This window comes from Kitasatospora sp. NPDC032121 (genome assembly GCF_055580145.1).
The window spans coordinates 1-45,678 of the sequence record NZ_JBVILX010000027.1 but is presented as its reverse complement, the minus strand read 5'-3'; the positions used below and the strand labels follow the sequence as shown (position 1 = coordinate 45,678).

The 45,678-nt window shown below is 69.5% G+C and carries 40 protein-coding genes and 5 pseudogenes; 19 read left to right on the top strand and 26 right to left on the bottom strand.

All coding sequences use genetic code 11. The features are described from left to right. Nucleotides 1-227: 227 nt before the first annotated feature. Nucleotides 228-415 (top strand): annotated as a pseudogene (locus ACZ5OX_RS36795) (BTAD domain-containing putative transcriptional regulator); the annotation flags it as partial. A 150-nt stretch (nucleotides 416-565) separates the two neighbouring features. Here the strand turns inward: ACZ5OX_RS36795 and ACZ5OX_RS36790 are convergent. Beyond that, nucleotides 566-1,345 (bottom strand): helix-turn-helix domain-containing protein, encoded by a 780-nt coding sequence (locus ACZ5OX_RS36790; RefSeq protein ID WP_465636276.1) that lies wholly within the window; start codon nucleotides 1,343-1,345, stop codon nucleotides 566-568. Between ACZ5OX_RS36790 and ACZ5OX_RS36785 the strand changes: the two genes are divergently transcribed. After that, nucleotides 1,344-1,835, top strand: a complete 492-nt coding sequence (locus ACZ5OX_RS36785) for a nuclear transport factor 2 family protein (protein WP_465636322.1) — start codon at nucleotides 1,344-1,346, stop codon at nucleotides 1,833-1,835. The genes ACZ5OX_RS36790 and ACZ5OX_RS36785 overlap by 2 nt on opposite strands. 42 nt (nucleotides 1,836-1,877) lie before the next feature. Here ACZ5OX_RS36785 and ACZ5OX_RS36780 read toward each other — a convergent pair. The 7 genes and pseudogenes from ACZ5OX_RS36780 to ACZ5OX_RS36750 all read right to left on the bottom strand — a co-directional run. Continuing rightward, nucleotides 1,878-2,852: pseudogene (locus tag ACZ5OX_RS36780) on the bottom strand (IS481 family transposase); the annotation flags it as partial. Between the two features lie 1,074 nt (nucleotides 2,853-3,926). Beyond that, a pseudogene (locus tag ACZ5OX_RS36775) lies at nucleotides 3,927-4,166 on the bottom strand (transposase); the annotation flags it as partial. Between the two features lie 187 nt (nucleotides 4,167-4,353). Further along, the gene (locus ACZ5OX_RS36770) at nucleotides 4,354-4,476 is read right to left on the bottom strand and encodes a hypothetical protein (protein WP_465636274.1); all 123 of its coding nucleotides are present in this window, start codon (nucleotides 4,474-4,476) and stop codon (nucleotides 4,354-4,356) included. A 52-nt stretch (nucleotides 4,477-4,528) separates the two neighbouring features. Further along, nucleotides 4,529-5,935, bottom strand: a complete 1,407-nt coding sequence (locus ACZ5OX_RS36765; protein ID WP_465636272.1) for a DJ-1/PfpI family protein — start codon at nucleotides 5,933-5,935, stop codon at nucleotides 4,529-4,531. 175 nt (nucleotides 5,936-6,110) lie between these two features. Continuing rightward, a complete protein-coding gene (locus tag ACZ5OX_RS36760; protein ID WP_465636270.1) occupies nucleotides 6,111-7,091 on the bottom strand; it encodes a GlxA family transcriptional regulator in 981 nt (326 codons plus the stop codon). Next, nucleotides 7,088-7,852 carry a Mu transposase domain-containing protein gene (locus ACZ5OX_RS36755; RefSeq protein ID WP_465636268.1) on the bottom strand — a complete coding sequence of 255 codons (765 nt, stop codon included), beginning with the start codon at nucleotides 7,850-7,852 and terminating at the stop codon, nucleotides 7,088-7,090. The genes ACZ5OX_RS36760 and ACZ5OX_RS36755 overlap by 4 nt, the downstream gene beginning before the upstream one ends. Nucleotides 7,853-8,073: 221 nt before the next feature. Then, nucleotides 8,074-8,514, bottom strand: coding sequence for a hypothetical protein (locus ACZ5OX_RS36750; RefSeq protein ID WP_465636266.1), 441 nt, complete (start codon nucleotides 8,512-8,514; stop codon nucleotides 8,074-8,076). 142 nt (nucleotides 8,515-8,656) lie between these two features. On the opposite strand from ACZ5OX_RS36750, the gene ACZ5OX_RS36745 reads away from it, so the two are divergent. Beyond that, nucleotides 8,657-9,121, top strand: coding sequence for a hypothetical protein (locus ACZ5OX_RS36745; protein WP_465636264.1), 465 nt, complete (start codon nucleotides 8,657-8,659; stop codon nucleotides 9,119-9,121). 597 nt (nucleotides 9,122-9,718) lie between these two features. Here the strand turns inward: ACZ5OX_RS36745 and ACZ5OX_RS36740 are convergent. Then, nucleotides 9,719-10,591, bottom strand: coding sequence for a helix-turn-helix transcriptional regulator (locus ACZ5OX_RS36740; protein WP_465636263.1), 873 nt, complete (start codon nucleotides 10,589-10,591; stop codon nucleotides 9,719-9,721). Nucleotides 10,592-10,752: 161 nt separating this feature from the next. Between ACZ5OX_RS36740 and ACZ5OX_RS36735 the strand changes: the two genes are divergently transcribed. Beyond that, nucleotides 10,753-11,367 (top strand): YbhB/YbcL family Raf kinase inhibitor-like protein, encoded by a 615-nt coding sequence (locus ACZ5OX_RS36735; RefSeq protein WP_465636261.1) that lies wholly within the window; start codon nucleotides 10,753-10,755, stop codon nucleotides 11,365-11,367. A 366-nt stretch (nucleotides 11,368-11,733) separates the two neighbouring features. Here the strand turns inward: ACZ5OX_RS36735 and ACZ5OX_RS36730 are convergent, their stop codons facing one another. Beyond that, entirely contained in the window at nucleotides 11,734-12,057 is a 324-nt protein-coding gene (locus ACZ5OX_RS36730) for a putative quinol monooxygenase (RefSeq protein WP_465636259.1), read from the bottom strand. Nucleotides 12,058-12,059: 2 nt separating this feature from the next. Next, the gene (locus tag ACZ5OX_RS36725; protein ID WP_465636257.1) at nucleotides 12,060-12,446 is read right to left on the bottom strand and encodes a VOC family protein; all 387 of its coding nucleotides are present in this window, start codon (nucleotides 12,444-12,446) and stop codon (nucleotides 12,060-12,062) included. A gap of 63 nt (nucleotides 12,447-12,509) precedes the next feature. On the opposite strand from ACZ5OX_RS36725, the gene ACZ5OX_RS36720 reads away from it, so the two are divergent. The 3 genes from ACZ5OX_RS36720 (at nucleotide 12,510) to ACZ5OX_RS36710 (ending at nucleotide 17,902) form a co-directional block, all read left to right on the top strand. Further along, entirely contained in the window at nucleotides 12,510-13,493 is a 984-nt protein-coding gene (locus ACZ5OX_RS36720) for a helix-turn-helix transcriptional regulator (protein ID WP_465636256.1), read from the top strand. A gap of 384 nt (nucleotides 13,494-13,877) precedes the next feature. Next, on the top strand, nucleotides 13,878-14,186 hold the full coding sequence (locus ACZ5OX_RS36715; protein WP_465636254.1) for a hypothetical protein: 309 nt from the start codon (nucleotides 13,878-13,880) through the stop codon (nucleotides 14,184-14,186). A gap of 476 nt (nucleotides 14,187-14,662) precedes the next feature. After that, nucleotides 14,663-17,902 (top strand): fibronectin type III domain-containing protein, encoded by a 3,240-nt coding sequence (locus ACZ5OX_RS36710; protein ID WP_465636252.1) that lies wholly within the window; start codon nucleotides 14,663-14,665, stop codon nucleotides 17,900-17,902. Between the two features lie 794 nt (nucleotides 17,903-18,696). Here the strand turns inward: ACZ5OX_RS36710 and ACZ5OX_RS36705 are convergent. Continuing rightward, the gene (locus tag ACZ5OX_RS36705; protein WP_465636250.1) at nucleotides 18,697-18,864 is read right to left on the bottom strand and encodes a hypothetical protein; all 168 of its coding nucleotides are present in this window, start codon (nucleotides 18,862-18,864) and stop codon (nucleotides 18,697-18,699) included. 228 nt (nucleotides 18,865-19,092) lie between these two features. Between ACZ5OX_RS36705 and ACZ5OX_RS36700 the strand changes: the two genes are divergently transcribed. Both ACZ5OX_RS36700 and ACZ5OX_RS36695 read left to right on the top strand, forming a co-directional pair. Continuing rightward, nucleotides 19,093-19,284, top strand: a complete 192-nt coding sequence (locus tag ACZ5OX_RS36700) for a hypothetical protein (protein ID WP_465636249.1) — start codon at nucleotides 19,093-19,095, stop codon at nucleotides 19,282-19,284. Further along, the gene (locus ACZ5OX_RS36695) at nucleotides 19,281-19,505 is read left to right on the top strand and encodes a hypothetical protein (protein WP_465636247.1); all 225 of its coding nucleotides are present in this window, start codon (nucleotides 19,281-19,283) and stop codon (nucleotides 19,503-19,505) included. Before ACZ5OX_RS36700 ends, ACZ5OX_RS36695 begins: the two co-directional genes overlap by 4 nt. A gap of 61 nt (nucleotides 19,506-19,566) precedes the next feature. Here ACZ5OX_RS36695 and ACZ5OX_RS36690 read toward each other — a convergent pair whose 3' ends face one another. The 5 genes and pseudogenes from ACZ5OX_RS36690 to ACZ5OX_RS36670 form a co-directional block, all read right to left on the bottom strand. After that, nucleotides 19,567-20,127: a hypothetical protein gene (locus tag ACZ5OX_RS36690; RefSeq protein WP_465636245.1), complete on the bottom strand. Its 561-nt coding sequence runs from the start codon at nucleotides 20,125-20,127 to the stop codon at nucleotides 19,567-19,569. Nucleotides 20,128-20,298: 171 nt separating this feature from the next. Beyond that, complete coding sequence (locus tag ACZ5OX_RS36685) at nucleotides 20,299-21,024, bottom strand: ATP-dependent DNA ligase (RefSeq protein ID WP_465636244.1); 726 nt, start codon at nucleotides 21,022-21,024, stop codon at nucleotides 20,299-20,301. A 475-nt stretch (nucleotides 21,025-21,499) separates the two neighbouring features. Then, a complete protein-coding gene (gene istB / locus ACZ5OX_RS36680) occupies nucleotides 21,500-22,345 on the bottom strand; it encodes an IS21-like element helper ATPase IstB (protein ID WP_465636242.1) in 846 nt (281 codons plus the stop codon). Next, a pseudogene (gene istA, locus ACZ5OX_RS36675) lies at nucleotides 22,345-23,669 on the bottom strand (IS21 family transposase). The gene istB and the pseudogene istA overlap by 1 nt, the downstream one beginning before the upstream one ends. Nucleotides 23,670-23,762: 93 nt before the next feature. After that, nucleotides 23,763-23,942 (bottom strand): cytochrome P450, encoded by a 180-nt coding sequence (locus tag ACZ5OX_RS36670; RefSeq protein WP_465636241.1) that lies wholly within the window; start codon nucleotides 23,940-23,942, stop codon nucleotides 23,763-23,765. Nucleotides 23,943-24,350: 408 nt separating this feature from the next. On the opposite strand from ACZ5OX_RS36670, the gene ACZ5OX_RS36665 reads away from it, so the two are divergent. Then, the gene (locus ACZ5OX_RS36665; protein ID WP_465636240.1) at nucleotides 24,351-24,809 is read left to right on the top strand and encodes a hypothetical protein; all 459 of its coding nucleotides are present in this window, start codon (nucleotides 24,351-24,353) and stop codon (nucleotides 24,807-24,809) included. A 313-nt stretch (nucleotides 24,810-25,122) separates the two neighbouring features. Here the strand turns inward: ACZ5OX_RS36665 and ACZ5OX_RS36660 are convergent, their stop codons facing one another. Continuing rightward, a complete protein-coding gene (locus ACZ5OX_RS36660; RefSeq protein ID WP_465636238.1) occupies nucleotides 25,123-25,566 on the bottom strand; it encodes a site-specific integrase in 444 nt (147 codons plus the stop codon). A 144-nt stretch (nucleotides 25,567-25,710) separates the two neighbouring features. Next, a pseudogene (locus tag ACZ5OX_RS36655) lies at nucleotides 25,711-26,048 on the bottom strand (transposase); the annotation flags it as partial. Between the two features lie 418 nt (nucleotides 26,049-26,466). On the opposite strand from ACZ5OX_RS36655, the gene ACZ5OX_RS36650 reads away from it, so the two are divergent. Continuing rightward, the gene (locus tag ACZ5OX_RS36650; RefSeq protein ID WP_465636237.1) at nucleotides 26,467-26,628 is read left to right on the top strand and encodes a hypothetical protein; all 162 of its coding nucleotides are present in this window, start codon (nucleotides 26,467-26,469) and stop codon (nucleotides 26,626-26,628) included. A gap of 258 nt (nucleotides 26,629-26,886) precedes the next feature. Beyond that, the gene (locus tag ACZ5OX_RS36645; protein ID WP_465636235.1) at nucleotides 26,887-27,630 is read left to right on the top strand and encodes a hypothetical protein; all 744 of its coding nucleotides are present in this window, start codon (nucleotides 26,887-26,889) and stop codon (nucleotides 27,628-27,630) included. Between the two features lie 162 nt (nucleotides 27,631-27,792). Here the strand turns inward: ACZ5OX_RS36645 and ACZ5OX_RS36640 are convergent, their stop codons facing one another. Next, on the bottom strand, nucleotides 27,793-28,743 hold the full coding sequence (locus ACZ5OX_RS36640) for a DUF5677 domain-containing protein (protein ID WP_465636234.1): 951 nt from the start codon (nucleotides 28,741-28,743) through the stop codon (nucleotides 27,793-27,795). A 214-nt stretch (nucleotides 28,744-28,957) separates the two neighbouring features. Between ACZ5OX_RS36640 and ACZ5OX_RS36635 the strand changes: the two genes are divergently transcribed. Then, nucleotides 28,958-29,119 (top strand): hypothetical protein, encoded by a 162-nt coding sequence (locus tag ACZ5OX_RS36635; RefSeq protein ID WP_465636232.1) that lies wholly within the window; start codon nucleotides 28,958-28,960, stop codon nucleotides 29,117-29,119. Between the two features lie 807 nt (nucleotides 29,120-29,926). Here the strand turns inward: ACZ5OX_RS36635 and ACZ5OX_RS36630 are convergent. Continuing rightward, nucleotides 29,927-31,192 carry an SIR2 family protein gene (locus ACZ5OX_RS36630; RefSeq protein ID WP_465636230.1) on the bottom strand — a complete coding sequence of 422 codons (1,266 nt, stop codon included), beginning with the start codon at nucleotides 31,190-31,192 and terminating at the stop codon, nucleotides 29,927-29,929. Between the two features lie 1,252 nt (nucleotides 31,193-32,444). On the opposite strand from ACZ5OX_RS36630, the gene ACZ5OX_RS36625 reads away from it, so the two are divergent. Next, on the top strand, nucleotides 32,445-33,050 hold the full coding sequence (locus ACZ5OX_RS36625) for a type I-E CRISPR-associated protein Cas6/Cse3/CasE (protein WP_465636228.1): 606 nt from the start codon (nucleotides 32,445-32,447) through the stop codon (nucleotides 33,048-33,050). A gap of 138 nt (nucleotides 33,051-33,188) precedes the next feature. On the opposite strand, the gene ACZ5OX_RS36620 is transcribed toward ACZ5OX_RS36625, so the two are convergent. After that, entirely contained in the window at nucleotides 33,189-34,067 is an 879-nt protein-coding gene (locus tag ACZ5OX_RS36620) for a hypothetical protein (protein ID WP_465636227.1), read from the bottom strand. Between the two features lie 80 nt (nucleotides 34,068-34,147). Between ACZ5OX_RS36620 and ACZ5OX_RS36615 the strand changes: the two genes are divergently transcribed. After that, a complete protein-coding gene (locus tag ACZ5OX_RS36615) occupies nucleotides 34,148-34,630 on the top strand; it encodes a hypothetical protein (RefSeq protein WP_465636225.1) in 483 nt (160 codons plus the stop codon). Between the two features lie 2,062 nt (nucleotides 34,631-36,692). Continuing rightward, on the top strand, nucleotides 36,693-37,130 hold the full coding sequence (locus ACZ5OX_RS36610; RefSeq protein ID WP_465636224.1) for a hypothetical protein: 438 nt from the start codon (nucleotides 36,693-36,695) through the stop codon (nucleotides 37,128-37,130). 79 nt (nucleotides 37,131-37,209) lie between these two features. Here the strand turns inward: ACZ5OX_RS36610 and ACZ5OX_RS36605 are convergent, their stop codons facing one another. From ACZ5OX_RS36605 to ACZ5OX_RS36595, 3 genes are all read right to left on the bottom strand, one after another. Next, nucleotides 37,210-38,148: an AAA family ATPase gene (locus ACZ5OX_RS36605; protein WP_465636222.1), complete on the bottom strand. Its 939-nt coding sequence runs from the start codon at nucleotides 38,146-38,148 to the stop codon at nucleotides 37,210-37,212. Between the two features lie 61 nt (nucleotides 38,149-38,209). Beyond that, the gene (locus ACZ5OX_RS36600) at nucleotides 38,210-40,420 is read right to left on the bottom strand and encodes a Mu transposase C-terminal domain-containing protein (protein WP_465636221.1); all 2,211 of its coding nucleotides are present in this window, start codon (nucleotides 40,418-40,420) and stop codon (nucleotides 38,210-38,212) included. Beyond that, complete coding sequence (locus tag ACZ5OX_RS36595; RefSeq protein ID WP_465636220.1) at nucleotides 40,417-40,572, bottom strand: hypothetical protein; 156 nt, start codon at nucleotides 40,570-40,572, stop codon at nucleotides 40,417-40,419. The genes ACZ5OX_RS36600 and ACZ5OX_RS36595 overlap by 4 nt, the downstream gene beginning before the upstream one ends. Before the next feature lie 327 nt (nucleotides 40,573-40,899). On the opposite strand from ACZ5OX_RS36595, the gene ACZ5OX_RS36590 reads away from it, so the two are divergent. After that, the gene (locus ACZ5OX_RS36590) at nucleotides 40,900-41,034 is read left to right on the top strand and encodes a hypothetical protein (protein ID WP_465636219.1); all 135 of its coding nucleotides are present in this window, start codon (nucleotides 40,900-40,902) and stop codon (nucleotides 41,032-41,034) included. Nucleotides 41,035-41,071: 37 nt separating this feature from the next. On the opposite strand, the gene ACZ5OX_RS36585 is transcribed toward ACZ5OX_RS36590, so the two are convergent. Continuing rightward, nucleotides 41,072-41,704: a hypothetical protein gene (locus ACZ5OX_RS36585; RefSeq protein ID WP_465636218.1), complete on the bottom strand. Its 633-nt coding sequence runs from the start codon at nucleotides 41,702-41,704 to the stop codon at nucleotides 41,072-41,074. A 283-nt stretch (nucleotides 41,705-41,987) separates the two neighbouring features. Between ACZ5OX_RS36585 and ACZ5OX_RS36580 the strand changes: the two genes are divergently transcribed. Together ACZ5OX_RS36580 and ACZ5OX_RS36575 are read left to right on the top strand one after the other, a co-directional pair. Further along, entirely contained in the window at nucleotides 41,988-42,131 is a 144-nt protein-coding gene (locus ACZ5OX_RS36580; protein ID WP_465636217.1) for a hypothetical protein, read from the top strand. 1,807 nt (nucleotides 42,132-43,938) lie between these two features. Continuing rightward, entirely contained in the window at nucleotides 43,939-44,127 is a 189-nt protein-coding gene (locus ACZ5OX_RS36575; RefSeq protein WP_392924946.1) for a hypothetical protein, read from the top strand. Nucleotides 44,128-45,678: the final 1,551 nt, after the last annotated feature.

Below are 45,678 nucleotides of genomic sequence, written 5' to 3'. Positions count from 1 at the left end.
CCGCTCCGACACCCCCCCCCCCCCCCCCCCCTCCCCCCCCCCCGCCCCCCCCCCTCCCCCCCCCCCCCCCCCCCCCCCCCCCCCCCCCCCCCCCCCCCCCCCCCCCCGACACCACCCGCCCAGGGCAGCTTTCCGCTCCAGCACGCTGCCATCGCCGGCGTCATGGTGCGGTGGTTCGGTTTCGCCGGGCGCCCGCGCCCGGCGTACCTTCTCGCGATCGGCCACGACCCGCGCACCGAGCTCTTCAAGGGCACTCGCAGGCCTATGGTGGCGCTGTACCGCTCGGGCCGGCAGGCCTCGGCGCTCGACGTCTACCGCAACCCGCCTGCACCAGGCCATCCTCTCCGTCGACCCGCAGCTCGATGTGACCGCGGGCCCCCGGCGCGGCTCGACCTTCGACCTCGACGCGGCCTGACCGGGGCCGCGCGAGCACCCGCGACCCGCCCGCCGCCGCCCGCACCGGGCGGCGGCGGTCCCACTGCCGCATCGTCGTCGACGAGGACGCCGACCGGGGCGTGCTCCGATGCCGTGAGCCGGGTGTGCGGCGGAACCCTTCCGGCAAGGTCTATCGCTGATCGAACAGGCGTCGAGTCTCGTCGTCGGCCGGCAGGAACGTCTCCAGATGAAGCCCTTCCAGGGCGGCATCCGTGGCGGTGCTGAGGGTGGAGACGGTGCTGAAGAACCGCAGCGAGCTGCCGTTCACATCGATTTCGAGGGTGACCACCGGCCCCGCGAAGGGGGCGGCGGCATCGGGTCTGTCGAGGTAGCCGACGATCTCCGCGGCGAGATCGTAGTGGCGCTGGTCATGGGTGCGCTCGGCACGGTGGCTCACCTGCTGCAGCAGATGGCCGCCCCACTCCTTGAGATTGCCGATCCGGCCGGCCAGCCCGTCCGGATGCAGACAGACCCGGACCACATTGATCGGTGGCTCCAGCAGTTCCGGCGCGCAACCGGCCAGCAGCTGGTCAACGGCGGCGTTGGCGTCGACGATGTCCCAGTGATCGTCCAACAGCAGCGCGGGGTACGGCATATGGGCGTCGAGGAGTCGGCGTAGACCGTCCATCACCACCGCGATCGATGCGTCGTCCAGTTGGTGATCTTGATAGCGCGGTGCGTAGCCTGCGGCCAGCAGAAGCCGGTTGCGATCCCGCAGCGGCACATCCAGATTGTCGGAGAGGTGCATCAGCATCTCCGGCGTCGGGTGCGCCCTGCCGGTCTCCACTCGGCTGAGGTGTCGGGTAGAGACCCGTGATCGGTTGGACAGCTCCTGCTGGCTGAACCGGCGCCTTTCACGCCAGGTTCGCAGGAGTGCACCGACCGGCGGAGCTTCGACTGCAGTGCTCATGTCCGCGAGTCTATGGGGCCGTGTCCCGGGCCCCATGACCTGTGAGGTCATGGACCGGACGACTGGCTCGGGTCAGGATTCCCAGCATCAGCCGATTCAAGACGACCAAGGAGTAACGGTGAGTGATCTGACCGACCTGGCCGGCCGCTACATCGCCATCTGGAACGAGGCGGACGACGACAAGCGCGCCGCGGCGATCGCCGAACTGTTCACCGCGGACGCCACGTACACCGACCCGCTGGCCGACGTGGCGGGGCACCAGGACATCGGCGCCGTCATCGCCGGCGCCCGTGACCAGTTCAAGGGCCTGGAGTTCAAGGTGTTCGGCGCGGCCGACTCCAACCACAACATCACGCGCTTCCAGTGGGAGTTGGTGCCCGCCGGCGGTGGCGAGAACATCGTCATCGGTTTCGACGTGCTGGCGACCGACGCGGCCGGGAAGGTCAAGAGCGTCTTCGGCTTCCTCGACAAGGTGCCTGCGGGCGCCTGAGCGCCCTAGGTGTGCTGGAGCTTGGTTACACGTGGGTCTCGGTCTTCTGCTGAGGCGCTCGTAGGGCGTCCGGCCGCCGAGTGCGCCGTGGGGGCGGTGGAAGTCGTAGTAGTCCTCCCATTCTCGGAGTTTGTCGTTGAGCTCGCCGGTGTCGTCGATGACGACACCGGCGAGCATGCGGTAGAACTCCTCGGCGTCGATGCGGTGTGAGCGTTCGACCTTGCCGTTGAGGTGCGGTGATGCCGGCTTGATGTAGGTGTGGGCGATGCCTTTGTCGAGCACGTGCCAGTGAGAGCCGGACTGGAACTCCGCGCCGTTGTCCGTCTGGATGACTTCGACGCGGAATGGCAGCCGCTCCAGGACGTAGTCAAGGAACTGGACGGCGGTCTTCTGGTCGCACCGCGGGTAGATCCGCAGGACGCGCAGTCTGGTGCAGTCGTCGATCGCGGTGAACCGGTAGTACTTCGCCCGGCGGCGGGGCTTGGGAGCCGTGCCGGTGACCGGGACAGGCTCCGGGGACGCCGTCTGTGCCGGGACGCCGATCGGTTCGATGAACTTGACGTCGATCTGGACCCGGTTGCCGGGCAGCTGCTTCTCGTAGCGGGTGTGGCGCTGGTCGTGGCGTTTGTAGCGCTGGGAGGAGGGCAGCCGGTTCAGACCCAGCCGCTTGAGGATGCGGTAGACGGCGGAGCAGGCGATGTCGATGTCGTGGTACCGCTTGAGGTACATCTGGATCTTCATTGGACCGAAGTGGTAGTTCTGCCGCAGATAGACGATCTTGTTCACGACGTCGGCGTCGGTGGCGTTGGGGCTGTGGTGCGGCGTGCTGGAGCGGTCGCGCAGGCCCTCGATGCCTTCCTCCTGGTAGCGCCGTTGCCACCGGTAGAAGCAGTTGCGGCTGATTCCGTAGTACCGGCAGGTCAGCGAGACGTTCCCGGTGACCTCCTCGGCGTGTCGCAGGACCGCCAGGCGTCGCTGGGCCTGGCGGTCCTGCTGCTGATGCTGCGAAGGGGGCATGGCAGGACTCCGTCGTAGTCGGCAGGATTCGACGGGCGGCGGCCCGCTCGCTGCTCGGGACGGGGACGACGACGATCCAGACACTCGACCACCAGCAGGGGTGTGGGCCGTTGCCGTAGTTCGAGCCAATGGGTGGCTTCCAGGAGGCCGTGAGGAGGGTCCCGTCCGCCGAGCCGAGGCTGCCGAAGCTGAGCTGCAGGGCATCGGACGGCGCCTCTCCGACACCGGAGCTGATGTCCGTCGACGTGAGGGGCCACGACAGGTGCCGCGGCAGGCGGCGGTTACGAGCTGGCACACGGCCGAGGATGACAGATGACCTGGTGGGAGTGCCTGGGGATTTCGAGCCAGCTCCCAGCTCCTCGGAGGATCGGTCAAACTTCGGTGAGACGACGTCAAACTTCTGTGAACCGGGTCAGGTGGCCGCCCAACCCCGCGCCCCAGCGCCCGCGTTCCGGATGAAACCACAGGTCAGCGGCCATGGTGAGCGGCCCGTCGAGGTGAAACTCACCACCCCGACAACCCTCTCCTTCCCTTTCCCTGTGGGTGGTCGTCGGCTGGTTGGGTGGGGAGGTGGCGTTAAGGGTCCGCTGCGCCTGCGGCGGGCCTTTCTTCTCTCGCGTCCGGCTCGTGCTGGCCGCTCGCGGTGGGGCGGGGGCCGGGGCGCGCCGGCGGCCTCAGAAGGCCGCCAGGCAGCCCCCACCGGACCCGGTCGCCGGTTCCTCGCGCACGGCGGGCACGGGCGGGCAGGGACGGCCTGGTGCGCGTCTCGGCGGGCTCTGGGCCCGCTGGTGTCGAGTCTGAGCGCGGCGAACTGGTCGAGCTGCTGTGTCGTCAGCGCCGCTGTCCACAGCCGCCCGGGCCAGGGTGGCGCCATGACGACGAAGAAGAAGACCGCAGTGCCCTGCCAGGCCCACGCCGCCGACAACTGGGGCAACTGCCCGGTGGCAGGACTGCGCACCGTCCGGACACGGCTTCTGGCGCTGCTGGAGTTACGCGTCCAGGACGAACGCCGCGTAGATCGAGGGCGTCATCCGGGGGCAACGACCGGCACCCGCGGGGAACGCACAGGGATGGCCTCGTCCCGCCGACCGGTTGGTCGGCGGGACGAAGTGCTGCGAAGTGGCGGGTGCGGGCCCGGGGTGTGTGGGTGAGGTGGGCGTCGATGCGAGCGAGGTTGATGGCGGCGTCGGTTGAGCTGGTGCTGGAGGCTGGTCTTCGCCGGGCCCTGGTAGCGGGATCTGCGCAGGCCGCAACGTTGGACGGCCTGCGAGATCGTGCCCTCGATCCCGGCTCGACCTTGTAGCGCTCTTGCCAGCCGTGAGGTCGTCGGATACACGATGGCCGACCACCACCGCGCCGACGTTGTGTGGGCGGCCGACCTTCGTCGAGCAGATCACCGGACTGACAGTCCGATCCCTTCCGACAGGAGCCGGGCGTTGCAGAGGATGCCGCACTCCTCGCCGTCCTGGCCGGTATGGGCCTTGAACTCGCAGGGCCTGAATCAATCAACCGCCTCCAGCTCGGCCACCAGCCGCTTGACCCGCTTGTTGGTCCGGTCCGAGCCGTGGCCCGCCAGCAGGACGGGCCCGGCGGGGCGCGCCTCCCCGACGAGAACCGCAACCACGCCCCTTTCCCGCAGCACTGCTGCGCGCCGGCGTGCCCACGGCGTCCGGGGACTACGCCGCCGGACGCCGTGGGAGGCGCCGCCGTCGCATCGCCCGGCGTGTGGCCGTCGGTGCCAGCCCAACTCCCACGCTCAGGACGACCGTCGCCGCGGCCAGCAGGGTGGAGCGCCAGGGCCAGGGCGCGCCCGTCAGCTCCAGATGGGCCGAGGGGTACTCGGAGAACTTCGCGGTGGCCAGCGCCGTACGGCGGTCGCTGTGCTCGGCGAGGTCCCGCAGGACGGGATCGAAGCCGAACTCCCCGGGCCGCCGTCCCCCGTCGGGCAGTTCGGGGCTGAGCCCGTTGCGGCGGGCCCAGTCGCTCAGCGCGGTGCCGAGGCCGGAGGCGTCCCTGACGCCGGGCACCACGAAGCGGTCCGCGCCGTGGGCGTCCCCCGTCGCCGGCCGGGTGACGAGGACCAGGCCGTGGCGGGTGGTGACGGTGTTGCCGGCGCCGATCACCACCGTGCGGGTGGCGAAGGAGACCCCGCCGTACCCTTCGACGGCCGCGGCCGCGTCGATCTCCTCGACCCCGTCGACCAGACCGATGGCCGTGGTGGGTCGCAGCCACGGGAACGCGGCGTTGAGGGCGTACGGAAGATCGCCGAGAGCCAGGTGGTTGGCCGGTATCGCGGTCGGTCCGTCCGGAGTCCAGCCGGGGTAGGACAGCCCGGTGCCGATACGGGTCGCTTCCGTCTGGCCGACCAGTTCCTCGACCACCCGCAGGGCGCCCACGGTGCCGGAGGTGACGCCCGCGGTGGTGGTCACCCGCTCGTCCTCGACGTAGCGCTGCCCGCGCTTCCAGTTGACCTTCGGATAACTGCGTTCCAGGGAGCCGATGTTGGACCAGAACGACGTGGCGTCGCGGCCGTCGAGCAGACCGGAGGCGGCCAGCAGCTCGGAGCCCGCGCACACCCCGAGGATCCGGGCGCCCTTTCGGTGGCGTTCGACGATCCACCGGCGCAGGCCCTCCTCGCCCGCGCCGGTGGGATCGGTCACCGCGGGCACGACCACCACGTCGGGTTCCGGCAGGGTGCCGTCCGCCACCTCGGCCAGCGTGTGGTCGGGCAGCAGATGGGCGCCGCCGGACAGCGGGCTGACACGGCGTTCGGCGGCCACCGTGTAGACGAACATCTCCCGCGACTCGGCGAACACCTGGTAGGGCGCGAGTACGTCGGTGGCCACCGAGCCCGCGTTGGAGACCGCGACCGCCACCGTGATCCGGCCGGGCGGCACCGGCCGGGGGGCCGGCCACGCCCTGGCACCGGATCCGCGGGGGGCGGCGGCGAAGCTGTCGGCCATCGACGCGCTCACCCCCGCGAAGGCGATCCCCGTGAAGGACGCCGCGGACAGCGCCGTGGCCAGCAGCACCCAGCCGATACGGCGCAGGGCCCGGTGCCCCTTGCGCGCCTCGGAACTCACTTCGGAACTCACTTCGGACAAGACATACCTCGACAATCCGGGCGCCGATCGGCAGCGTGGTGCCGTCGGACCTCGTGGAAACGGCTTCGTGGAAACGGGGAAACCCGTGGAGACGCGAAAGCGGAGAGGCCGGGGGAGGGGCGGAGAGACGGCCCTCCCACAGGGGCCGGGTCCGTCAGGAGGTCGGCCCCAGCGGTGCGCGCAGCCGTGAGGGAGGGGCTCCGAAGGCGTCGGCGACCACCCGGCGCAGCTGCCGCGCGTCGCGGAAGCCGCAGCGGGCCGCGACCGCCTCCACCGTCAGGTCGGTACCGGACAGCAGGGTGCGGGCCCGCTCCAGCCGCAGTTGCCGCTGGTAGGCGAACGGGGTGAGCCCGGTGGCCGCGGTGAAGGCCCGCGTCAGACCGCGCGAGGGCAGCCCGGCGACGCCGGCGAGTTCCCGCAGGGTGAAGGCGGCGTCCAGGTGCTGGGCCAGGTGGTCCTGCACCCGGTGCACCGCGGGCTGGACGTGGTCGCGGTGCCGCAGGAACGGACTGATCTGCACCGCGTCCCCGTCCCGCCGCAGGTACAGCACCAGTTCGCGGGCGACACGCGCGGCCAGTTCCGGGCCGCGGTCCCGCTCGACCAGGGACAGCGCGAGATCGATCCCCGAGGAGATCCCCGCACTGGTGCTGACCCGCCCGTCGTGCACGTAGAGCGCGGCCTCGCGTACCCGGGCCCGCGGGTACCGCTCGCGCATCGCCGAGGTGAGCGACCAGTGGGTCGTGCACGCCCTGCCGTCCAGCAGTCCCGCTTCCCCCAGGACGGCGGCACCGCTGCACACCGACGCCACCCGGGCACCCGCGTCGTAGGCCCCGCGGACCCAGCGCACCACGGCGGGCGCGACCAGCCGGTCGGATCCGGTCAGCCGGGGCCCCGGTACGAGCACCAGGTCGCCGGCCGTCGGCCGGGTCGTCGGCAGCGGTGCCAGACCGGCCAGCCGCAGGCCCTGGGCGGACCGCAGACCGTCTGTTTCGCCGACGTACTCCAGCCGGTAGCCGCCGCCGAAATGCGCCGCGGCGTCGAACACCTGCACAGGGCCACCGAGGTCCAGCAGGTTCACCTCGGGCAGCACCAGGACCAGGACCCGCCCGGTGCACCCGTTCGTCTCGTCGCTCACCCCACCACCGTAGGTCGGCCCGGGCCGCCCGCACGAGGTCTCCCGGGGGCCGGTACCGGACGGATCCGGCACTCGGAAGCACCGGGGCGACGGGCCATCGGGATCGGTGGGGCGGCGCGCCGGACGTCCGTGGCCGCGGCCCGGCCGGGACGGCTTCCACGACCGCGCGCGGTCGCCCCGGGCAGAGCACCGGGCTTGCGGACCAGGGCCTCCAGGTAGTGGTCCAGATCAAGGCGGGTGCCTCCCTTGGCGATCAGCCGCTCGTGTCGGGCGACTTCCTCCCGGCCGTCGAAGACGACCAGTTCGGAGGCGTGGAGCACCACCCTCACTGTCCGGCCGATCAGCCTGACCGGCACCGAGTAGCGGTTGTTGCGCACCCCGACCTGGCTGTAGCGGTCGACCCGCGGGGTGAATAGCCGGCCCGTCTCGAACGGCTCGTCCGGCAACGACGTCAGCAACGGCCGCTCGGCGGCGAAGTACTCGCCGATGGTGCGGGGCCTGGAGCGGTTCCGGCGGGCCTCGTCCTCTTCGTCCCATCGGTCGATCACCGTGGTGAGGTCGGCCAGCGTCGCGACGTCGGGGACGGGGACCAGGTGGTTGCGGCGGAACCAGCCGATCTGGCCCTCGACGCCGCCCTTCTCGTGGGCGCCGCCGATGCCGGGCCGGCAGTAGAGGACGTCCAGGCCGTATTCTCTGAACTTATTGCCGAGCTTTGCTCGTGGCCACGGTGTCGATGGCGACTCGAAGCGGTGTCTCCGCATTCCCCAGTAGGGCCCGGGTGATTGCGATCGCCTGGATGATGCTCATGCCGCGCTCGGCAAGGAGGGCCTGGACAGCCTCCATTCCGTCGCTCTCAAGGACTGGTCGGGACTGATCGACCAGCGCGGCCCAGCGTGCGGCCTCCTCGGGGCTTAGCCCGATGATGTGGTCAAACACGACTTCTTCTTCCCGTGATGAGCCGATGGGTTGTGCTCACGTCTCGTCAGAGCCCAGTGCCGTCACTCAGAACTTTCACGGCGTCAGCGTATTGAAGGCGGTCGAACTGAAACGGGCCGAACCCCGAGTAGTCGCGTTTCTTGCGGTGGGGTTGTTCGAAGGAGTCCCAGGTCACGTGGTCAGGAGTCACTGTGATGCTGGCCATGAGCGGCCAGCATCCCCACTCACCGCATTCGCAGCCGAGCACGGGCGTCTTCGGCCCCATCGCTCCGGTGGATCGTCCATGGAAATGGTCTTCCATCGGGCCGAATCGGAAGAACTGCGGAATAAGGCCCCCGTAGGCGTTTCCGGCCGGTTGCATCCCAGCGTTCGTCTCGAACTGGTCGATCAAGTCGGTGAGTGGTGTTCCGCCGATGCACGGGACGACTTCGAGCACGCCACGATCAGCGAGGCGCCGGCAGTCGAAGACGATCTCCTGGTTGGTCATGCGCTGATTGTTGCAGCTCATTCCTTCCCTGTTCCTCCTGATTGTGGTGGGCAGTCATGGCCGGGTCAGCGGGGCTGTGGAGGCTGGTTGCGAGTGGGGATACCGAGGTCGACGACGGCCCGATGGTCGCGGCGCCTGAGCGGTGGCGGGCCTGCTGGCGGGTGTCCTGGTAGGGCGGGCGGCCGACGAGTACGGGCCCAGACGCACGCACGTCTCGGTGATGCTCTGCGGTGGGGTGGCGATCTCCAGCTTCCTCCTGGTCGGCCCGTTCTGGTCCTACATCGCCGTGTCCCTGGTCGCCGGGATGATCATCCCCGCCGGTGAGGCCAGCAGGGCACCGCTCGTCCGTGGGGTCGCCACCGGCAACCCCACGATCTTCATCAGCTACCTGCGGTCGGTGACCAACCTGGCCCTCGCACTGGGCGCGGTCGCCGCCGGCTTCGCCGTCCAGACCGACACCAGACCCGTCTACCTGTGCGTGGTGGTCGGCCGGGCACTGGCCTACCTCGGCTGTGCGCTCATCATGATGCGGTTGCCGACGACCCGGCCCAGCCCGCCCCCACCGACGCACGCGGCTGGACGGCGCTGCGCGACCGCGTCTACCTGAGCGCCACCGCGGTGAGCGCGGTGCTGTCGCTGAACCACACAGTCCCCGGATCCTCCTGCCACTGTGGATCGTCGACCGCACGAACGCGCCGAGATGGATGGTCTCGGGCGTCCTGGTGCTCAACATGGTCCTCGTGGTGCTGTTCCAGGTCAGGGCCAGCCGCGGGGTGCACGACACACCAGCGGCCGGGCGGCGGATGGCCTGGGCCGGCGCCGCCTTCGCCATCGGGCTCGCACTCATGGCGCCGGCCGCCGGAGCCTCCCCGTGGGCGGCGACAGGATTCCTCGTCGCCGGCATGGCCGTCTTCACCCTCGGCGAACTCTGGTACGCGGCCGCCTCGACCGAGTACTGCTACGGCCTGGCCCCAGCCCGCCTCCAGGGACAGTACGCCGGGGTGTTCGGGCCGGGCAGCGGGGCAGCCACAGCGCTCGCCCCTGCCGTGATGACCCTGCTGCCGCTCGTAATGGGCCTGCCCGGCTGGCTGGCGCTCGGCGCGATCCTCCTCCTCGTCGGCCTGGGCAGCAGCACACTGGTAGCACGCGGGCGATGGACACGGCGCACGGATCGAGCCTTCGAGCCGCGCGCACCCCGCCCCCGTCACACCGCGATCGCGTGCACCGCCGCGCCGCCCAGCCGGTTCGCCCGGGCGGCGACCAGGCGGCGCAGCGCCCGCTCGGCGGCCGGATCCGCCGGGGTGACCACCATCAGTCGCTGGTCCGAACCGTCCAGGGTGGCCAGCACGTCGTAGCGCACCGCCAGGTCACCGACCTGCGGATGACGCACCCGCTTCTCGCCGTGGGCCCGCTCCTGCACCGCGTGGTCGTCCCACCAGCATGCGAACTCGGTGCTGTGCTCGCGCAGTTCGTCGATCACGGCACGCAGCCGGGCGTCCCCGCGGTGGCGGGCCAGGTCGGCCCGCAGGTTGCCGACCGTCTCCCGGGCGACCCGTTCCCAGTCCGGCTGCGTCTCACGGATCCCGGGCATGCGGAACAGCAGCCGCCCGAGGTTGTCGGCGAAGCCGCTGCCGAACTCCTCGCCGAACAGCGCGGCCGCGGCGGCGTTGCGGGCGAGCACGTCGAGGCGGAAGTCCACGACGTAGGCGGGCAGAAGCGGCAGTCCGTCCAGCAGCACCCGCAGCGACCGGCCGACCGGCGCCGACTGGTGGGCCGCCACCGGCGCCTCGCCGCGGGCGATCAGGTGCAGGTGGCGCCGCTCGGCCGACGACAGCCGCAGAGCCTCGGCGACGGCGTCCAGCACGGCACTGCCGGGGGTGCCGACCCGTCCCTGTTCGAGCCGGATGTACCAGTCGATGCTGACCGCGGCGAGCTGCGCCACCTCCTGCCGGCGCAGTCCGGGGGTGCGACGCCGGCCCGCGCTCGGCAGGCCGAGGTCCTCGGGGCGCAGCCGGGCGCGCATGGCGCGCAGGAACTCCGCGAGGTCGGCGTGGCGCTGGACTGGTCGGTTCCCCATGCCCGCCATGATCCACAGCGCTGGCGCGCGCTGTCCACCGCGGATGCCGGCATCCCGGATACCAGCATCCGCAGTGCCTTCCCACCCCTCCGTCGTCCCGCAATGGTGGCTGCCACACAGTTCGCCGGCCCGGCCGGCACCACCGATCCGGAGGGTTCCCGATGAGGAAGTCGATCCGTACCGCCGCCGCCCTGGGCGCCGCCGGCACCCTGGCCCTGGGCGCGACGGCCGCCGTCGCGCACGGCGGCCACCACGCCCGGCAGCCGGAGTTCGACTACACCCGGGTCCGCTCGGGCATCCCCGGCACCGCCGCCCGCTTCACCGTCACCAGTCCGCAGCTGCGCGACGGCGGCTTCCCGGCCGACGCCTGGGCCGACGCCTTCGGCTGCTCCGGCGGCAACCGGCAGTTCCAGCTGTCCTGGCACGGCGCCCCGGCCGGCACCCGCAGCTACGCGGTCACCATGTTCGACCCGGACGCCCCGACCGGCGCCGGCTTCTGGCACTGGCTGACCTGGGACATCCCTGCCGGTGCGGACACCCTGGGCGCCACCCCGCCGGCCGGCGCGGTCGCGGGTACCGACGACGCCGGGCGGACCGGCTACCTGGGCCCGTGCCCGCCGGCCGGCGATGGCCCGCACCGCTACCAGATCACCGTGTACGCGCTGGACGTCCCGACCCTGGGCTTGCCGGCCGCGACCCCCGCGACCGTGACGGCCTTCACCATGGGCAGCCACGTCATCGGCTACGCCCGCATGACGGTCGCCGCTCAGCGCTAGTCCCGGACTTCGCACATGGGCTTGAAGATCGATAGCCGACTGGCGATGGCATCGGAATCTCACGATGCGGACGTCGGGGCGAGGTCCGATTCTAGGTCGAACCCTGCCAATTCAGGCTTTCGATCTTCACTCTCCCGAGTGACGTGCGAAGTCCGATGCTAGTGCTGTGACCGCATAGGTTCGCCGGGTTGGCGCTGCGGGGCCCTGGGCCGGTTGGATGTCGCGAGCTCGCCGCATCCACCGTGCCGGGCCCGAGGGGCGCCGATGGCCGAGCCACGCGACCCATCGTGGAGACCGCATGACTCTGCGCCGCCCGTAGGCGTGTGCCCCGCGCCGGGGCCGTGCCTACGGGCGGCGGCTTGTTCGTCAGGGCTGCTCGTCGGCCGGGAGACCCACCCCGCCCAGGACGGTGAGGTCCATGCGACGGGGCGCGGTCGACAGCAGCGCGAGGACGTCTGCGGGGGCGGGACTGTTGGCGGGCGACGGAGCGGCGAGGGCTGCCTGCGCACTGGCGTCGTCCCGCCAGACTTCGGTGACATGCACCGTGTCCGGATCGGCGGCGTCCTGGCTGATCAGGTAGATCTCGCAGCCTGGGAAGCCGTGCAGCCTCTCCGCCACCCGCAGCAGGACAGCGGCGAGTTCGCCGCCTCTGCCTGCGTGCGCTGTCATGGTCATCAGTCTGCCGATCATGCTCAGACCAGAGTGGTGATGCAGAACGGATGGCCTGCGGGATCCAGCAATACCCGCCACCGGTCGGGGTCCGGCTGGACCGCTGGCTCGACGGCGCCCTGGGAGATCAGCCAGGCCTGGGCGTCATCCAGGTCATCCACCCCCAGTTCGATGTGGGCTTGCTTCTCCTGGGAGGGGTCAGGCCAGGTGGGACGTCGGTAGTCGGCCAAGCGGTTGAACCCAAGTCCGGCCGAGCCCTCCCGGCCGAGCAGGATGAAGTCGTCGGTCGAGTAGGCGATGGGCAGTCCAAGGGCATCGCCATAGAAGCGGGCCAGTTCGGCGGGGTCCGGGCAGTCGAAAGTGATGGCCGAGTAGCGGATCGCGGGTGCGGATGTCTTTCCAGTGCTCATGCAACAGACGCTATGACGGGACCAGGACAGTTTCAGTCCTGGTCATGCGGGACACTTCACGATGTGATCAGCACTTCGGCCCGCCTGCTGCGACTTGTCTCACTGCTGTCCGCAAGGCCCTCGTGGACCTGCGGTGAGCTGGCCGACCAGATGGCGGTCACCGAGCGCACGGTGCGCCGGGACGTGGCCAGGCTCCGGGAACTCGGCTACGGAGTCGAGTCCGACCCCGGGCCCTGGGGCGGTTACCGCCTCAGGGCCGGCAATCGGGTCCCGCCACTGATCCTCGATGACGAAGAGGCACTCGCCGTGGCCGTCGGGCTGCGTGAGGCAGCACTCAGCGGCGTTCTCGGCGGCGACCAAGCCGCGCTGTCCGCGCTGCTGAAACTGCGCCAGGTCCTTCCACCGCGGATCGCGGACCGACTTGGTGAGATGGACGCCGCCTTTGTGCACACCCCCAGGCCCGACGAGCCGCAGATCGCGCCGGGCATGCTGCTGGAACTGGCCACCGCGTGCCGCCGGGGCGAGCGCACCCACCTGTCGTACCGCGACAGGGAAGGGAAGGCCACTGCCCGGGACGTCGACCCGTACCGTCTCGTGCACACAGGACGACGCTGGTACTTCGTGGCCCAGGATGTGACGCGGGGCGAGTGGCGGACGTTCCGGGCGGACCGGGTGGCGCACATACAGCCAACCGGGCACGCTGTGGAACTCCTCGACCCGCCCGACCCGGCACTGCTCGTCTCCCGGTCCATTGCAACCGGCACCTACCCGCTCTACGTGACCGTCCGTCTCCAGTTGCCCATGGACCAAGCACTGCGGCTGGTCCCGCCGACGGTCGGTACCCACCGCCAGGACGGCCCCGACACCACCATCGTCGACATCGGCGGCCCCGACGCGGACGGACTCGCCAAATACCTGCTCAGCCTCGCTACCCCACTTCAGGTCCTGTCCCCAGACGAAGTACGGGGAGCACTGCTGCGCCGTACCCGGGACCTGGTCGCAGCCAACGAAGTGCCGTCAATGAATGGCGGCCTCAGTGACCAGTAAGCCGGGCGCAAGGGTCGACGGTACAGCGATCGGCGGTAGCAGCGATTCCGCTTCGAGGCCCGCTTATCAGACTTCCGGTGCACCTCCGGCCCGCCAGGGTGGTGCTGGGCGAGGACGTCGTCGCGGGTGACCTCGCGCAGGTGGTCGTAGCGGTTCGACCACTCCAGCAGTACCGGCCGCAGTCGGTTGAGGTAGCCCCAGACCGTTGCCACGTCCCGGGGGCTGTGGCCGACCGTCTATCCGCCGACCGGCCGCGAGGGTCTGTCGCCGGTCGCCCTGGTCCTGGAGGCCGGCCGCAAGCGCGACCGGCCCGGAGCCAAGCGGCTCACCCCGCAGCAGAAGGCGGAGAAGGCCAAGCGGGACCACGAGCGCCTGCTCAACCGCATGGCCGAGGTCGAGGCCGCCTCCGAGGACATCTTGCACGCGCCCGCGTACGGCGGCGACGCCGTCCACGCCCGCGACCATCACCGCGCCCTGCCGGTCGTGGCCGCCACCCTGCCGCTGCCGCGCCGCCACGGGGCCGACGCCCAGGTCTGGTGGCGGTTCGGCCGGGACGGCTGGCACACCCTCACCGACGCGCTCGACAACCCGGACGGCGACGAGCTGCTGGCCGTCGAGCGGGCGGAGGCGGATCGGGCCCGCCGGGCGCGGGAGGCGACGGAGCGGGAGCGGCCTGGGGACTCAGTGGCATGAGGGCTGTGGGGGATGGCGGGTCCGGTCGTGCTGTGCCGTATGCGGGGGGTGCCGCCGGTGTTCGATGACCGGACGAGGGACGCGTGTGTGGTGGTGCCGGGCATCATGGGCAGTGGGCCGCGCTCGCCGAGCGGTCCGCCGCCGTCGCCGCCGACCGTCTACCGGGGCGGCCTGCGGCGCTGGGCGGTGAGCTGCGGCACACGGGTTTACCTCTCCCGTCACATGAGTCCTCCCCGGTCACCCGTGCACCGATTCGACGGCCTTTCCTACGCCTTCCACCGGATCGGCGGTAGACGCCAAATCCATTGCGTTGAAGCGGCTTTGGACATCGTTCTGCCGGTATCCGGAGCGATACGATCCGCTGGGCCCAATCGGGGCCCCGCCCATGGACCTTGCGTGCGTGGGCAGAAAGGCGGGGAAACATGTGGCATGGACATGCCGGAAAACGGCGGGCCGGGAGCTTACGCGGACGCGCGGTGCTCGCCGTCGCGGTCGTGCTCGGCCTGGGCGCGGGAACGGTCGGCGCGGCCGCGGCACCCTCGGCCGGGCCGGGCAGCGGCTCGGCCCGGGCCACGCAGGCGGTGCAGGCGCCGCTGATCGACTCGGTGCAGCCGTTCGCCTCCGGCACGGTGCGGGTGACCGTCACCCCGGGTGACACCGCCCAGGAGGCCGTGGCCGCCGTCGACGTGGCCGCCTACGCGCTGGACGATTCCGGCAACGCGACCGGCGCGCCGGTCGCCACCGGCAGGGCGCAGCGCCCGGACCCGGCCAACCCGCCGGTGGTCGAGGTCAGCGGACTGGCCAATGACGTCAACTACGCGTTCATGGCCACCGAGACCACCGCGGGCGGTGTCGTCTCCGGCACGTCCCCCGCCTTCATCGGCGGCCCGCAGACGCCCAAGGCCCCGCTCGCCCCCACCCTGGCCGGCCTCCTGGGGCGCGACACCGGGGTGATCGCCAGCTGGAACCCGGCCCACCCCAACGGCTCGCCGGTGACCGCCTACACCGTCACCGCGACCCCGAACGGCCCGGGCGCCAGCGTGACCACCACCGTGGCCGGTGACGTGCTGAGCACCACCGTCACCGGGCTGGTCAGCAACCGGTACTACTTCGTCACGGTCAGCGCGACCAACGCCGCCGGGACCGGGCCGGCCGCCGTCTCGGACAGCCAGACCACCGGCGCCAACTCCAACGGCACCGTCCTCACCAAGCCCGCCTACGCGGCCAGTGCCCCGCAGGACGTCTCCGCCGGACCGCCGCCGGTCGGCCCGGACGGCAGCCAGCCCGACCCGAGCGCGCTCAAGGTGACCTGGGACTCGCCGCAGGACGACGGCGGCAACACCATCACCGGGTACACCGTCGACGCGACCGCCGCCGGACAGCCGACCGTCTCGGCCACCGTGTCGGGCACCGCCAAGGAGGCCACGCTGCTCTCGCTCGCCCCGGGCGTCGAGTACGCGGTCACCGTCACCGCCCTCCAGCAGGACGGCAACCGCGGCGCCACCAGCGCCCCGGCCAAGGCCGCGCCCGCGCCGACGCTGAAGGCCGGCACGGTGTTCCTGTCCAAGGAGTCGGTGGCGTCCGTCACCAAGCTCACCGGCAGCACCGTGGTGTTCACCAACCCGCCCGCGCAGGTGACCGGTCTGAAGGTCAAGAACATCATCGTGGTCGGCGAGAGCGCCAACCCGCTGATCCGCACCGGCCTGCTGCGCATCGTGGACAAGATCAGCACCGAGGGCGGCGTGGTGACCCTCACCACCAGCCAGGCCGCGCTGCAACAGGCCTTCCAGAACCTCGAGTTCAGCGCCACCGGCAGCCGGCTCACCTCCGGGTCCGAGGGCTACCGGGTCAAGTCGCTCAACCCGAAGTTCCAGGCCGCGATGGCGTCCCAGGGCGCCGGCCCGGGCGCGGAGAAGACCTTCACCCTCGACCTGGCCGAGAAGATCAACGACGACCCGAAGATGAAGGAGAAGCTGGGCGGCGCCACGGTCACCGCCAAGCTGACCGCGGCCCTGAGCCTGAGCACCAACTGGGCGGCCGCCGTCGACTTCAAGCAGGACCCCAACGGCTCCTGGTACACCCTGCCGACCTTCACCTACGACTTCTCCGCGACGGCCACCGCGAAGGCGTCTATCAACGGTGAGTTCGGCATCGCCTACAAGCACGAGACGCAGCGCGAGGCCCTGGTCACCATCAAGCCGCAGAGCTGCCTGTTCGTGTACGGGATCGCGTTCTGCCCCGAGCTCACGGTCTACACCCAGACCTCGATCGACGGCTCGATCAGGTTCTCCTTCTCGGCCTCCTACGAGCGGACCATGGGCGGCCGGGTCTTCCGCGACTACAGCGGGAACAGCAAGACGGAGGACCTGACCAAGGACGCGGTCACCAAGTTCGACTACACGCTGAACGCGGCCGCCAAGGTCACCTTCGCCTTCCCGGTGGCGTTCAAGGTCCTGATCTACGGGGTGGTCGGCCCCGAGGTGGAGATCACGCCCGCCATCGAGGTGACCGCGGACACCTCGGCCAATCCATGGCTGACGGTGAAGGCGCCGTTGAAGGTGAAAGCGTCCTTCATCCTCGACGTCAAACTGACGAAGTTCGAATTCAGCGCCGTCGTGTACGACAAGACCTTCGACCTGTACCAGGCGCCCGGCCCGTTCCCCGGACCGTCCCTGTCCGGCGGATCGGCGGCGGCCGCCTTGGCGCCGTCGGACGGAGCGGCGGCGAAGGACACGGCGGCGAAGGGCGAGCTCGCACCGGCGGACGACCAGGCACCGGCCTCCGGCACCGCGCTGACGGCCACCCACCAGTACCACGTGACCTGGCCGGCGGGCTGCGACAGCACCCAGGCGGTCACCTGGTCCATGGCGCCCGGCTCGCTCGGCAGCGTCGACCAGACCGGCCTCTACAGCCCGCCGCACCCGCGCCCCACCCACAACTACGTCGACGTGATCACCGCCACCACGGCCGGCTCGGCCGGCTGCGCGCCCGCCACCCTCCAGGCGGCGGTCCACCACGGCGCCAGCCTCCCGGCCGCGCCCCAGCAGCCGGTGGTCAACGCGGACGGCACGACCGTCAGCTGGACCGCGGCCGGCGACGGCGGCAGCCCGATCCTGGAGTACGTCGTGACCGTGGTGAACGACCCGGGCGACCCGGCCGGCGCCGAGACGGTGCTCGGCACCGTGCCCGGCACGGCGACCTCGCTGGCCGTCCCGGCCGACCGGATCGCGCAGATCGAGGCGGACGGCGCCCAGGTGCAGGTCACCGCGGTGAACGCGCGCGGCCAGGGCCCCGCCTCGCCGCTGTCGCACCCCGCGCCGGCCACCAACCCGATCCTCGACCTGCGGACCTCGCAGGCCACCGTCGGCGGCACCATCCAGGTGCACCCGACGGTGGTGAACGGGGGCCGCAGCGATGCCACCGAGGTCCGCTACCAGCTCAGCTACCCGGAGGCCTTCGGCAACCCGACCTCCCCGTCCGACTGCACGATCGACGCGGCGAACCGGGTGCTGACCTGTGACACCGGGGCCCTCGCCTCCGGTCACCACCGGACCACCCCGCTGATCTCCTTCAGCGTCGGCGCGCTGACCCCGGGCACCAGCTACCCGCTGACCATGACCCGCGTGTCGGCCAGCCCGGTCGCGAGCGACCCGAATAACGGCACCTTCACGCTCTCCTGCACCGCCGACCCGGCGGGCAAGGTGACCTGCGCGTAGCCCTGCCGCACCGCACGACGCGGCCCCCTCGCCCGAGGGGGCCGGGCTCCGTGCTGCCCCGCCACCTTCCGGCTCCCGCGCGCGCCTCGTTCGGTCGGGGGCCGCGTTGCTCCCAGAGCCGGGCGCGGACCGCGAGCTGCGCTGCTACCCGCTCGGTGCCCGTGGCGGGGCGGTGGAGTCGTTCATGATCCGGACAACGAAGCAGCTGCGGACCGGTGCCGCGCGGGCCCGCCGGACGTGGCGGCCCACACCGGCACGGTCATTGACCTCGTCGACGTGCTCGAAGTGTTCGCCGACAATGTCGCCCCTGGCTCCGCCGCCGGCGACTCGTGTGTACGGCTGCTGAGCGGGGTCGCGGCTGCGAGGGTCGCGGAGAAGGCGTTCGTCGCGGAGACGGTGGTGCCCGACGAACCATCAGCGCCGGCACCGGACGTTCAACGGGCATCCGCGGGCGGGACGCCGACGCCGACCCCGAAATGTGACTCACGCCACATCAAAATCTTCAAGATCTTTGCCGGATCCGTCCATCGTCGTCCCTAGAGGGTGGGGAAACCTCCCCGGAAGACGGAGGAACAAGAAGAAATGACCACGACGAGCCAGTGCTGCGCCCTTTGGGCCGGACTCGCCGCGCTCGCCGAGCCCGCGGGCTGGACCGGCCGAGCCGTGAAGTGCGTGAGGGCCGAGATGGAAACCGCGGCCAGGGGCTGGGCTGCCAGCGGGATCGCCTCCTCGCTGCTGCTGGGCGGCCCTGGCCTGCTCTTCATCCCGGCCGGCGCCCTCGCGATCAGCTGGACCTACCGGAAGGTCGAGTTCATCCTCGACAAGCCGAACCTGCTGGGGCACACCCGCTTCGGGTTTGCCGCGTTCGAGGTGGAGCCGCCGACGAAGGAGATGCTCCTGGCGGCACTCGCGGCCCGGTGGGCCGCGATCGAGGGCAGGTACGAGGCCGTGGACGACTTCACCCGCAACGTCCTTGGCCACGCCGACCCGAGGCGGTGTCGGGACGCGGTAATCAGTGCCCTGCTCGACGACTGGGTCGACCGGCTCGGCAGCTATCTGACCGACGCCGAACCACTGACGATTCTGCGTTCCTACACCGCCGCCGAACGGTCCGGGACGTCTACCCGGACAAACCCGCCGCCGGCGCGCTCGCGCTCGACCACGGCTTCACCGACCCCCGGGTCGACGCCGTGCTCCGCGGCCTCGACCCGACGGAGGCCGCCGTCGCCAACCTCTGGCCCTCCCGCAAGGCCACCTGGGCCGACGCCGCCCTCGACCTCGGCCTGCCCGCCGCCTACGGCGACCGCGTCCGCCGCAAGCTCGGCCACCTCGGCGACCGGCACACCCAGCGCGCCCTCGGCGCCGAGGCGGTGACCCGATGAGCCGCCGCCCACCCGCTCCGGAGGCGGAGCGCGGTCTGCTGCTGCGCGTGCCGGCCGCGCCGACCTGCACCGCGATGGCCGGCACCGGCTCGGTGGCCGGCGCCCTGCTGTCCGGCACGGTGCCGCCCGACTCCCCGCTGGTGTGGCCGCTGGTCGTTCTCGCTCTCGGCTCCATGGCCTACGACCTCGGCGTCAGAGCCCTCCGGCGGCGGAGCACCTGACGGACGGGATGGGAGGGAAGCCGGCCCGGCCGGCCTGGCAACCACCCCATGGCGCCAGGATTCAAATTGAAGGAACGCCTGCAATGATGATAAATGCAAGGGCGCCCAGAACTGTTCCTAGGCTGTAGAGAGAGACTCGGACCGAGTGCGGCTCACTCTGTTTGGAGAAGAACGCGAGAGCTGAAAACGCAATGGAAATCGCAAGTTCGGACAGCGGAACTTCTGTGGGGACGGTCAGTAGTAGTATCGCTGCGGCTGAAATTGCAGCCGAGATCAGAAGTACAGCATAATTTGGGATGCTGGGAGCAAAATCACCCTTCCTCTCCTCTTGAACTCCGTCTGTACCGTTTTTGACGTTGCGGTTCGCGATCTTTGACAAAACGGCGAACGCGACGAGAGGTAAGGCGACGGCACAAAAACTTCGGACTCCTTCCCCCAGTCCGTGAGTAAAGGCTCTGATGACAAGGATGACCATCAAGACCAGTAGCGCGGCTGGAGCAAGGAACGATGCGACCGGATATACCATGTCGTCAAGGGCCTTAGCTCCCCAGTCCTTCTTCTCTCCGCCTTTCGGCGGCCTCCGACGCGGCCCGCTCGCGTCGTCATCATCATCAAAGGCCACTTGGCTGCCCTCCTGGGCTCTTAGTCTGTCTCTATTAGCAGATCATGCCGCGTGAGACGGCCTGCCAGTGACTTTGGTTGACCCACATAGGGAAGTGCTTCAGTCGAATGGCTGTCACCCCCAGAGTCGTTCGCCTGATGTAGTGGCATTGTCAGAGACAGTCAGATGTCATCAGGGGTCGAACTTTGCGACGTTTACGAAGACGTGCTCCCTCGCCCATTCCCGGACCCGCGCCCGAGAACATGGGGCAATGTTGACAGCACCGGCGGCCTGGCGGCCTTCGTGGTCTCCGGCTGGGCCGCCGGGCAGCCAGGCGCCGATCACGACGTCCGCCACTCGCAAGTGTTTGATTTTGGTCCAGTCGCGGGAGCGGGTACCGGGTCGGTAGAGGGAGTCGAGCCGCTTGGCCACGACGCCCTCCAGGCGGTGTTCGCGGGTCCATCCGTAGGCCTCGGTGACCGAGTCCCAGACCGGCGGTACCCGCAGGTGCGGCCGCTCCAGCTCCAGGTTCTCCAGCAGGTCGCGTCGGCGCGCGTACGGCTCGTCGAGCAGCGACCGCTCGCCGGTGTGCAGCAGGTCGAACGCGACGTAGAGGGCGGGCGCGGCCGCCGCGCCGGCTCGCACCGCCTGCGGGCGGGTGCGGTGGATACGGCCCTGCAATGCGGCGAACGTCGGGACGCCCGTGCGCATCACGACCAGTTCGCCGTCCAGGATCAAGGGGCCGCGGACCTCCGTGAGCGCGTCGGCGACCTCGGGGAACCGGTCGGTGAAGTCCACGCCGGAGCGGCCCAGCAACCGCACCGGCGCCGCCTCGGGCACGTACGCGACGGCCCGCGCCCCGTCCTTCTCCAGACTGCGATATGTCTCAGAGCCATCAAGGTGCGCGACATCGAGCACGCCGCTCGGGACCGCCCAGGTGGCCGTCCTGCTGGTGCCCGGCGACGCCCGGCGCAGAGCGCCTCGGCGTGGGGCCGCCGCACCGAGAGTTGCCTGGAGGTCACGGCGACGGGCCCATCCCGGATGCTCACTGTTGGTGTCGACCTGATTCCGTCGGGTCGACAAGAGAGCTGTGCTCAACATGCCGTCCTCGTGGACGGGCGGTCCGGCCGCTCGGGGGACAGGAGGGCATCAGGCCTGCCGCTGCGCGCGTTCTCCCGGCCGACGCAGGACCGCTTTCGTGATCAATCGACGGGGATGGAGCAGCATGGCCGCTCGTGCGCGCAGGGGATCGCGGTTGACGGGGATCAGACGTGCCGTGCGGGTGATGGTGGCGAGGGTGGCGGTTGCTTCGGCGAGTGTGAGTGTCGGCAACGGCCCAATTTGAGGCCGGTCCCAACGGTTCAATCGTTGGCCATCGTGCGCTCTTACTGGCTCAGTCGTTGTCGGTGGCGGTGGGGACGCGGCCGAGTTCGCGGCCCCGCATGCGGTAGGACTCGCCCTTGAGGGAGTGGACCTCGGCGTGGTGGACGAGTCGGTCGATCATCGCGGCGGCGACGGTCTCGTCGCCGAAGGTCTCTCCCCAGCGTCCGAAGGGCTTGTTCGAGGTGACGATCACGCTCGCCCGCTCGTAGCGGTTCGAGATCAGCTGGAAGAACAGGTTCGCGGCCTCGGCCTCGAAGGGGATATACCCCACCTCGTCGATCACGATCAGCGGGTAACGGCCGAGCTTGACCAGTTCGTCCTGGAGCCGGCCGGTGTGGTGGGCGGCGGCCAGGCGGTCGACCCACTGGGCTGCGGTGGCGAACGCGACCCGGTGTCCGGCCTGGCAGGCCCGGATCGCCAGCCCGGTCGCGATGTGCGTCTTGCCCGTGCCCGGCGGCCCGAGGAAGATCGCGTTCTCCTTGGCCGCGATGAAGTCCAGCGTTCCCAGGTGGGCGAGTTGCTGGCGCGTCATTCCGCGCAGATGGGCGAGGTCGAGTTCCTCGATCGTCTTGATCGCGGGGAAGCGGGCCGCGCGGATGCGGCCCTCGCCGCCGTGGCTGTCGCGGGCCGAGACCTCCCGCTGCAGGCAGGCGACGAGGTATTCGAGGTGGCTCCAGGACTCGGCCCGGGCGCGTTCGGCGAGCCGCTCGGCGGCGTCCAGCAGCGCGGGGGCTTTCATCGCGCGGGCGAGGAAGGCCAGGTCGGCGGCGGCCTGCCGGGTGGTGCGGGCGGCGGGGACGTCGGCTTTGGCGGCGTCAGTGGTGGTGTTCGGGGGCTGGGGAGCGGTGCGCGGCATCACGTGTCCTCCTTTCCGGCGCCGCCCTCGATCAGGGTGAACATGCGGTCGTAGATGCCCAGTTCGCGTTGCTCGACCTCGATGCCGAGGCTGTCCGGGGCCAGCATCGCGGCCCGGGGGATGGCCGCGCGGGCGGCCTGCTGGTGGATTACCTCGCCGCGCATGAGGTCTGCCGCGGCGGCGTGGTCGGGATCGGTCAGGCTCTGGTGCCTGGCCCAGCAACGCGGATGGCGGGCCACGATCTCGTCGCCGCAGGTGACGGTGACTTCCGCGTTGTCGGCGTGGACCATCACGGTCCTGCCGATCGCGCGAGGGTGGACGGAGTAGTCGTTGGTGTCGACGCGGATGTAGTGGTCACGGCCGATGCGGACGCGAAGCGGCCACCACTGGGGCGGGGCGACCGGCGGGATGGCGAGCATCTGTGCGCGGTCCGCCTCCCACCGGTCCGCGGGGCGCGCGTCGATCGAGCGGTGATGGCGCCGGTTGGCGACCTGCAGCCAGGTGGTCAGCTGGCGGTTGAAGTCGTCCGGGCCAGTGAAGAGGCGGCCAGGCACGAAGCTCGTCTCCAGGTAGCCGTTGGCCCGCTCCACCAGGCCCTTCGCCTCGGGATCGCGGGGCCGACAGAGGTGGATCCTGACGGCGAGCAGACCCGCGAAGGCGGCGAACTCGCTGGTCAGCTTGCCTTTGCCGACGCCGGTCTCGTTGTCCCAGACCAGCGTCCTGGGGACGGCTCCCCAATTGGAGAGCAGGCGCCAGTGGCCGTCGATCAGGTCACCGGTGGTCCGTGAGGGCACCATCCGGGCCGTGATCATCCTGGAGTAGCCGGAGACGATGACCAGGACCGGCGGGCGGCCCCCGATGCGGACGCGAAGCGGCCACCAGTGGGGACGATGACCAGGACCGGCGGGCGGCCCGACTGTCCGTAGCCGAGCGGGATGTCCACCGGCGGGAACCACAGATCGCACTGTGCAAGCTCTCCGGGCTGGTAGACCGTCCGCGAGACCGGATCCGCCGGCAGATAGGCCGGCCGCAGCTCACGCACCCGCTCCCGCAGGATCGACAGCCCCCGCTCCCACCCGATCCGCTCCGCGATCACCGTGGCCGGCATCGTCGGGGTCTGCTTCAGCAACTCCCGGATCGCCGGCTCCACCGCGTCCACGGCCGAGCCCTTCGGCGCCCGCTGGTACCGCGGCGGCCGATCCGAGGCCAGCGCGCGCAGCACAGTGCCCCGGGAGATCCCCAGCTCCCGGGCCACGGCCCGCGCCGACAACCCCTCCGCCCGATGCAGCCGCCGGATCTCGGCCCAGTCCTCCACCTGGATCACCTCTCTTCCTCCTGACTCCAGTACCAGTGAAGTCAGGATGATCAAGAGATCGCAGAGTGACCCGATTTTGATCCGCTGTCCGTGGCCCTCAATTCACCCGTTGCCGACAGTGAGGCGGTCGCCGATGCACTTGCGTGGGCCGGTGCCGAAGGGGATGTAGGTGGTGCGGTCGGGTGCCTGCGACCAGCGGTCGGGGTCGAAGCGTTCGGGGTCGGGGAGGTGGGCGTCCTGGCGGTGGATCGCGTAGGTGCTGAAGCCGACCTGCGCTTCCACGCTGGTTGAACCTTCGGCGGTCATGTTGATCAACTACCTGGAGGTCCAGGTGCTGGCTTTGAGCGCACCAGGACGTCGAAGTGAGGCGGCACCCATCCGCTTCGTCCAAGCCGGGACGGCGGGCCCGTCGTAGCCGCGTTCAGCACACCAGCCGGTCCAGGACAGCACCGCACCGCGGCGAGCGCTCCAGGTGTTCACCGCCGAGCTGCCCCACAGCAGCTCCAACGTGCCACCGACCTCGTCGTCCGCGACCGCGGCGAGCAGGCGGCCCTCATCGAGGTACGGTCGGGCTGCGCGCCCTCTGCAGACTACGGAAGTAGGTTGGCGCGATTTCGAGTTGTCTCCGCCACTCGGCCAGCACACTCTGATCTGGTTCGGGCATCTCCATCTCCATCGAAGGAGATCAACGTGCGCTTCCTGTTTGGAATATCTGCACGGCGGACGGCGGTTGCCGCCGCCGCATTAGCCTTGTGCACTGGGGGACTGGTCGTGGGTGGCGCGAGCGCCGCCCACGCTGCCGCTGTCTGTGCCGGCACCAAGATCGATACCCTGGAGTTCTACACCGGCTACACCTACCTTTACTACAGCAGCGCAACGGGGATGAACTGCGCCTACACCGTCCCCAAGTCCGGTGGGTCACGCCAGTTCATGTATGTGGGTCTCTTCAGGGAGAGCGACGGCACCGGCGTGACGGACGACGGAAACTACACCCAGTACGCGGGTCCGGTCTATCTGTACGCGCCTGGCACCTGCGTGTTGTTCAACGGCCAGGTGGGGTCCTGGAGCGGAAACTCCGGCTATGGGCACTGCAGCACCTTGGCCTCCGCCATGTCCCAGCCCGTTGCCGAAGCCGCGGACGGACGATGAAGGGCATGTCGCGTAAAGCACAGCGTCTTGGGGCCATCTTCGGCGCGCTGGCCCTGGCAAGTGCCGGAATGCTGGCGCTCCCCGCGACTGCGCAAGCCGCCTCGTACAACGGGGTATGCGGGGCAGGCTACAGCGTTGTCGAATCCGCGGCCATCGGTAACTCCGGCACCGTGTTTCTGACCTGGAACGGGTCGGTCGGCAAGAACTGTGCCGTTGCAGTGCGCAACGTTCCAGGCGCGGCTCTCTGGATGGAAGCGTGGATCACCCGCACCGCTGAAGGGGGCGGCGACGTCGACAACGGCTACTACACGGCCTATGCCGGGCCCGTGTACGCCAATGGCCGGAACACCTGCATCGCGTTCAGCGGCACCATCGGCAGCGAGTCGGCGACCCGAGGCCCTGGCCACTGCGGCTGACGGACGCACCTTGAGGCCAGGTACTCTCGACTGCCCCGGACCGGGCGCCACGGCCGCGCTCTCACGTACCCGATGTCGACCAGGTAGTCGAAGAGCCGGCCGACCGCCGCGGAGTCCCGGTCCCAGGTGGAGCCGCCGACCGTCCGCCTTCCGTCGCTCCGGCGCCAGGCCTCGAAGTCGTGGATGTCGTACTCGGTCGCGGACCGAAGGTCCGTCTGCCGTGCGAGCAGGAAGTTGAGCAGCATCAGCGCGGTGTACGCGTAGGCCTTCATCGACTTCGAGTCCAGGCGCTGCATCGCCAGCGCTCGGAACCATGACGAGAAAGGTTCCACTGGGCGCATCGCCTCGTCCAGCAGGATCGGTGTCCCGTCCGGCAGCCGGCGGCGCTCGAACAGCTCCTCCAGGTCGACGCGACCGAGCCCCGGGAGGTCCCCTGCCTTCAGGGCCGGGTCTGTCCAATAACGGTGTAACTCGATTGGGTTGAGTTAGCGACGGCCGGCGGAGAGTCGGCCGTCGAAGGCGATCTCGAAGGCGTTGAGTGCGGCCTTCCAGCGGGTCATCCAGCGTTTGCGGCCGGCCCCGGTCGGGTCGAGCGACATGATCGCCATGTAGACGCACTTCAGGGCCGCCTGCTCGTTCGGGAAGTGCCCGCGCGAGCGGATGGCCTTGCGGATCCGCGCGTTCACGGACTCGATCGCGTTCGTGGTGCAGATGACCCGCCGGACCTCGACGTCGAAGCTGAGGAACGGCACGAACTCGGCCCAGGCGTTCTCCCAGAGCCGACGATCGCCGGATACTTCTTGCCCCAGGCCTCGGTGAACTCGCCGTCCTCGGCGACCAGACCCTCGCCCAGCACATCGTCGACGAGGTCTTCCTCGCCCTCATCGACCGCTGGGACCGCGTGCTGACCGAGCCCAACCCTGGTTCCACCAAGCCGCCCGCCTCGGAGAGGGCGCCGCCCCGGAACCGCTGCGGCCCGCGGCGCCGGACGTTCCCGGCTACCCGCACCTGGCCCTGCTCCTCGCACCCCCGATCCCCGACACCACCGCCCTGCCGAGCCCCGACCCCGCCCTGCGCGAGGCCCTCGACGGCCTGCCCGGTGAGGTCGACGAGATGTGCGGCCCCTTCACCCTGCCCACCGGCGACATCGCCCACCAGCTCCAGAAACTCGCCACCCACTGACCCCCGGGCCGGGCCCGCCACCGCGCGGGCCCGGCCCGCTCCAAACCCAGGAGGACCCCATGTCGACCCACGACCCCGCGACCCTCGCCCTGGCCACCTCTGCCGCCGGCTGCCTCACCACCATCACCGCCCTCGCGATCACTGCCATCACCGCCCCCACCCCCGCCCGCCGACGCGAAGCCCGCACCTTCCTCGCCCTGCTGCTCAACCGCAAGCTCTGACCGAAGTCGGAGCGGCGCTGATGCCAGGTCAGCGCTGTCTTTTTGCCTGGACCACTGCCGATGCTCCTCGGCCGCTAGGTGAAGGCGCGGCGGGCTGGGTGGGCCAGGCTCGACCAGGAGCAGCGGGACCGCTGACCGTGCTCGGCATCGAGGTCTCGTCGAGACCTATGGCTGGCGCTGACCCCCGAAACGGGCGGCCCGCAGAGGCGGCCGTCCGCTTTCGTCCGCCGGCCCAAAGGCACCGGCCATCCTTCTGGCATGCCCTTACTGGAGAACGTGGCAGGAGGACTCGTCCTTGCCTTCCTGCTCTGGTTCTTTCGCCGCCTGGCGCGGTGGTGGAACAGCAGGACCGACCGACCGAAGGAGACCCACCCGATGTCGCCCGACCCCTACGTCCCGTACCAGATCCGTTGGCTCAAGAAGGAGGTGGACAAGCTGTTCGACAGGGCGGACCTCACTATGGACGACCTGCTCGACAGGATGAAGCCGGTGTACAAGATCGGCCGCACCAAGCTCTTCGACGTGAAGAAGAAGCCGCACTTGGAGGCGAGGGCGGCCGTGGTGGCGGTGTGCACCGTCCTTGCCGAGGCCATCGACGCGGGCCGGGAGGTTCGCCGCGCCGATGAGGACCACGCCAACGTGCGGATCGACAGCCTCTGGGAGAGGGCCCAGGAGGAGTCCATCCGGCAGGGCAAGGACGCGGAGGCGGTCGTCCGGACCATCTGGCGGGCCTTCGGGCAGCAGGAGATCACCATGCCGGAGGTGACGCCCGAGGCTGTGGCCGCCATCACCGCTTCCGAGGTGACCCAGGTGGCGGTGATCGGCAACGAGGTGCTGGTCTACCTCAAGGTCCACGACGAGCATGCGGACCGGTTCTTCACCGACACCAGCCCCGAGGGCGGGATGCTGGTGAGGGCGCTGGATCTGTACACCATGAAGTGGCTCCGGGAAGCCGTTGACGTGACCCTGGTCGCCTGGCCCGTCGACGAGCCCGCCTACTAACCGGGCGATCGATCCCACCGCTTCGCCCAACTGGGAGGGCTGTCACCGCGTCACGCGTTACGGCCCCTCCGACATTCTCCGAAGCACCCCAAGCCCAGCCCCGGGCTACAGACCCGGAAACGGGCTGGGTGTGGGCCTACCCGTCCAGGTAGTGGCGTGGTGTTAGGGGCGGGGCTGGAGGTCCGTCAGGTCCACCAGGACCCGCTTCTTCTTCTCCGAAGCCTGGGGGCTGCCTACCTTCACCAGGCCGGACGAGGTGAGGGCCTTGCTGACGATGCCGGCCAGTTTCTCGGCGGTCTCCAGCTGCGGCGCTCTGATCTCGAACTGCAGCCGCACCGGCTTCTCGACCGGTGCGGTGGCCGGCACGCGGGTCGGCAGACCGGGAGCAAGACCGAAGAGTTCCTCGGCGTGGTCCGCGGCCTTGTCGAAGCGCTCGTCGTTGCACAGGGTGCCGATGACGCGCGTGGCCTGGATCATGCAGAAGACAGCGTGGATGATCTCCGTGTCCGAGGGCGATGGCGCGGTCGCGATGCTGGTCTCCCCGGACTCGGCATCCCGGTGGATGTACGCTTCCGAACTGGTCAGGCTGGGGTGCAGATAGCCGGATTGCAGCCGGTAGATGACGTAGAGGTCGTGCTGGCCGAAGAGCCGGCACAGCCTCTCGAACACGAGCTCAGCGCGGAGCGGGTGCTCATCACCAGGCGGCGGCAACACCGGCTTCCCCGTGCCGTCGGGGACTCGCCAGCCCGTCGCCTCTGCTTTCCGGATGCTCTCCATGAGGTTCTCGCGGTTCGCTTCGTGCTCTTCCACCACGGCCTTGACGGCTTCGTGCCCGGCATCGGCCAGCCAGACCAGTCGCATCGTGTGCTCCATGATGCTGCGCACGATGGGGCTGCTCTCGTGCCCTACGTTGTTCAGCGACAGGAGGCTGACGGCCTGCCCGCTGCGGATCACGCGGGCCCACCATCCCCAGCCGACCAGAAACACGTCGCGGACGTCCGGGTCCACCTCGACGGTGCCGGAGCCGACGTCGTTGAATAGTGCGACCAGATGGGCGACGGCGCGGTGCGCTCCCTTGGCCGTCTCGGCCAGCGATATGTCTGGGTTCTCCACACAAGGAGCGTTGCACGAGCCGACGCTGGGCCGCACACCAATTTCCGCCTGGCGCCCGCCTTCAGCGCCCGTCCGAAGAGTAACTGGAGGTCGCCCGTGCGGCGAGCGCCGCGCTGCGTCCGTGTTGGACGTGCCGAGGGTCGATTGGTGGGAAGAAGGGTTCGGTGCTGGAGCTGGAGGAGAAGGCCTGCTCGGACCGGCTGGAGTGCCCGGGGTGCGAACAGGCCCGCGCACCGACCGCGCGGGCCCGGACCGACCCGACCCGACCCAGGAGACCCCTCACTTCCACCCGGACCCCGCCATTCTCGCCCTGGCCACGTCGGCCGCCGGCTACCTCACCACCATCACCGTCCTCGCCCCCCGCCCGCCGCCGTGAAGCCCGCGCCCTTCTCGCCTTGCTGCCCAACCGCAAACCCTGACCGGGGCCGGTGCGGCGCTGACGACCAGTCAGCGCTGTCACCTGCCTGGGTGTTCCGGGCTGCCGTCGGTCCCTGACTGGCTCGTGTCGGCCACCACTCTCCCGCTGCTCCCGCCCGCCTGGGCCTGGCCCACCGTGGGCCCGCCGACCGCTGCTGCGCCTTGGCCAGCCGGTGCCTTCCCGGTGCTGCACTCTGGTCGGGTTATCGTTCTAGCGGTCCCGCTAGGGCCGTAGCGGTTTTCGGGCCCGTGGTGTGCGGCCGCCAGCAGCCGGCTCTTGCCGCAGCGCCCAGGTGGTTGTTCACCACTGCGGGCGTTTCGCTCGCCATTCGGTGAGTGCGGTGAGGGCCACGTTGGCTCGTTCGATGTCGCCGGCGAAGGCGCCGGCGCGCAGGAGGGGCCACTCGGGGGTGATCTCCTGCTGGATTTCGGCGGCCAGGCCGTTGTTGTCGTAGCCCCACCAGTGGGTCGAGGAGGAACTCGCCGGGCCAGGGATTGCGGCGCCAGTCGAGGGTCGCGTCCATGCCGATGAGCGAGGCGAGGAACTGGAAACGGGCGCTCGCGGCCGCGAAGGCCCGATCGTCGGGCTCCACCGCGCGCAGGGGCTCGCGGACTGCGGCGTTGAGTAGCTGGCTGTAGGGGTACCTTCCGCCGACGTGGCTGATGAAGTGGATGCTGTCGCCGTACAGCACGTTCCACGGGTTGAGGTACCAGCTCGGCTCCTCGCGCCCGCGGTCGGCGCCCGGGGGCGTCCAGAGCGGCTTCGTCAGCAGGTCGGCGATGAACTCCTCGCGGTGGGTGAGGACGGCGGCGATGCCCATGGTCCGGGTGGCGAGCAGGGCGGGGTAGTGCCGGAGCTTTTCGAGTCGTCCCGGTAGTGTCCGGGGGAGGTGTTGCGCGTCGTGGCGAGCTTGCTGGCAGTACGTAGCCACAGGGCATCGTGCGTACCGTCGTCGTGGAAGACGCCTGCGGCCAGGAGATGCAGCAGCGTGTTCGTGTCGGCCCGGTAGCCCTCGACGGCCTGTGCGAACGCGTCGTTGTCGCCGAGCACCGGGTATCCGGCCGCCGCGTCGAGGGTCTGCTGGGTGTGCTGCTGGATCAGGTCGAACAGGTCGATCCGTCGCAGTGGGTCGGGCAGGGCCTTCTTGAGTTGCGCGACGGCCATGTCCCGGCTGACGGGCGGTGCGGACATGCGGTCCAGCGCCTCGAGGCGCTTCTCCAGGTCGGTGAACAAGGAGTCCGCGTCCAGCCCGTGGACGACGCCGGCGCCGTGTTGGACGGTGAGCCGCTGCGCCGCTCCACCGAGAGCGCCGTAGGTCGACCAGAACATCGGATACCGCCGGGACCGGGAGCCCTCCACGGCGCGCACCAGGGCCTTGTCCCAGTCCGCCGACCACCCACACACGATCAGCCCGTACTCGTCCAGCACCCGCTCCAGCAACTTCTGCTGCGCCTCGGGATAGTTCTCCAGTTCGGCGGGGGCGTTGCGCTGGTCGAGGTCGGCGTAGTCGCCGTGCAGCTTGACGATGGTGACCTGGCTGTGGACGAGAGGCTTGATGGCGTCGATCTGGTCCGGCCGGTTGACGATCTGGGGGAAGATGCCGACCTCCGTCAGGGCGCGTTCCATGAGGCGGTCAAAGTTGGTGGTGAGGATGACCCGGAAGCTGCCGCGCTTGACCATGCGAGCGATGGCCCGGTGGGCGTTGGTCGGCGCCTTGTCGGTGGCCTCCGCGCCGTCCTCGGGCACGAAGTAGCCGTCGAGCAGCGCTTGCCGGGCGGCCGGGGTGGGTGCGGCGTGCTCCAGCAGGGTCGAGTACCCGAGCGGCTCGCCGAAGGTCTCCTCCCACCACTTCTCGGGATCGGCGGCGGCCCGCAGGCCGGCCTCGGGGTCGTCGGGCTCACGTACTGCGGCGACCTTGGCCACCAGATCGACGACGATGCCCCAGCCGGTCTTCACCCCGGACGCGATTGAGAGGCCCGATCCGAGCATCAGCGCGTACACGCCGGGGCAGCTATGGACGTTCAGGGCCATTGCGAGTTTCGGGTCCACGGAGGGGCCGGACGTCATGGCCACGCCGACCGGTACGGGATCCGATGTGGCGCCAGTTCCCATGCACAACTCCCTTGCAGGCGAAGAGCGCTACCCCAGCCGGGCAGCATCTCGAGCAGTAGCCTAGCACCCTTCTCGTCTGATTGACGATAATTATCTGGCGTGTGACCTGTTGGTGGTTGTGGCGGGTTGGTGAATCGCTGGTTGATCTTGTTTGTGGGCTGGGGTTTTGCGGGTTGGTTGAGAAGTGTGGGGTGGGATTGGTCTTGTGGTTGGGTGTGGGGGGCCGGTTCTGCTGGCGTGGTCGGTGGTGGGCTTGGGTTGTGTGACCTGCGTGTTTGTGTGGTTGGTTGAGAATCATCGAATGGAGTGAGAAGTAGTGGGGTTTTCCGCAGTTTCGATGAGAGCCCTGTATGGCGCAGCTGCGTCGTAGGTGCCCTCTGCGCCGGGATGGGCTCACCTGTGAGGCTGGTGGTTGGCGGCGGCAGATCGTGGTGTGTCCGCGGGGTCTGTGCTGTCCGTGACTGTCCGTTTCGGTGGTATGGGGCAGCAGTCTGGCTGCGTGGGCATTGTGAATGAGGTTGTTGCCGGGCTTGTGATCGCAGGGATTCTGGGGTGCGGGCGCTGGGCGCGTGTGCGGTGGCGTGCTGCGCGTGTGCGGCGCAGACGTTCGGCGGGTCATTGTTCTTGGGAGAGTGACGGCCAGGCAGTGGGGCGGCAGCTTGATGAAGAGGGGCGGTAGGGCGGTGGGGAGGTCAGGTGTCTTGCGTAGGCCTGTCCTGCCGCCGGGAGCGCTGCGCGAGCTGAACGAGATGCTGCGCGCACTTCACCGTGATGCCGGTGGTCCCTCGGTGCGGGAGATGGCGGAGGGCGCGGGGGTCGGGCACACGACGGTGCACAACGTATTTACGCAGGATCGACTGCCGCGCTGTGATGCCGTCATGAGAGTGGCGGGCTTCCTTGCGGAGCGGTCGTGGGCCGGTTCCGGTTGCCTTGATCGGGAGGGGTTCCTCGACGCTCAGTCGAAGCAGGTGTTCGAGTTATGGAGGGTTGCCTGCGGCGAGCAGGAAGGCTCGTCGCCGGCTCGGGCCAGTGTCCTCCCGGGCGGTCTTCCTGGCTCGGGGCGGCTGCCAGCTGGCCTGCGAGGCCGGAACTTCACTGCGTGTCGGAGCACCCTTGTGCTCGATCTTGATCACACCCCTACGTTGCTCAAATTCTGCTCGATTCACGGAACTTGAGTCGAGCTGTGATGTCGGGCTTCACCGGCTGGAGCGGCGGGCGCTCGAGCATGCGGTCCTTGTTGCGGGTCCTGTCGGACTGGACGGCAGATCTCGACGCGAATCTGCTGCGCATGATCGTTCAGTCGCGGGTGGCGCCGGACTGGACGAACATCCCGAGCCGGGCGATGGTCGAGAGCCCTGTCGTCCGTATCGTCAGCCGCAGGTTCGTGGAGGGAGACGTGTTCGCCTTTCGTGCTGTTATTCAGCCCGTCAGTCACGTGAGTCAGTACGGCGGGCGGGGTAGGCGGATCAGTCGGAAGGGGCCGGAGGCCGCCCGTGAGTGGTTCACGAAGCGGCTTCAGGGGCTCGGCGAGCCCTGGCGTGATTCCCAGGGCATCGTGCGGATCGGTGCCCAGGCCAGCCCGGAGGGGCTTGGTGTGCGCAGCATGCCAGCAGCCACGAGTACCCAGGGTTCATGCAGGGGACTTCACATCGACCGTGCCGAGGTCAGCGGAATTCTGGAGGTCACCGACCCGGCGGCGTTCGTGGATGCGCTCACACACGGCATAGGCCACGGTCGTTCGTATTCGTGTGGTCTGCTTCTGCCGCAGATTCTCTGATGGATGCAGATCCTTTGAGGGGCCGCCCCACGCCGCTGGCCTGCTGTGATGAAGAAACGTCCTTGCTCGTGGATCTTGGGACCCTGATTGGATCTGCACCCTTCTCTGATCGGCCATGTTCTCGGTATTGGGGCCGCGTCAGGCTGTGGGCTCGGTGGTGCGGCGTCGGCGGCGTAGGTCGCGTTGGGCTTGGGCACGGGCGCATTCGCGGGAGCAGTATTTGACGCCGCTGGTGCGGTGTTGGCCGTACTCGGCGCGGCCTCGCTGGCGTACGAAGTTGCGGCCGCAGTTCTCGTTGGCGCACCGGCGGACGGAGGCCCCCTCGGCGAGGTGGTTGTACAGCTGGAGAAAGGCCACCGACAGGATGGTGGGGGAGCGGTCGGCCAGGTCTCCCACCCCGATGCTGAACCGGCCCAGCGACCTGTTCAGCACCTGCTCGAGCGTGTGGATGCGGGCGTCGATGAGGAGCTCGCGCAGGTGCTCGAGGGAATGCGGCCACGGTGTCCCGCTGACGCCGCGGTTCTCGGATTGGTTGTTGGCGAGGATCTCGTCGGTGATCTCGGGCTCGACCAGGGCTTCAAGACCGCCCTCGCGCTGGCAGGCGAGCCAGGTGGCAACGGCGTCTTGGGCGGTCTCCAGGTAGATCCTGATCACATTCTTGTGCACGCCGAAGGGGTAGGGCTGTTCCTCGCCCCCCGCCGCGGGAAGCCCCTGGACCTCGTCCCAGATCTCGTCCGAATCGATGTGGAGGTCTTCCCGGTCGACGCCGAAGAGTGACCCGTAGGCGGCGAACAGCGCTGCCGCGCCCTCGAGGTCGTCGGCGGAGAGTTCCATGAGCTCGCGCAGGTAGAAGTCGTCTGGTAGATGGACCAGTTCGCGGTCTTCAAGGACCGGAGTCCACAGCAGCCAGTCACCCTTGATCCGGACGTCCTTGATGCGGCGTACGAGCGGGGGGACGGGGATGACCGTGCCTGGCCAGAGCGTGGGACGAAAACGTGGGTCAACGTATGCCGACATGGCGTCAGCTTAGCGGGTAGCCTCGTAGTACGGAAGCACCGATTTTGGTGCTACGGACGCGTGTTGAAGGGGAGGGCCGCGTGGCCGACTGGACCCACCGCAAGGCGACCGGGGACCAGCACGAACAGCACGTCATGCACGAACTCGAACGCCGTGGCTGGACGGTCCACCCGTTCGGCCAGGGCACCTATCCGCCGGCGGTCCGAGCCGCGCTGCGCCTGACCGACTCGCCTCTGCGGCAGCTGCCCGACATGATCGCCGCGCGGGGCGCGCAGGTGGTGTGCATCGACGCCAAGACATCGCTGGGCAGTACGGACTCCCATCGTTTCTCCGTCTCCCGCAAGAGCCTGCTGGCGGGCCTGCAGTTCACGGCCATCGGGGTGTCCGTGCCGCTGTACTACGTCTTCGGCGACCTGAGGGTTCTGACCCCGTCGGAGGTGGCGTCCTACAGCGGCTACGGGCACCAGCACCCTGGCGGTTCCTACTGCCTGGTGAGCACGTCGCGGGCGCATCGCTTCGATGACGTCTTCGGTGCCGACGGCGGTCTGCGGCGCGCGGGCTGATGGCACATTCAGCGTGCGGGTGGTGGAGCAGCTGATCTGGCGATTTGGTGGAGCCAGACGCGCGCAGCGTCAACTGCGCGATACAGCACCTGGTTGTTTGCCCCCGACCGCGTGGTCACGCCCGCTGCTCGGTTGATCCGCCCGTTGACCTCGCGATGCGTCCTTCCGGTCATGGCGACGAGTTTGTTGACCAGGTGGGACAGCTCATCTCGTGGTGGAATCCAGTCCTCTGGAGGGGCATCCCACCGGTGGTTGTCCCAGTAGTCGTTGTAGCAGAGCTCCTCTCGGGCGGAGCAGGGGGCGCAGAACTCGAGGAGGCCGTCGACTTCAGTGGTGCCACATGACATGCAAACGTAGCCATCGCAGTGGGCGCATAGGCACGACGCACTGTCTGAGTCGCGACCCCCCGCTTGTTCCTGCGAGACGCATTGGTTTATACAGGGCTGCCGAACTGGTTGGAACGGTCGAGGGGTGGCTGCATCGTCCGAAGCGTCGCCTTCGGCTCTCTGCGCTGCCCAGTATGCCTGCCGCTCTGCGGCTTGGCGTTTGCGAGCCTCTAGGCAGGCTGTCCATTCTCTCCGGGTCATGTGGGCGTGGCAGGCCACGACTGCGGGAGGGAGGCCGTCGTAGGGTCCGGGCCATTCCGCTGCGTCCCTGCGGCAAGGCAGTCCTGTTGACTTCGCGACGCGCGAGCATGTCGGCATGGTCGGCCACGTTAGCGAGTGGCTGGACTCCACTCGCAGTGGCGGTACGAGGTGTCCTCCGTGCCGCTCTGGCGTCATGGGTCGTATGGCGGTGCACCGCCAGATAGACGGAGAGGGACCGATGGTTGATCGGCCCCTCGTGGTTCAGCCTGCGCCAACAGGCGTTCCCGTGCTTGTGCGAGGCAACGGTCCGGATCAGAGACTGAGGTGCCAAACGATCAAGCTGCCACTCGCAAGAGAGCGGCTTCCTCATCATTGCAGAGATGGTGCCCTACCCGGCAGCGGAGCTGCCTGCCGCGTGTACATCGGTGTACAGGACTTGAAAAACGATGCGCTGAACTGGACCTTTCCCGGGGATTTGAGTTGTTCAGCTCGCCTGCCCACGCAATGTGTACAGCCTGTGAAAAACGGTCTCTCGGTTTTTCGTCTTCTGTACAGTGCGAATGGACAGGCCGTCGGCGCGTCGGGGACGATGATGCTGCCGCTGGATGGCGCCAACCGCCCAGCTGCTTAGGCACGGTCCGGATCAACCTGCAGCGCATTGCTGCTCCAAAGATTCAAGAGGTGCATATGTCTCGCAAGAGGCGAACTGTTCCTCGGCGCGAAGCCGCGCCGATCTCCGCTCTCCTGCTGATCGTCTTTATCCTGGCGCTCCTGCTCAAGGGTTGGACGATCGCTGCAGCCGTTCAGGCGGCCGCAGCAGCCGGCGTCCTTGCGGCCGACTTGCGCCGCCGCCTGGCCTAGTCGTCGGATGGCGCGGGGCTCCATTCGTGAGGAGCCCCGCAGTCTTTGCTTCCCTGGGGAGAGAAGTGGGTAGGCCGACAGCTCCTTTGCCGTCCGAAGGGGCGGATCCAAAGGTTGTTGATTTTGCTGCGGGGTTGCGCGCCCTTCGTCGGAATGCGGGGAATTTCACGCTGTCTGAGATGTCGCAGATGTGCGATGCATCGATTGCCTCGCTGTCTGGGGCAACTAAGGGGGTTCGGGTTCCGACGTGGCGCACGACTAGGGCCTACGTTGAGGCCTGCGGCGGCGACATTGGAGAGTGGCGACGGCGATGGGAGGAGGCGAGTCGGGAAGTCAGATATAAGAAAAATAATGCCGCTATTTTGCCGGGTGAGCTCAGTGCGGAGACGAGGCGCAGGGCCTCCTGGGGCAAGACCTGGAAGCGGTGGCAGCGGACGGGGAGCATGACCCCGCCACATCGGGCCTGTTCTTCTCTTGACCTTCGGCTCTCCATGGAGTCACTCCGGCAGTACCGGTCCCTCTCTCTCCGTCAGGTTGCCCATGGCTCCAGGTACTCGCACTCGGCGTTTGCTGCAGCTATGTCTGGAGTGAGGCCAGTTAATGTTCGGCTGCTGGTGTCCTATCTCCAGGCGTGCGGTGTGGATAATTTTGCCGACATAAGTAAATGGCTTCAGCTGCTGGCCACAGCTTATCCGGACGAGGCGCCCAAGGTGGAACGGGAAATCGGGAGATTTGAGTTCCTCGCACTAGGGCAGCCAGGGTGGGATCGCGAAGGATTGAAGGAAGGGGTGAGTCGCAGAATTCGAGAAGCTCAAACGCTGAAGAAATCTGACGCCCTGCGGGATTGGATCCTTCGGAAACCTCCAAAAGAAAAGAATGAATTTATCCTTGCGATGATGAGGGAGACTCGAATCTCTCCGCAGCAGATCAATGGACTTTTGTACGATGAGCGGCCACTCCCCGACCGTTTGATTGCGCAGATCATGAAAGTCTTCAGATTGAAGCAAGCCGGAAGCGGCGACTTACTACTGCCGAGGTCCATCCAGGCGTGATTCGGACGGACCACCTTACGGGATGGGTATCTCCTACCTGCACTCGAGATGGGTTCTGAGAACGAGACTGGGTTCAGCATCACCGGACTGGTCGGTGGTGTTGTTCGGCGATGTGGTCGAGGGTGATCGCGTCCAGCGATGTCTTGGTGATCTTTTCGGTGCCGTCGAGGATCGCGGTGATCGCGGCTTCGCGGATGAGGCGGGAGAGGCTGCCGATCCTGCCCGCGGTGCGCTGGTGGAGGTAGGGGGCCAGCCGCCGTAGGGAGCCGGGGCGGTGTGCGGTGAGGTCGAGGGCGTTCTCGAAGGCGGCGACGGTGGAGCCGAACGGTGTCTGGTGGCCGGTGCGGGCGGGCAGGGGGTCGCAGTCGATCAGTGAGGCGCGGCCGGCGAGTTGCGCGCCGCGTACGCCGGAGAACAGGGGCGTGGTGGTGACATCGACGCCGGCGTACACGAAGGTGGCGGGCAGCCGTTCGGAGAGGTCTTTGAGGAAGTCCGCGGCCTCGGCGCCATTGGTGGTGCGGGGGTTGAGGCGGTGGATCTCGTCCACGAGGACCAGGCTCACTCCCAGGCTGGTGTACATGCTGCACACGGTCGCGGTGAGCAGGGCCTGGGTCATGCGCGGGCCGACCGGCAGGCCGACGAAGTGGGCGAACTCGGCGGCCAGGCTCTTGGCGCTCGCGCCGGGCGGCACCAGGATGTACGCGACCGGCGCCCGCCCGGGGACGGGACTGTGGGACAGGGACCGCCGGTGCAACTCGTAGGTGCGCCCGACTTCCTGCAGGGCGGTGCTCTTGCCGGTGGTGGGTGGTCCGGTGACGATCAGCCCGGGGCGGGCGGTGCCGTCCTGGTGGCGCCCGAGCAGCGTGAGGGGTGCGCACGCTGGTAGTGATCTGGTCCAGGGCCGGGGTGCGCACGACGACGAACCGGGAGTGATAGGCCAGTCGCTGGGCCGCGCTGCGCCGTGGCCCCTCGGGGGGAGGGCGGTGCGGGCCGTTTGCGGTCGACGAATCGCCGCCATTCCTCCGAGGTGGTAGGCGTTGCGCTCCCGGTCTGGGGCGCGGACTGGCCGGTGGTCGCAGTCACCACTGCTGCGCCTCCTCGGCCGCGTCGTACAGGCCGAAGCCGGCGTCCCCCGTATCCGCGTCGTCCAGGTCGTCCTCGTCGTCCCAGGCGTGGCCGGCGTGGAGGCCGTCCTCGCCGCCCGGAGCCGGACTTCCGTGGGGTGGCACCGGCGTGGGCCACAGCTCGGCTGCGCCGAACAGCGCCGCGGGCATCTCGTTCTCCCCGGACGCCGTCCCGGCCCGGGCGGCGCCGGCCCGCCGCGGCCTCGGAACAGCCGGCCCGTGGTCGTCAGGCTGCTGCCCGGGGCCGGAGCTCTCCTCGGCGGCGGTCTGCTTCTGGCGCCTCGTCTTCCCGCGTCCTCGGCCCTGTCCGCCAGGATCCTCCACGGCACCGACGGGCCCACCAGGCCCGCTGGTGTCGTCGTGGGGGAGGGCGGCGGGTGCCTGGCGGGTGATCAGGGCGTGTTCCCGGGGGTGGGCGGTGCCGTTTCGGGCGCGGCGCAGGAGGTCGTCGAGGGCCTGGGCGAGGTCGGCTTCGTGCCGGTCGCGGTCGCCGCGGCGGGCGACGGTGTCCTTGAGGTGCTGCCACAGCTGGTCGCCGAAGGGCTGGTGGACGTGGCCGGCGTGGATCCACGGAATGGGCGTGAAGCCGCCGTCACCGAGGCAGACCCAGATCCGGCGGGCGTCGTGGGGGTTGTGGTGGACCTCCCACCGGCCAGCTTGGGCGCTGGTGCCGGAGGGCTGGCCGCAGTAGTCGCCGAGCGCGGGGTGGTCATAGGTGCGGTGGTTCAGGCGGATGCCTCGCTCGGTGATGGGCTTCCAGACCACGGGCAGCAGTTCGATGTAGTCGTCGCCGGTCAGGGGGAGCGGTACGTGCCCGGTGGCGCCGAGCATGGCGCCCCACACCTCGTTCGGGGCCAGGGCGGTGGCGGGCATCGAGGGGTGGCGCAGTCCCTCGGCGGGGCGGTTGTGCCACTCGACGGTGACCCACTGGTCAAGCATGTCCTGCAGCTGGGCGACGCTCCACACGGCCTCGCGCTGGCTATCGGATCCGCGGCGCGGGACGTTGGAGCCGGTGTGGCCGGCGACGTGCTGGCAGAACAGGGTGTTGATGGACCCGAAGGCGCGCTCGACGTGCCCCTTGGCGGAGGGGCGCCGGGGCGGGGTGGGCTGCACGCTGATGCCCAGGCTCTCGCAGGCGGCCAGGAACGCCGCGGAGAGGAAGATCCGGCCGCGGTCGACGACCACGGTCTCCGGCACCACCACCGGGCGGCCCGCAGCATGCTCCAGACGCGGATCCGCGTCCAGAAGGTTCTCGTACGGCACGGGCGCGCGGGACATCGCCAGGGCGCCGGGCCAGCCGGGGCGCAGCGGGTGCGGGACGGCCATCTCGGCGAGCAGCAGCGCCGCGTCGACGGCCTTGGTGCTGGCCGGGCGCAGGACGGCGGCCAGGATGGAGCGGGTTGCGACGTCCAGCGCGATGGTCAGCTCCGGGCGGCCCGTGGTGCCGTCGGCGAAGACGGCCATGACGTCCAGGCGGGTGGAGTCGAGCATGACCTGCTCGCCCGGGCGCAGCGCCACTGTGGGCGTGAACGGCCGCCCCGGTGAGGCGGTGGCGGTGCGCGCGGGCCGGCCGGGCGGTTCGGCGGGGTCGGCCAGCGCCTTCACCAGCCGGTAGAACGTCGCCTGCGCCGGAAGTTTCACCGCCCTGGGCCCGTACCGGTCGTCCAGCACCTGCCTCGTGAGCTGCATCAGCCCCTTCACCGTGCCTGTGGAGCGGCCGCGCTGGCGCCGCAGCGCCTCCAGCACCGCGGCGACGACCTTCTCGTCGGCGCGCCCGGTGAGGCTGACCGGCTTGGTGGTGCGGTGGTCGACCAGCCCCCACAGCCCCTGGCGCCGGTAGTTCAACCGCATCCGCTGCACGGTGCTGACAGCGACGTGTTCCCACCCCAGAGCGGTGAGCTCTGCGGCCTTGGCCTGCTCCCGCTCGGCAAGCGTATGCAGCTCCGGGTCGTACTGCGGCCGCGGCACCCCCGCCTGCGGCCGCGCGCCGGTCACCGCGAAGTCCGGCGCCGCCACCAGGTGCCCGGCCAGCACGGTCGCGACCTCGCCATGCTCGCCGGCCAGCCGCACCAGCTGCCCCTCCACCCCGACCACCTGCCACCCGCGCCCGTCGAAGACGATGTGCGCGCCCACCGCCAGCACCCGCCGACCCGACCCGCCGCTCACGCCGCCACCCCCCGGCCCACCACGGTCCCGGCGTCCAACGGCCGCTCCGCCAACTCCGTGGACCGCACCTGTCCGGCCGCCCGCCCCAGGCGCTGCTGGACCACCTCGCCAGCGACCGTGACGAAGCACGCCTCCACCCTCGCCGCATCCATCAAACCCACTCCTCACCGCAGAGACCCGCCGCCAGGCAGTCAAGTCCGTTGAGAATCCGGCAGATAGAAGAACAGGCACCGTTCACTCCAACGAGTGCCGAGGATGGCGAGCTGTGCGGCTGTCCCGGTGAGCGGGACGAGGTGTTCCATGAGGCCGTCGGTGGCGCTTCCGTTTCCCCCTCCGCTGCCCCTACCGGCCACCTCGGGCCCGAGACGCGAATCGGCCCAGCTCAGCGCCCGAATCCGGGCCGCAGCCGGATTCCGGGAGAAGGCCGGCCGGATCGGCTGGAGTGCCCTGAGTGCGTACAGGACCGCACCGTCAAGGACTTGGGCCCGCTGGTGCTGCCGGTCCCGATCAAGCGCGAGCTGGTGTCCGCGCTGGTCTCCGCGCCGGACGATCCGTGGGGGGAGGACCGGGTACTGCACGCCAAGCTCTACCCGGCGAAGGGCCGCAGGGTGTGACCTGTTGGCGTTAAGGGCGTCTTTTTGGCCTCCGTAGTCACTGCCACAGCGTCGGTGGCGGGGTCGCCGGATTCGCCACGGGCCCCGACTCCGGGCCGTTGGTTTCCTCCGAGATCGGCGAATCCTCTGCCGTCAATTCCAGCTCTCGAGCTTGGCGTAGCCGGCGGTAGGCATCGCGCTCGCTGACGTAGAGGGCGTCCCTGACAGCGCGGGCACCGTTCTCCCGCCTGGCTTTGGCCTCTTCTTGCACGCGCAATGCTGTCCGGAGCTGCTTGACGCGGCTGGCACCTTCCGGGCTGATCATCTTCACGATGGCGACGGCCAGCGGATCGTTAGGGACCACCGGGCACATGGGGCCCTTGCTCGGTGGGACGGTCTCGATTCCCCGCCGAGCCAGCGCGGCCAGCCCTTGCGCGAGCATCAACTGGAATGTCTCGGGCGGGTAGTCGATGCGCAGGCAGTCGTAGCGCATGACCGGTACATCGGTGAGCGTCACCGTCAGACCGGGAGCGATCGCAGCACGGAACCGCACTGCCAGATCGGGCATTGTTACCAACAGATCCACTTCGTCGGGCAGCACCAAGCCGCCACCGACTGGAACCGCCGACCGGGCACCGACACTGCACAGCCGCTCGGAGTCAGTCAGGGACGAGTGGACCAGCACGCTCACCCGGTTCCTCCCCATGCGGTCCCGTGCGCACGGTCGACGTCTCGACCCGCGATTTTCCTGGCAGTCCAACCCTGATGCTATCTGCCCAACCACCTTGGAGCATGGAGCCGTTGAGGCCGCGAGGCCGACATCCATACCTCGAAAGCAGGAGAAAGCCATGCCCAAAGCCGCACGTCGCACGAACAGGACCACCCGCCGTGCCTCCGACCTGACCAAGGCCCGGTTTCCAAGCAGGCCGAACCCCACCCGTGGCTCCATCAACCGCCGGGACGGAAGCGGCCCGGTGCCGGCCAGGAATCGGCGCGGCCGGCACCCGTCGCTGTTGATGCTGCTCCAGCGGGCCACCCTGGCGCTGACCACCATCAACGCAGCCGCCCAGGCCGCCCACTGGCTGGCTCAACTCGCCAGCCACATCCAACTTCCTTGACCAGCAGGCACACCCACAGGGTCCGCGGAGTGCCCGGGCTGCACCCAGGCCCGGGGGGGGTGAGGGCCTTGGGCCCGTTGATGCTGCCCGTGCCGACGAAGCGGGAGTTGGTGGCTGTCCTGGTCTGCGCTTCGGATGATCCGTGGTGGGAGGACCGGATGCTGCACGCCAAGCTCTACCCGGCGAAGGGCCGTCGAGTGTGACCTGTTGGCGTGTGGGGGCGTGTTTTGGCCTCTGATCGCTGGTTGTCTGGACCTTTGGTTGGTCCTGTTGGGGTGTCCGGGTGGGTGGTGACTGTGTGTGGTGGCGGAGCGGGGTCAGGGGGCCGGTGGGGTGTTGTGGGCCGGTTTTCGGGTGTGAATTCTGCCGTGTATTCCGTTCGGCTGTTTTGGCGGATTGGTTGCTGGTGGTGTTCTTAATTCGGGCCGGAATTGCGGTGATCGGGGGTCGTGTTCAGTTTGGTGGTGTGGGTGTCGCGCGGTGCCGGTCGTCGGGGTAGTGGTGCGGGCTGGGGCCGCTGTCCCGGGGGCCCGCCGTGCTCGTTTCGGCCGGGCTGCGCTCCGCCTGCCTGCTTGCCGGGCCGTTGCCGTCCGGGGTGGGGTTGCTGGGTGCGCTCCGGTCTGGCCTGCTGCTCTCTGTGCCGGTTCGGGTGGCCGCCCGGGCCAAGGTGACCGGGGCCAAGGACGATGGCCGGGTCTTCGTCGAGAAGTGCCGGTACCCGGAACCGAGGCTTCGCCCCTGGCCGACTCCTGGCCGCTCGGATCGAGCCCGGCTTGGTTCGCTGGCAGCCGCGGACTCATGTACCGCACGTCATCCGGATCACGTACCGCCGTGACCTCCGGCCGACGACCCCACCAGCCACGAGCGCCAGGACGACGAGCACCAGCAGGAGCATGCCGTCGTCAGCACCGGCGCGGCTGGTCCCGGTACTTCTGGCAGACCTCGTCGTCCTCCTCGTCGCACAAGCAAGCGCCGCACGCGGCGCACAATTCCCAGCTGTCCTCGCAGCGCCGCGGCGGGTAAGTCATCTCCTCCCCACACCAACCGCACTCACGGATATCGTGGATGTCGCCCTGCTGCTGTTTCGTCACGGACGAAACGTAGCCGACAAGATCATCTGCAGTGCTATAGCCGCCGCTGCGGCCCGCTCACCGGTCTGCTTGCCGTGCCTGCCGTTCGGGGCGGCCGCCCGCTGCGCCCCCGCCTTCTTGTCTGCTGCGCTGCCGTTCGGTCCGGGCTCTCGTTCGGGCTGGGTGGGTCTGTGGGGTGCCGGTGCCTGGGTGGTGGGTGTGGTCTGGGTGGCCGTCAGGCCGCCGTGGAGGCTGTCGCCGAAGTGGCCGGCGCGCTGCGCGTGTTGTCGCGTGCTGTTGTCGCGTGGGGTGGTGTCGTGTGTTGTGACGTGGGTGGATACCCCTGTTCCCCTGTGTGTGGTCTGGGCGCGACAGCTCCCGTGACAGCCGCGGGGCGGGCTGCGGTCCAGGGGTCGCCGGACGGTAGGGCGTCGGGCTGCTTGCCGGGGTTGCCGATTGCCGGGTGCCGGTGGTCCTGGCCGCCGTCCTGGGAGCGGCTGTCTGGGGCGGCTGGGTACGGCGAGGACGTCGGCTGTTGTCGGGGCCGGCCTTGTGTTGGTGGTGGTGCTCGGCGGCCTGGTGGTCGGTGCAACGCGGGGGTGCAACGCGGTGTGGCGTGGGGGTGCAACTGCGGGTCTGACCAGGTGTTATGCGGTCGGGAGCGGGGGCGGGTGGGTCCTCGTGACTTTGCCAGCGGCAAGGCCGAAAGTGGAGGTGTGGGGGTTGCGACGAACGAGATGATCATCATGGAATACAGCCGGAGCGAAGTCATTGCCGCACTGCAGAGAGCCGGATACTCGGAGGAGGCGGAGGAAGCGCTGCACGAGCTGCCCGACCCCGTAGATCTGGACCGCCTCGCGGCCTGGGGCCAGGAACACGGAATAACCAGAGACGGGCTCATCAGCCGGATGGGCGGCAGCCCCTGAGCGCGGAGTCAACCGATGGAGGGCTGCACCCCCGCTCGGGCGTGTTGCGGTGCGGTGTTGCACCGGCTGCTCGGTCCGCCGGCCTCGGCGGTTCCCGCCGCCCCGCCCGCCCTGCCGCCCCGCCCGGCGCCGTGCCCCGCCGCTGCGCCCTGGCTGGCCGCCGAGCCGTCCCGCTGCGCCCGGTGGGCCGCCGTCCTGGCCGCGCGCTCCTTGGAGGCCCTGGTGGCCGGTCCTGGCCGCCGTCCTGGCCAGCCTGGGGCTCTGTTGTGGACCGCTGGTCAGGTGAAGAGGTCGGGACGGGGACAGATTTCGAGGGGGAGGTGGGGGCGGTCCGCCCATTGCCACCAGACGTGGCTCAGAGGGCAGCCCCAGACAGCGCGGCAGGTGCGCTTGCCGTCGTCGTCCCGTTTGAAGAGAGCCATGGCGAGCCCCGTGAGGGGCTGGTCGCATGTAGGGCAGGCCGGCGTGTTCTGGTCGGAGGGCACGACAGGCACGCTACCGGCCACCACGCGGTCCACTCCCGCCCGCTGCGCCCTGGCTGCCGTCCTGGCCCGGGTATTCGGTTTGGTGGTGTTGCTGCGGGAATTGCGTCGTTGACGCTGTGCGGGATTTTCTGGGTGGTTTGGAATAGCGGTCGGGGTGTCGGCGGGAGAGGGCCGCAGGCCCCTTTCCGGTATGCCTGAATTATCTTTCCGTCCACTGCGCCTCGAGGGGATTTCAAATTGCGACCTTAAAGATAGAGGAAGGGAATTCGCATTCCCGCCGTGAGTGTCGCCTGATAGGGCCGGGGTGGACGGTTGGCGCGAGGCTTGGTGTTCGCGTCCAGTGCCCGTTTGAGGGCCGCCAGAGTAGAGCTGTGAGGAACTCCGGGAAGTATCGCCGGAATCGCTCCGTGGGCCGGGTAGGGATTCCCGGTTGCGGGCCCGTCAGGGGCCGCCGTCCGGGCCACTCGTGAGGGCTCGCCACAGGGGCGGTGGAGCCCCGGGCCCGGACCGGTGGCCCCGGGGTTTTTCCCGAGGGCCGCAGGCCCCTCTCCGAGGGCGGGGGATGGGTCGACAGCTCAGCAACCGCAAGGCGGGACCGGCCATCGGCCGGGACCGGGGAGGGCTCAGGGGGTGGGGTTGTGACTGATACCGAAAACGGGCGACACATCGTCAACGCCCGGGGCCGCAGGCCCGGGCCGGCACCCCCGCCCGATTGGGGAAGGGGCTACTACCGGAATTTCGCGCCACATCGTCAACGCGAACCCCCGGGCGCAGCCCGGGAAAAGCTGCCAGCAAATAGGGGGGAAGGGCCGCTAACCGAAGTCTGCGTCACATCGTCAACGCCCATCATGACGGGCCGTAGGCCCGTGCCCGGAACCCCGTCACGTGAAGCCTCGCCAGGGGCTGCAGTCTACCCACTAATTCGCCGCAGGCGAATACCCCCGCCACCCACTGCCCGGCGCAGCCGGGCCCCGAGGCGCAGCCTCGGGCAACCACCCACGGTGACGCCGCCAGGCGGCACCCCCGCACCTGGCGGTGCGTCAGCACCGCCGCAGGGCCGCCAGGC

What these genes read in the sequence shown, in the direction of transcription:
- ACZ5OX_RS36785 (WP_465636322.1), top strand. Translation starts at nt 1,344, where the DNA reads ATGTCCGCGAGTCTATGGGGCCGTGTCCCGGGCCCCATGACCTGTGAG.
- ACZ5OX_RS36790 (WP_465636276.1), bottom strand. Translation starts at nt 1,345, where the DNA reads ATGAGCACTGCAGTCGAAGCTCCGCCGGTCGGTGCACTCCTGCGAACC.
- ACZ5OX_RS36755 (WP_465636268.1), bottom strand. Translation starts at nt 7,852, where the DNA reads ATGCGGAGACACCGCTTCGAGTCGCCATCGACACCGTGGCCACGAGCA.
- ACZ5OX_RS36750 (WP_465636266.1), bottom strand. Translation starts at nt 8,514, where the DNA reads ATGACCAACCAGGAGATCGTCTTCGACTGCCGGCGCCTCGCTGATCGT.
- ACZ5OX_RS36740 (WP_465636263.1), bottom strand. Translation starts at nt 10,591, where the DNA reads ATGGGGAACCGACCAGTCCAGCGCCACGCCGACCTCGCGGAGTTCCTG.
- ACZ5OX_RS36735 (WP_465636261.1), top strand. Translation starts at nt 10,753, where the DNA reads ATGAGGAAGTCGATCCGTACCGCCGCCGCCCTGGGCGCCGCCGGCACC.
- ACZ5OX_RS36730 (WP_465636259.1), bottom strand. Translation starts at nt 12,057, where the DNA reads ATGATCGGCAGACTGATGACCATGACAGCGCACGCAGGCAGAGGCGGC.
- ACZ5OX_RS36725 (WP_465636257.1), bottom strand. Translation starts at nt 12,446, where the DNA reads ATGAGCACTGGAAAGACATCCGCACCCGCGATCCGCTACTCGGCCATC.
- ACZ5OX_RS36715 (WP_465636254.1), top strand. Translation starts at nt 13,878, where the DNA reads ATGGCCGAGGTCGAGGCCGCCTCCGAGGACATCTTGCACGCGCCCGCG.
- ACZ5OX_RS36695 (WP_465636247.1), top strand. Translation starts at nt 19,281, where the DNA reads ATGAGCCGCCGCCCACCCGCTCCGGAGGCGGAGCGCGGTCTGCTGCTG.
- istB (WP_465636242.1), bottom strand. Translation starts at nt 22,345, where the DNA reads ATGCCGCGCACCGCTCCCCAGCCCCCGAACACCACCACTGACGCCGCC.
- ACZ5OX_RS36660 (WP_465636238.1), bottom strand. Translation starts at nt 25,566, where the DNA reads ATGCGCCCAGTGGAACCTTTCTCGTCATGGTTCCGAGCGCTGGCGATG.
- ACZ5OX_RS36650 (WP_465636237.1), top strand. Translation starts at nt 26,467, where the DNA reads ATGTCGACCCACGACCCCGCGACCCTCGCCCTGGCCACCTCTGCCGCC.
- ACZ5OX_RS36645 (WP_465636235.1), top strand. Translation starts at nt 26,887, where the DNA reads ATGCCCTTACTGGAGAACGTGGCAGGAGGACTCGTCCTTGCCTTCCTG.
- ACZ5OX_RS36630 (WP_465636230.1), bottom strand. Translation starts at nt 31,192, where the DNA reads ATGGCCCTGAACGTCCATAGCTGCCCCGGCGTGTACGCGCTGATGCTC.
- ACZ5OX_RS36620 (WP_465636227.1), bottom strand. Translation starts at nt 34,067, where the DNA reads ATGTCGGCATACGTTGACCCACGTTTTCGTCCCACGCTCTGGCCAGGC.
- ACZ5OX_RS36605 (WP_465636222.1), bottom strand. Translation starts at nt 38,148, where the DNA reads ATGGCGGCGATTCGTCGACCGCAAACGGCCCGCACCGCCCTCCCCCCG.
- ACZ5OX_RS36595 (WP_465636220.1), bottom strand. Translation starts at nt 40,572, where the DNA reads ATGGATGCGGCGAGGGTGGAGGCGTGCTTCGTCACGGTCGCTGGCGAG.
- ACZ5OX_RS36575 (WP_392924946.1), top strand. Translation starts at nt 43,939, where the DNA reads ATGATCATCATGGAATACAGCCGGAGCGAAGTCATTGCCGCACTGCAG.